This is a genomic window from uncultured Limosilactobacillus sp. (genome assembly GCF_934202235.1).
GTDB lineage: Bacteria > Bacillota > Bacilli > Lactobacillales > Lactobacillaceae > Limosilactobacillus.
This window is the reverse complement of record NZ_CAKPXS010000005.1, coordinates 1-51,803: the sequence shown is the minus strand read 5'-3', so window position 1 is coordinate 51,803 and position 51,803 is coordinate 1. Positions and strand designations below refer to the sequence as shown.

52 protein-coding genes and 1 pseudogene are annotated in these 51,803 nt (G+C 49.4%); 37 read left to right on the top strand and 16 right to left on the bottom strand.

Going from position 1 to position 51,803, the window contains the following annotated elements; genetic code table 11:
• Nucleotides 1–100: 100 nt before the first annotated feature.
• On the bottom strand, nt 101–1,075 hold the full coding sequence (locus Q0E49_RS01730; RefSeq protein ID WP_295746027.1) for a GMP reductase: 975 nt from the start codon (nt 1,073–1,075) through the stop codon (nt 101–103).
• 189 nt (nt 1,076–1,264) lie between these two features.
• Here Q0E49_RS01730 and Q0E49_RS01725 point away from each other — a divergent pair, with 189 nt between their 5' ends.
• The 8 genes and pseudogenes from Q0E49_RS01725 (at nt 1,265) to Q0E49_RS01690 (ending at nt 7,775) form a co-directional block, all read left to right on the top strand.
• On the top strand, nt 1,265–2,554 hold the full coding sequence (locus Q0E49_RS01725; RefSeq protein ID WP_295746023.1) for an adenylosuccinate synthase: 1,290 nt from the start codon (nt 1,265–1,267) through the stop codon (nt 2,552–2,554).
• Between the two features lie 156 nt (nt 2,555–2,710).
• Nucleotides 2,711–3,241, top strand: coding sequence for a bifunctional pyr operon transcriptional regulator/uracil phosphoribosyltransferase PyrR (gene pyrR, locus Q0E49_RS01720; protein WP_295746019.1), 531 nt, complete (start codon nt 2,711–2,713; stop codon nt 3,239–3,241).
• 115 nt (nt 3,242–3,356) lie between these two features.
• Nucleotides 3,357–4,277: a dihydroorotate dehydrogenase gene (locus Q0E49_RS01715; protein ID WP_295746016.1), complete on the top strand. Its 921-nt coding sequence runs from the start codon at nt 3,357–3,359 to the stop codon at nt 4,275–4,277.
• Nucleotides 4,277–4,993: pseudogene (gene pyrF / locus Q0E49_RS01710) on the top strand (orotidine-5'-phosphate decarboxylase); the annotation flags it as partial. The gene Q0E49_RS01715 and the pseudogene pyrF, both read left to right, overlap by 1 nt.
• A gap of 30 nt (nt 4,994–5,023) precedes the next feature.
• Nucleotides 5,024–5,680, top strand: a complete 657-nt coding sequence (pyrE, locus tag Q0E49_RS01705) for an orotate phosphoribosyltransferase (RefSeq protein WP_295746036.1) — start codon at nt 5,024–5,026, stop codon at nt 5,678–5,680.
• A 134-nt stretch (nt 5,681–5,814) separates the two neighbouring features.
• A complete protein-coding gene (locus Q0E49_RS01700) occupies nt 5,815–6,201 on the top strand; it encodes a GntR family transcriptional regulator (RefSeq protein WP_295746013.1) in 387 nt (128 codons plus the stop codon).
• Complete coding sequence (locus Q0E49_RS01695) at nt 6,182–7,069, top strand: ABC transporter ATP-binding protein (RefSeq protein ID WP_295746010.1); 888 nt, start codon at nt 6,182–6,184, stop codon at nt 7,067–7,069. Before Q0E49_RS01700 ends, Q0E49_RS01695 begins: the two co-directional genes overlap by 20 nt.
• Nucleotides 7,062–7,775 carry a hypothetical protein gene (locus tag Q0E49_RS01690; RefSeq protein ID WP_295746007.1) on the top strand — a complete coding sequence of 238 codons (714 nt, stop codon included), beginning with the start codon at nt 7,062–7,064 and terminating at the stop codon, nt 7,773–7,775. The genes Q0E49_RS01695 and Q0E49_RS01690 overlap by 8 nt, the downstream gene beginning before the upstream one ends.
• Nucleotides 7,776–7,963: 188 nt before the next feature.
• Here the strand turns inward: Q0E49_RS01690 and Q0E49_RS01685 are convergent, their stop codons facing one another.
• Entirely contained in the window at nt 7,964–8,395 is a 432-nt protein-coding gene (locus Q0E49_RS01685; RefSeq protein ID WP_295746004.1) for a hypothetical protein, read from the bottom strand.
• A gap of 67 nt (nt 8,396–8,462) precedes the next feature.
• Nucleotides 8,463–9,881, bottom strand: coding sequence for a 23S rRNA (uracil(1939)-C(5))-methyltransferase RlmD (gene rlmD / locus Q0E49_RS01680; RefSeq protein ID WP_295746001.1), 1,419 nt, complete (start codon nt 9,879–9,881; stop codon nt 8,463–8,465).
• A gap of 207 nt (nt 9,882–10,088) precedes the next feature.
• Between rlmD and Q0E49_RS01675 the strand changes: the two genes are divergently transcribed.
• Both Q0E49_RS01675 and Q0E49_RS01670 read left to right on the top strand, forming a co-directional pair.
• The gene (locus Q0E49_RS01675) at nt 10,089–10,646 is read left to right on the top strand and encodes an NADPH-dependent FMN reductase (protein ID WP_295745998.1); all 558 of its coding nucleotides are present in this window, start codon (nt 10,089–10,091) and stop codon (nt 10,644–10,646) included.
• Complete coding sequence (locus Q0E49_RS01670; RefSeq protein WP_295745995.1) at nt 10,643–11,824, top strand: NAD(P)H-dependent oxidoreductase; 1,182 nt, start codon at nt 10,643–10,645, stop codon at nt 11,822–11,824. Before Q0E49_RS01675 ends, Q0E49_RS01670 begins: the two co-directional genes overlap by 4 nt.
• A gap of 78 nt (nt 11,825–11,902) precedes the next feature.
• On the opposite strand, the gene Q0E49_RS01665 is transcribed toward Q0E49_RS01670, so the two are convergent.
• Genes Q0E49_RS01665 through agaB form a run of 4 tightly spaced genes read right to left on the bottom strand, consistent with a single transcriptional unit; the run spans nt 11,903 to nt 14,468 of the window.
• Nucleotides 11,903–12,325, bottom strand: a complete 423-nt coding sequence (locus Q0E49_RS01665; protein WP_295745992.1) for a PTS sugar transporter subunit IIA — start codon at nt 12,323–12,325, stop codon at nt 11,903–11,905.
• A 3-nt stretch (nt 12,326–12,328) separates the two neighbouring features.
• Complete coding sequence (gene agaD / locus Q0E49_RS01660) at nt 12,329–13,153, bottom strand: PTS galactosamine transporter subunit IID (RefSeq protein WP_295745989.1); 825 nt, start codon at nt 13,151–13,153, stop codon at nt 12,329–12,331.
• Nucleotides 13,143–13,949 carry a PTS galactosamine transporter subunit IIC gene (gene agaC / locus Q0E49_RS01655; protein ID WP_295745986.1) on the bottom strand — a complete coding sequence of 269 codons (807 nt, stop codon included), beginning with the start codon at nt 13,947–13,949 and terminating at the stop codon, nt 13,143–13,145. Before agaC ends, agaD begins: the two co-directional genes overlap by 11 nt.
• 39 nt (nt 13,950–13,988) lie before the next feature.
• On the bottom strand, nt 13,989–14,468 hold the full coding sequence (gene agaB, locus Q0E49_RS01650) for a PTS galactosamine transporter subunit IIB (protein ID WP_295745983.1): 480 nt from the start codon (nt 14,466–14,468) through the stop codon (nt 13,989–13,991).
• A 309-nt stretch (nt 14,469–14,777) separates the two neighbouring features.
• On the opposite strand from agaB, the gene nagB reads away from it, so the two are divergent.
• Nucleotides 14,778–15,506, top strand: coding sequence for a glucosamine-6-phosphate deaminase (gene nagB / locus Q0E49_RS01645; protein WP_295745980.1), 729 nt, complete (start codon nt 14,778–14,780; stop codon nt 15,504–15,506).
• A gap of 79 nt (nt 15,507–15,585) precedes the next feature.
• Here nagB and dltD read toward each other — a convergent pair whose 3' ends face one another.
• The 5 genes from dltD to Q0E49_RS01620 are packed head-to-tail and all read right to left on the bottom strand — an operon-like array spanning nt 15,586 to nt 20,053.
• Nucleotides 15,586–16,878, bottom strand: coding sequence for a D-alanyl-lipoteichoic acid biosynthesis protein DltD (dltD, locus tag Q0E49_RS01640; RefSeq protein ID WP_295745977.1), 1,293 nt, complete (start codon nt 16,876–16,878; stop codon nt 15,586–15,588).
• Nucleotides 16,871–17,110: a D-alanine--poly(phosphoribitol) ligase subunit DltC gene (dltC, locus tag Q0E49_RS01635; RefSeq protein ID WP_295745974.1), complete on the bottom strand. Its 240-nt coding sequence runs from the start codon at nt 17,108–17,110 to the stop codon at nt 16,871–16,873. The genes dltD and dltC overlap by 8 nt, the downstream gene beginning before the upstream one ends.
• A 26-nt stretch (nt 17,111–17,136) precedes the next feature.
• On the bottom strand, nt 17,137–18,357 hold the full coding sequence (dltB, locus tag Q0E49_RS01630) for a D-alanyl-lipoteichoic acid biosynthesis protein DltB (protein WP_295745971.1): 1,221 nt from the start codon (nt 18,355–18,357) through the stop codon (nt 17,137–17,139).
• The gene (gene dltA, locus Q0E49_RS01625; RefSeq protein ID WP_295745968.1) at nt 18,357–19,889 is read right to left on the bottom strand and encodes a D-alanine--poly(phosphoribitol) ligase subunit DltA; all 1,533 of its coding nucleotides are present in this window, start codon (nt 19,887–19,889) and stop codon (nt 18,357–18,359) included. Before dltA ends, dltB begins: the two co-directional genes overlap by 1 nt.
• Before the next feature lie 23 nt (nt 19,890–19,912).
• Nucleotides 19,913–20,053 (bottom strand): teichoic acid D-Ala incorporation-associated protein DltX, encoded by a 141-nt coding sequence (locus Q0E49_RS01620; RefSeq protein WP_102280199.1) that lies wholly within the window; start codon nt 20,051–20,053, stop codon nt 19,913–19,915.
• Nucleotides 20,054–20,327: 274 nt separating this feature from the next.
• On the opposite strand from Q0E49_RS01620, the gene Q0E49_RS01615 reads away from it, so the two are divergent.
• From Q0E49_RS01615 to trpS, 3 genes are all read left to right on the top strand, one after another.
• On the top strand, nt 20,328–21,467 hold the full coding sequence (locus tag Q0E49_RS01615) for an ArgE/DapE family deacylase (RefSeq protein WP_295745962.1): 1,140 nt from the start codon (nt 20,328–20,330) through the stop codon (nt 21,465–21,467).
• 281 nt (nt 21,468–21,748) lie between these two features.
• Nucleotides 21,749–23,047, top strand: a complete 1,299-nt coding sequence (gene serS / locus Q0E49_RS01610) for a serine--tRNA ligase (RefSeq protein WP_295745960.1) — start codon at nt 21,749–21,751, stop codon at nt 23,045–23,047.
• A gap of 232 nt (nt 23,048–23,279) precedes the next feature.
• Nucleotides 23,280–24,305, top strand: coding sequence for a tryptophan--tRNA ligase (gene trpS, locus Q0E49_RS01605; protein ID WP_295745957.1), 1,026 nt, complete (start codon nt 23,280–23,282; stop codon nt 24,303–24,305).
• Between the two features lie 54 nt (nt 24,306–24,359).
• Here trpS and Q0E49_RS01600 read toward each other — a convergent pair whose 3' ends face one another.
• Nucleotides 24,360–25,316, bottom strand: a complete 957-nt coding sequence (locus tag Q0E49_RS01600; protein WP_295745954.1) for a ketopantoate reductase family protein — start codon at nt 25,314–25,316, stop codon at nt 24,360–24,362.
• Nucleotides 25,317–25,835: 519 nt separating this feature from the next.
• Between Q0E49_RS01600 and Q0E49_RS01595 the strand changes: the two genes are divergently transcribed.
• Nucleotides 25,836–27,020: a PLP-dependent aminotransferase family protein gene (locus tag Q0E49_RS01595; protein WP_295745952.1), complete on the top strand. Its 1,185-nt coding sequence runs from the start codon at nt 25,836–25,838 to the stop codon at nt 27,018–27,020.
• A 107-nt stretch (nt 27,021–27,127) separates the two neighbouring features.
• Nucleotides 27,128–27,397, top strand: coding sequence for a 30S ribosomal protein S14 (gene rpsN, locus Q0E49_RS01590; RefSeq protein WP_102280215.1), 270 nt, complete (start codon nt 27,128–27,130; stop codon nt 27,395–27,397).
• A 52-nt stretch (nt 27,398–27,449) separates the two neighbouring features.
• Here the strand turns inward: rpsN and tyrS are convergent, their stop codons facing one another.
• Complete coding sequence (gene tyrS / locus Q0E49_RS01585) at nt 27,450–28,706, bottom strand: tyrosine--tRNA ligase (protein ID WP_295745947.1); 1,257 nt, start codon at nt 28,704–28,706, stop codon at nt 27,450–27,452.
• 556 nt (nt 28,707–29,262) lie between these two features.
• On the opposite strand from tyrS, the gene Q0E49_RS01580 reads away from it, so the two are divergent.
• The 16 genes from Q0E49_RS01580 to Q0E49_RS01505 all read left to right on the top strand — a co-directional run bounded on the left by Q0E49_RS01580 (nt 29,263) and on the right by Q0E49_RS01505 (nt 44,166).
• The gene (locus Q0E49_RS01580) at nt 29,263–30,615 is read left to right on the top strand and encodes an amino acid permease (protein WP_295745945.1); all 1,353 of its coding nucleotides are present in this window, start codon (nt 29,263–29,265) and stop codon (nt 30,613–30,615) included.
• A 292-nt stretch (nt 30,616–30,907) separates the two neighbouring features.
• Nucleotides 30,908–32,113: a nucleoside transporter C-terminal domain-containing protein gene (locus tag Q0E49_RS01575; RefSeq protein ID WP_295745942.1), complete on the top strand. Its 1,206-nt coding sequence runs from the start codon at nt 30,908–30,910 to the stop codon at nt 32,111–32,113.
• A 107-nt stretch (nt 32,114–32,220) separates the two neighbouring features.
• Nucleotides 32,221–33,138, top strand: a complete 918-nt coding sequence (gene rihC / locus Q0E49_RS01570; protein WP_295745940.1) for a ribonucleoside hydrolase RihC — start codon at nt 32,221–32,223, stop codon at nt 33,136–33,138.
• A gap of 177 nt (nt 33,139–33,315) precedes the next feature.
• A complete protein-coding gene (rsmG, locus tag Q0E49_RS01565) occupies nt 33,316–34,038 on the top strand; it encodes a 16S rRNA (guanine(527)-N(7))-methyltransferase RsmG (protein WP_295745937.1) in 723 nt (240 codons plus the stop codon).
• Between the two features lie 20 nt (nt 34,039–34,058).
• Complete coding sequence (gene noc / locus Q0E49_RS01560) at nt 34,059–34,955, top strand: nucleoid occlusion protein (RefSeq protein ID WP_295745935.1); 897 nt, start codon at nt 34,059–34,061, stop codon at nt 34,953–34,955.
• A gap of 12 nt (nt 34,956–34,967) precedes the next feature.
• On the top strand, nt 34,968–35,738 hold the full coding sequence (locus Q0E49_RS01555; RefSeq protein ID WP_295745932.1) for an AAA family ATPase: 771 nt from the start codon (nt 34,968–34,970) through the stop codon (nt 35,736–35,738).
• Nucleotides 35,725–36,609, top strand: a complete 885-nt coding sequence (locus tag Q0E49_RS01550) for a ParB/RepB/Spo0J family partition protein (protein WP_295745929.1) — start codon at nt 35,725–35,727, stop codon at nt 36,607–36,609. Before Q0E49_RS01555 ends, Q0E49_RS01550 begins: the two co-directional genes overlap by 14 nt.
• Nucleotides 36,610–36,621: 12 nt before the next feature.
• On the top strand, nt 36,622–36,813 hold the full coding sequence (locus Q0E49_RS01545) for a DUF951 domain-containing protein (protein ID WP_273112097.1): 192 nt from the start codon (nt 36,622–36,624) through the stop codon (nt 36,811–36,813).
• 15 nt (nt 36,814–36,828) lie between these two features.
• A complete protein-coding gene (gene ychF, locus Q0E49_RS01540; protein ID WP_295745922.1) occupies nt 36,829–37,929 on the top strand; it encodes a redox-regulated ATPase YchF in 1,101 nt (366 codons plus the stop codon).
• A gap of 27 nt (nt 37,930–37,956) precedes the next feature.
• Nucleotides 37,957–38,727 (top strand): DUF1129 domain-containing protein, encoded by a 771-nt coding sequence (locus Q0E49_RS01535; RefSeq protein ID WP_295745919.1) that lies wholly within the window; start codon nt 37,957–37,959, stop codon nt 38,725–38,727.
• A 77-nt stretch (nt 38,728–38,804) separates the two neighbouring features.
• A complete protein-coding gene (locus Q0E49_RS01530) occupies nt 38,805–39,953 on the top strand; it encodes an IMP dehydrogenase (RefSeq protein WP_295745916.1) in 1,149 nt (382 codons plus the stop codon).
• A 140-nt stretch (nt 39,954–40,093) separates the two neighbouring features.
• Complete coding sequence (locus Q0E49_RS01525) at nt 40,094–40,840, top strand: hypothetical protein (RefSeq protein ID WP_295745913.1); 747 nt, start codon at nt 40,094–40,096, stop codon at nt 40,838–40,840.
• A gap of 47 nt (nt 40,841–40,887) precedes the next feature.
• On the top strand, nt 40,888–41,577 hold the full coding sequence (locus tag Q0E49_RS01520; RefSeq protein WP_295745910.1) for a response regulator transcription factor: 690 nt from the start codon (nt 40,888–40,890) through the stop codon (nt 41,575–41,577).
• 56 nt (nt 41,578–41,633) lie between these two features.
• Nucleotides 41,634–42,788 (top strand): HAMP domain-containing sensor histidine kinase, encoded by a 1,155-nt coding sequence (locus tag Q0E49_RS01515; protein ID WP_295745909.1) that lies wholly within the window; start codon nt 41,634–41,636, stop codon nt 42,786–42,788.
• Between the two features lie 195 nt (nt 42,789–42,983).
• Nucleotides 42,984–43,811, top strand: a complete 828-nt coding sequence (locus Q0E49_RS01510) for an AzlC family ABC transporter permease (protein ID WP_295746032.1) — start codon at nt 42,984–42,986, stop codon at nt 43,809–43,811.
• A complete protein-coding gene (locus Q0E49_RS01505) occupies nt 43,804–44,166 on the top strand; it encodes an AzlD domain-containing protein (protein WP_295745906.1) in 363 nt (120 codons plus the stop codon). Before Q0E49_RS01510 ends, Q0E49_RS01505 begins: the two co-directional genes overlap by 8 nt.
• Before the next feature lie 67 nt (nt 44,167–44,233).
• On the opposite strand, the gene Q0E49_RS01500 is transcribed toward Q0E49_RS01505, so the two are convergent.
• Nucleotides 44,234–45,409: a cyclopropane-fatty-acyl-phospholipid synthase family protein gene (locus tag Q0E49_RS01500; RefSeq protein WP_295745903.1), complete on the bottom strand. Its 1,176-nt coding sequence runs from the start codon at nt 45,407–45,409 to the stop codon at nt 44,234–44,236.
• A 120-nt stretch (nt 45,410–45,529) separates the two neighbouring features.
• On the opposite strand from Q0E49_RS01500, the gene Q0E49_RS01495 reads away from it, so the two are divergent.
• Both Q0E49_RS01495 and Q0E49_RS01490 read left to right on the top strand, forming a co-directional pair.
• Entirely contained in the window at nt 45,530–46,570 is a 1,041-nt protein-coding gene (locus Q0E49_RS01495; protein ID WP_295745900.1) for an AI-2E family transporter, read from the top strand.
• Nucleotides 46,571–46,692: 122 nt separating this feature from the next.
• Nucleotides 46,693–48,357, top strand: coding sequence for a formate--tetrahydrofolate ligase (locus Q0E49_RS01490; RefSeq protein ID WP_295745897.1), 1,665 nt, complete (start codon nt 46,693–46,695; stop codon nt 48,355–48,357).
• An 88-nt stretch (nt 48,358–48,445) separates the two neighbouring features.
• On the opposite strand, the gene Q0E49_RS01485 is transcribed toward Q0E49_RS01490, so the two are convergent.
• The gene (locus Q0E49_RS01485) at nt 48,446–48,625 is read right to left on the bottom strand and encodes a hypothetical protein (protein WP_295745895.1); all 180 of its coding nucleotides are present in this window, start codon (nt 48,623–48,625) and stop codon (nt 48,446–48,448) included.
• 172 nt (nt 48,626–48,797) lie between these two features.
• Between Q0E49_RS01485 and purE the strand changes: the two genes are divergently transcribed.
• Genes purE through purB form a run of 3 tightly spaced genes read left to right on the top strand, consistent with a single transcriptional unit; the run spans nt 48,798 to nt 51,710 of the window.
• Nucleotides 48,798–49,286: a 5-(carboxyamino)imidazole ribonucleotide mutase gene (purE, locus tag Q0E49_RS01480; RefSeq protein ID WP_295745892.1), complete on the top strand. Its 489-nt coding sequence runs from the start codon at nt 48,798–48,800 to the stop codon at nt 49,284–49,286.
• Complete coding sequence (gene purK, locus Q0E49_RS01475; RefSeq protein ID WP_295746030.1) at nt 49,252–50,418, top strand: 5-(carboxyamino)imidazole ribonucleotide synthase; 1,167 nt, start codon at nt 49,252–49,254, stop codon at nt 50,416–50,418. The genes purE and purK overlap by 35 nt, the downstream gene beginning before the upstream one ends.
• Nucleotides 50,415–51,710 (top strand): adenylosuccinate lyase, encoded by a 1,296-nt coding sequence (purB, locus tag Q0E49_RS01470; RefSeq protein ID WP_295745889.1) that lies wholly within the window; start codon nt 50,415–50,417, stop codon nt 51,708–51,710. The genes purK and purB overlap by 4 nt, the downstream gene beginning before the upstream one ends.
• Nucleotides 51,711–51,803 lie beyond the last annotated feature (93 nt).

Here is a 51,803-nt window from a genome sequence, read left to right as displayed (position 1 = left end):
TCCGCCAAATGGCACAAAAAAAGAACCAGGCCGCTTAAGCCTGATTCTTACCCATCAACAGGATTTGACAAAGAGCCGTTTTTTGCTGTGTAACGAGTGGTTAATAGTCACCATCCATGATTGAATTTTTAACAATAACGTAGTCCACTTTGGTGATGGACTTGAGATCGCGCCCACCGGCGTAAGAAATGGAGGACTGGAGGTCTTCTTGCATCTCCTGGAGAGTGTCAGCGATGGAACCCCGGAAAGGAACCAGCATCTGTTTGCCTTCCACGTTGCGGTAAGCACCCTTTTGAATTTCGGAGGCTGACCCCCAGTACTGCTTATATTGCTTGCCATCAATGGTGATGACGTTACCCGGCGACTCGATGTGACCCGCCAGCATCGAACCAATCATGACCATCGAGGCACCGAAGCGGACAGACTTGGCAATATCCCCATTGTGGCGGATCCCGCCATCGGCGACCAGTGGTTTAGAAGCAGCCTTGCTACACAAGCGGAGAGCTGCGAGTTGCCAGCCACCAGTTCCAAAGCCGGTTTTGAGTTTAGTGATGCAGGCCTTGCCCGGACCAACACCAACCTTCGTTGCGTCAGCGCCAGCGTTTTCTAAGTCACGAACAGCTTCAGGAGTAGCGACGTTGCCAGCCGTCACGAAGCTATTTGGCAGCTGTTGTTTAATATATTGGATCATCTTAATGACGTAATCGGAGTGACCGTGAGCAACGTCAATGGTAATGTATTCTGGCATCAAATGTTCGGCTTTTAGCTGGTCGATAAACTCATATTCACTATCCTTAATTCCTACCGAAATGGAGGCAAAAAGACCACGCTCCTGCATTCGTTTCACGAAAGCCAGCCTGGTTGCCGGTTCAAAGCGGTGCATGACGTAGTAGTAACCATGCGCAGCCAGCCAGGTAGCAAGTTCTTCGTTAATAACACTTTCCATGTTGGCCGGTACCACGGGGATCTTAAAACGACGGGGGCCAAATTGGACACTCGTGTCCGCTTCTTTCCGACTCTTAATGACACACTTATTAGGAACGAGTTGGACATCATCGTAATCAAAAGTTTTCATCGATTAAACCTCTCTTTTTCCTTGTTTAACCACCAGCTATTATCTCCAAAGCAGGGGAACCCGTCAAGTTAATTGACCGTACATTTTCGAAAAAAGTTCCGAAAAAGGTTCGGAAAAGATTGAATCTCTGGCTAAAGTTCGGTAAAATCATTGGGTAAGTATGGTCTATTTTTTAATGAGGTGAATTAAATGTCTGCAGTTGTGATCGTTGGTAGCCAATGGGGCGACGAAGGTAAGGGGAAGATGACCGATTACCTGAGCCAGGAAGCTGACGTTGTCGTTCGTTCCCAGGGAGGGAACAACGCGGGGCACTCGATTGTTTTTGAAGGAAAGAAGTATGCTCTGCGGCTAGTACCGTGCGGGATCTTTGGCTCGAAGAAGCTGGCGATTATCGGTAATGGGGTCGTTGTGAACCCGAAGGCACTGCTGGATGAAATCCACTACCTGAACGAGAACGGGATTAACACGGATAACTTACGGGTATCCAACCGGGCTCACATTACCATGCCGTACCACATCGTCTTTGATGGATGTGAAGAAGCGGCGAAGGGGAAGAATAAGGTTGGCACGACCAAGCGGGGAATCGGTCCTACTTACATGGACAAGGTTTCCCGGATTGGGATCCGGATGTGCGACCTGCTGGAGCCCGACGTTTTTGAGGCTAAGCTGCGCCGCAACCTGGAACTGAAGAATGCTATTTTAACGAAGGTTTATGGTCACGAAGCACTGCGGTTTGACGATATCTACAATGACTACCTGGAATACGGGAAGGAATTGAAGAAGTACGTTGCCGACACGTCGCTGTTGATCAACGACGCGATGGATAAGGGCGAAAAGGTGCTCTTTGAAGGTGCCCAGGGGACAATGCTGGATATTGACGAAGGGACTTACCCATACGTTACCTCATCCAACCCGGTTGCTGGTGGTGCTGCTACCGGGGCCGGTGTGGGGCCAAACCGTTTGGACACGATCGTCGGTATCTGCAAGGCTTACTGTACGCGTGTCGGTGCTGGTCCGTTCCCAACGGAGTTAAATGACGAAATTGGTGACCGCATCCGTGAAACGGGCCATGAATACGGTGTTGTTACTGGCCGGCCACGCCGGGTTGGCTGGTTTGATTCCGTTGCAATGCGTCACGCTTGGCGGGCCGATGGTCTGACTTACCTCAGTTTGAACCTGCTGGATGTTTTGTCAGGTTTCAAGACAGTGAAGATCTGTACAGCCTACGAACTTGACGGCAAGCAGATCGATTACTACCCAGCCAGTCTCAGTGAGCTGCAACGTTGCAAGCCGGTCTATGAAGAATTACCGGGTTGGGATGAAGACATCACGAAGGCTAAGAGCTGGGATGACTTGCCGGCAAACGCCCAAAACTACCTGAAGCGGATTAGCGAGTTGTCACGGACGCCACTGGCGACGGTTTCTGTTGGTCCAGACCGTGACCAGACAATTATCCTTCATGACTCGTGGGACAATTAGTTAGTTGACTTTCCACTCTTTGACGCTTACACTAGGACTAATCAAACCTTTAAATTAGTCCAGTGAGGCTGAGAAGGATGCTTAAACGTTAGAAATACCCACCTTCCAGCACACGACTGGAAGGTGTTTTTTCTACTTGAGGAGGAGTGAACGAACATGGCCCATGAAATTGTTGATGGTTCAAGTATGCAGCGGGCACTGACGCGGATTACTTATGAAATCATTGAACAAAACAAGGGGGTTGAAAACCTTGTCTTTGTTGGTATTAAGACCCGCGGAATTTACCTGGCAAAACGGCTTACTAGCCGGATGAAACAGCTGGAGGACGTAACTGTTCCGGTGGCTTCATTAGATATTACCCTGTACCGGGATGACCGTCACCGTCCGGACCACCACCGCGAACCGGAAGTGAAGACGACAACCCTGGATGTTGATATCACGGATAAGCACGTGATTCTTGTTGATGACGTCCTCTTTACTGGCCGGACTGTCCGGGCGGCGTTGGATGCATTGATGGACATTGGCCGCCCCAAGCGAATTTCGTTGGCAGTCTTAGTTGACCGGGGACACCGTGAATTGCCAATTCGGCCGGACTTCGTTGGGAAAAACATTCCGACGTCGACGAACGAAACGGTTCACGTGGCAGTTGAGGAATACGACGGTCACGAAGGAATTTCAATTGAATAATTAGCAAAACCATTTAACTGACCCCAGAGAGGGCAAAACGGTGTGCTTTTTTGACATCAGTTTACCCGGGGTAGACTGGTGTTTTTTTGTGGGTTGTCCACGGAAAGGAAGAAAAATGCAAAACGAACGGTTAGCAGTTGAGTTGCCAGGTCTTAAACTCAAGAACCCGGTGATCCCGTCGAGTGGTTGTTGCTGGTACGGGCAAGAAATTGCCAAGCAATATAATTTGAACGTCCTGGGATCATTGGTTTTGAAGTCGACCACCGCTCAGCCACGCAAAGGAAACCCGAAACCGCGAACTTGTGAAACAACGGCCGGCTGGTTAAACGCCAACGGACTTAACAACGTCGGGGTCAAGAACCTCGTGGCAGAAAAACTCCCCTGGCTGGGGGTCAACTATCCTAACTTGCCGGTGATCGGCAGTGCAGCTGGTTTTTCCGAAGAGGAGTACGTTGAGGTGGTTCATGAAATGAGCCAGTCACCATTCGTTAACGCCATTGAGCTCAACGTTTCCTGCCCGAACGTTAAGCACGGTGGTTTGGCCATGGGTACCGACCCAGAAGTAATCGAACGCCTGACAAGAGCTTGTGTTGCTGTCTGCAAGGTGCCATTGTACGTTAAGCTAACGCCAAACATTACCGACATTGTGCCAATTGCCCAGGCGGCTGAACGGGGCGGGGCTGCCGGTTTGACGATGATCAATACGTTAACTGGGTTAGCAATTAACTTACGGACTCGCAAGCCAGTGCTGAGCAACGTTACCGGTGGGTTATCAGGGCACGCGATTAAGCCGATCGCTCTCCGGATGATCCACCAAGTACGGGCGGTTTCCGATATTCCGATTATCGGTGTTGGTGGGGTTGAAAGCGCTGAGGACGTCTTAGAAATGATGATGGCCGGCGCCAACGCCGTCGAAGTCGGTTCAGCCAGTTTCCACGACCCACTGACTTGCCCGAAGATCATCGCTGAACTGCCGACGGTAATGGACCACTATGGAATTAACAAGTTAACTGATTTATGGGAGGTAAAGTTCTAATGCGCCGTTTTGAACCAATTGTTGCCATTGATGTGGCAACGAAAGAAGAAGCTACTTCACTGTTAGATAAGTTAGCCGTTGACCCGCAGACCCGCCCGATTGTGAAAATCGGGATGGAACTTTATTACGGCTACGGTCCGGAAATCGTTCGCGAAGCACAGGCACGGGGCTTTGCTGTTTTCTTGGACCTCAAGCTCCATGACATTCCAAATACCGTGAAGCGGGCAATGGTCGCCGTTGGGAAACTTGGTGTTGCCTTGACGACTATCCAGGCTGCAGGCGGCAGTGAGATGTTGAAGGCCGGGTTGGCCGGTTTGAAGGAAGGGGCGGTACAGGCAGGGGTGAAAGTACCTCACCTCCTGGCCATTACTCAGTTGACCTCGATTGACGAAACGATTCTCCACGACGAACAGTATGTTGACCTGAGCCTTATCGAATCTGTTCAGAATTACGCCCGGCTTGCTAAAAAGTGTGGGCTACCCGGAGTCGTCTGCTCCGCTAAAGAAGTGCAGGCAATCAGGGAAGTCGTTGGTGATGACTTCCTTTGCATCACCCCGGGAATTCGGCCCAACCAGAATGTCCATGATGACCAAAAACGGGTAGTGACCCCCGCGCAGGCTCATGACTTAGGCAGCAACGGGATTGTTGTTGGCCGACCAATTACCCGGGCCGCAAATCCGGTAGGAGCCTACCAGCAGATCCGTGACCAGTTCCTGGCTGGTGATCCTGCCGAAGTCCCTGCGGGGATGGAAACCACTGCCAGGGATGATCAGGTAGCGGCGCAGGTGGCTGCCGACTTGTTGAACATTAAGGCCGTCACGCTTCACCCTAGCCAGCCCTTTACCTGGGCCAGTGGGCTTCATTCACCGATTTACACGGATAACCGCCTAACAATATCTTATCCAGCGGTACGGCGTCATATCTTCCGCGGCATGGCGGCGTTAATTAGCCGTTACTTTAACGCTGCTGAAGTAATCGCTGGGACCGCGACGGCCGGGATCCCTCACGCCTCGTGGGTAGCAGACGAGTTGAACCTCCCACTGATTTACGTTCGCTCGAAGCCAAAGGATCATGGGCGCGGGAAGCAGCTGGAAGGGGTGCTCAAGCCAGGGCAAAAGGTCGTTGTGATCGATGACCTGATTTCCACTGGCGGGTCTGTTCTCAAGGCTGTGAATGCAGTCCGCAAGGCCGGCGGGGAGGTAATCGGTATCGTTTCCGTCTTCACTTACCAACTGCCAGCTGCCACTGCCAATTTCAAGGCGGCGGGCTTGACCTACCATTCGGTCACCAACTACACCAAGCTGATTGAAACAGCAGAAGCACAACAACTAATTTCCAGTGATGAACGGCAGTCACTACATGCCTGGCGTCAGGATCCCCAAGCCTGGTCAGATGCTCACTAATTTTGATTAACCATCACACTAAAACCGTCAATTCGTTTTTAACGGATTGGCGGTTTTTGATGTTGACAGGAAAAAGAAAAGTGATATAGTTAATTATGCAAGTAACTAACCGAATAAGTGAGGAGGTGGCAGCCGTGCACTTTAGTTTTGATCAAACGTCGCCAATCTATCAGCAGATTGCGGCACAACTGGAAGAAATGATTTTTACTGGCGGGTTCAAAGAAGGGAGTCAAATTCCGTCGACTAATGAACTTTCGCGAGAATTACATATTAACCCAGCGACAGTCTTGAAGGGGATGAACCTGCTGGTGGATGCGGGGCTGTTAGAAAAACATCGCGGGATGGGAACCTTTGTTAGCAAGGGGGCTCACGCCCAGGTGGTTGAAGAACGACGGAAGAGTTTTTATGACGAGTACGTTGTTAATGTAGTTGATGAAGCCCGCAAACTGAACCTCAGTGAGGAGCGGTTGATTGGCTTGATTAAGAGGGGGTACGAAGAAGATGGACATGCTGAAAATTAGTCACGTGGCAAAGCATTTCGGAAAGAACCAGGTATTAAAGGATGTTAGCTTTGACTTGGCGCCAAATAAGATTTATGCCTTGTTAGGCCGCAACGGGGCGGGTAAGTCAACGCTGCTCTCCATCATGATTGACGCGCTGCGGGCTGACCAGGGGACCATTAAAATGGGTGACCAGCCGATCAAGGATAACGATGCACTGCTGGGCAAGATTTACCTGATGAGTAGTGAATCATCGCTGGATAATGTGATGTTCCAGCGCTACCTCAAGCTTAAAGACATTTTCAAGACGAACGAATCACTTTATGGCGGCTTTGATTGGGATACCGCCGGCCAGTTGGCTAATGAATTTGGTATTTCATTAGATGTTGCCTACTCCAAGTTATCCACCGGTCAAAAAACGATGGGTAAATTAATCCTGGCGCTCTGCCTGCCGGTTGACTACGTTTTCCTGGATGAACCTGTGTTAGGGCTGGATGCCAACCACCGTGACCGGTTCTATCAGGAACTACTGAAATCGTACAGTCAGCGGCCACGGACGTTTGTGATTTCAACCCACTTAATTGATGAAATTGACCAGCTCGTCGAACACGTCCTCGTGTTGGATGAGGGCCGGATTGAGGTGGACCAACCAACGGATGCACTATTAGACCAGTGTTTCTTAGTTTCCGGGCCGGTGAAGGCGGTTGACGAATACATTCACGACCTGCGGGTAATTCACCACCAGACCCTTGCTAATATTAAAACGGCCTATGTTTTTGGCAAGTTAAACGACCGGCAGGAAATTCCGGATACCGTCAAGGTCGAACACTACGACCTACAACATCTCTTCATGTACATTACTAATGATCGGGGGCTTCAAAATGCGTAAAACAAAATCACTAGTGACCTATAACTTGCTGAGTTGGGGGATTTTTATCAAATGGTTCCTGATTTGGCTGATCGGCTTCAACCTCTTATTTGTGGTGATTGGCCTGTTTACCCATGGCTTTAGCATGGAAGGAGCTACCGGTGGCTGGGGCGCACTGGGCGTCCAGATCCTCCAAACAATTGAAGGGGTAACGATCCTGGCAACCTTTGCCTACGCCTTTGTCGCCCAGTACTCGGAATTCAAAATGGCGATTCATGGCGGTGTTTCACGTGAAACAATGTGGAAGGCCCACCTCGCAACCCTCGCTATTGGGATCCTTGCTAGCTGGATTTTCTGGATGATAGCAGACTTTTGTAGCAGTCGCCTGGATCATACGACGATCTTCAACCCGTGGTACGTCCTACTCACGTTGCTCTTCTTCGCATTGAGTTTCAACGCCCTGGGGTCGATGTTCGCGCTCTTCAACCGTCGCGGGAAGATCATTTTAGTCTGTGCCTTGATTGCTGGTTTTGTTGCCTTTGTAATGTTGATGGCGCAACTAGTCATTCATACCGCGAGCTTCTGGGAAAACCTGGTTATGAACCTCAGTAGAATGGGGACAACGGGAATCTCAATTGTTGGCTGGGTCATTTATGCCTTATGGATTCTCTTTACCCTCTGGTTATCCTACTTCTGCAGTAAGCGGCTGCAACTTCGCCGCGACTAATGATTTCTCAAAGCAAAAAGGGGCTGTGACATAAGCTCCCTTATCTACACTAAAAGTTAACAGGCGGTACAACAATGGCCCCTAACGTTCTGGCAAAGCCGAACGCTAGGGGCCTATTGTTGCTCGCTGGGGCGTGACTACGAAGTCATAAATGACTTCTGTCACGCTCCCTTTTTATGTTGGTTTAATTAATCGTTATCACCAAAGTGATTCTGATAGCTGCGCGGCAAGTAGTGAGCTGCCGCTAATAGTTTTTCTGACCGTTCATCGGCAGCGTAGAAGTCTTTCGCACCAATCAGGTGACGGAAGTACATCATGTTATAGATTAAGGTAAAGACCATTCCTGGCCACGGGTAAGATGCCCAGATGCCTAGGTGAAACATTTGCGCGCCGAGCACGTAAATCAGATCCCAAACCACCATCATCGCGAAGTTATACCAGTCACCACGAAAGAGGGCTGGTAGCGGCCCAAAGAAAAAGGTCGTCCAGGAAATGCCGACCTTGGCGATCCGAATCTCTCCGCGCTCGTTACGAATTTTCGCGTAGTTAGGAGGAATGGGTAACTGGTTAAACGGATTGTTGGGATCGTTAGGATCCTGGTTATTAAATGGGTTTTGCATCGTAATTCCTCCTCTTGTGTCGGTAAATATTGTAACATATCCAACCCCAGCAGCCTAATGAGTGCGACTACCGCCGACGCAACTTAACGACCGCTTCACAGCGCGGTGTTTGCGGCATCATGTCGACCGGTTGGATATACTCAACCCGGTAAGCGCGTGTTAACTGGGTCAGGTCGCGAGCCAGTGTTGCCATATCACAAGAAACGTAGGCCAGCTTGGCCGGCTTGACTTTCAGGATCGTGTTAATTAACTGGCGGTCCAGTCCTGTCCGTGGCGGGTCGACGACGAGCGCGGTAAATTCTCGACCTTCGCTTTGCCACTGGGGGAGGAGGTCTTCAGCAGCCCCCACCTCGTAGGTGGCGTTATTGATGCCGTTTAACTGGGCATTGGCATTAGCATCAGCAACCGCTTCGGGAATTGTTTCCATCCCGTAAACCTGCTTGACCCGGCTGACCAACGAGAGACCGATAGTCCCAACACCGGCGTAGGCATCAATTAAAACATCGTGAGAGTTGAGTTCCAAGGCCTTGGCGGCTTCTTCATACAACGTTTCAGTCTGGTAGGGGTTGAGCTGAAGAAATGAACGGGCAGAAAGGCGGAAGTCAAGGCCCATTAGCGATTCGGTCAAGTATTCGTCTCCCGCCAAGTGAATCATCTGATTTCCCCAAATGAGCGGCGTATCTCCCGGGTTGACGTTTTGCATGATGGAAACGACGGACGGCAACTGTTGCTGGATTTGGGTAATGAGCTGGTGCTTATGGATCAACTTGGGAGTATTGGTAATCAAGGTTAACTGGCACTGACCACTTTCCTTGGCTTCGCGGACCACGACGGTCTTAATAATCCCGCTATGGTTAGCTTCATCATAAACCGGGATGTGTAACTCCTCAATCAGCTGGGTGACCGTGCGGATAACTTTCATCGTTGTCGGCATTTGAACAGCACAGTCCTTCATCTCGACAAGGTCATGGCTGTTGGCCTTGTATAAACCAGCAGCAATGTGACCGTCAACTTCACGGACCTGGAACTGGGCCTTGTTACGGTAACCATACTGTTTTGGCGAAGGGAGTGTCGGCTTGACGGCGAACTTTTTGTAAGCGTGCGGCTTGTACTTATTGAGGGCATCAAAGACGACTTGACGTTTAAACTGAAGCTGCTGCTCATAAGCGAGGTTTTCTAACTCAAAGCCGCCGGCAATGCCGGCATAACTGTCGCGGGGTTCAACCCGGTATTTGCTGGTTTGACGTAGCCGGTGAATCCGCCCCTCTAAGTAACGGGGGTGAACTTTCGTGATGGTCGCGACAACGACTTCGCCGGGGAGGGCACCAGGGACAAAGCACACCTTGTGCTTGAAGTAGCCAATCCCCTGACCGTTGACACCAAGCTTGCGAATTGTCAGTGGAACCCGGTCACCAATGGCTGCTACTGGAGCGGTTGTTTTGGGCCGTTTGCTTTGTCGGCGGTAGTAATGACGCTGTTCTCTCATAAATTTCTCCCATCTTTTTGGCAGACGGGCGAACCCGTCGTTTACTAACTCACATATCTTAACATACTCTGCTAAAAAGACAGAGTAAACCGTTTCACACCGCCGATTGAGCGGTGAATAAAGCAGGGCAACGTTGTATAATAAATGACAATGTAATAACCTTTTTTGCCACTGAAACTTAATGATCTGAGAAAGGAGCCTGATGAGGTGAAAGTAGTCGCTATTGGCGGATCTAGCGCACCGCATTCTTACAACTTAATGCTGCTCAATTACATGAAGAAACACTTTCCTGACCTAGAGATGTCAGTCACCAGTGCGCGGGGGCTGCCGCTGTTTAATGAGGATCAAAAGCTCCCGGCCAGTCTGCAAAAATTAACGGACGAGATCAACGCAGCTGACGCTGTGATTATTGCCTGTCCCGAGTACAACCACTCGGTAACTTCGACGCTGAAGAGTGTCATTGAATGGCTCTCTGCTAGTGTTCACCCGTTACACCACAAGCCAGTGATGCTCGTTGGGGCCTCTACTCACGTGCAGGGCGGCGCCCGTTCGCAAATTCACGTGCGCGACATCCTTTTGTCGCCAGGTATCCAAGCGGTAGTCTTTTCCGGTGAAGAATTCTTCCTGGGCAACTGCCGTCAGGCCTTTGATGACGATGGTAACCTGAAGGATAGCGGGACGGTGAAGTTTCTCGAACAGTGTGTTGACGAGTTCAGTCATTTTGCGACGGTTGTTAACCGTGCGGCAAAGGAGGCAGCGGAATGAAGTTTGTAGCAATTGTGGGAACCAATGCCCGGTTATCATATAACCGGAAGTTACTGTACTTCATGAAGAAGCATTTTCGGCAGGCAGCCGAAATTGACGTGATCGAGATTGGCAACCTCCCACCATTTGCCAAGGACACCCCGACCAATGATGCTATTTACTCGCTTAAGCAACAGGTTCGCTTGAGCGACGGGGTGATTTTCTCGACACCGGAGTATGACCATGCCATTCCGGCGGTTGAAAAGAACGCAATTGAATGGTTGACCTACCATTGCGATGTGCTGGTCCACAAACCGGCGATGATTGTCGGTGCTTCATATGGCAAGCAGGCCTCTTCACGAGCCCAGGTCCAAATGCGGCAGATTTTGATGGCTCCAGACTGTAACGCGGCCATTATGCCGGGCAATGAAGTACTGATTGGCAACGCGATGAAGGTTTTTGATCATCATAACCTGCTGACCAACCAGGACGATATCGACAACCTAGAGCAGTCCTTTATGGAGTTTGTTAGGTTTGCAGACATGATCAACGACGAAACAAGGGAGGAAGAATTTATGGCCACAAAAGAACCATTTGTTGATAATGCGTACGTTAGTTTTCCAACCGGGCGGTTGAGCCTCAAAGAAATTCAACAGATTTTTGAAGCTTTACCGCTAGAGCTCGACTTGGTGGACGCAAATGATAACTTTGTCTGGTATACCCACGATGGTGACCGGATTAATGCCCGGGACGTTCGGCAGCTGAGTGAGCCAATTTCAGAATGCCACCCGCCAAAGGCATTGGTTCACGCTCAGCAGGTTATCGATAGTCTCCGCAGGGGGATTGCCGACGTTGTTCCGTCAGCGTACATGGACAGTGGTCACCGGATTATGACCTGGTACATTGCTATCCGCGATATTGATGGCCACTACTTAGGGACAATGGAAGTTAGTCAGAAAGTGGACCAGATTGTCGACCTCTATAACAAGGGCACCTGGGGCCAGCCAGCAGGGCCGGCTATGGCCGCTGATACCACTGATGATGGGACAACTGGCGCTTCGGATGCGTCTACCGGGGCTTCTGATAGCGACACCGATGCCGATACTGGTGCATCCGAGTCGGGTACTGATGAAGATGCTGACGTGACTGCTGATGGTTCCACTGGTGCTTCCCAGGGTGACGACAACACCGATAATTAACAAAGTGAAATAATTGCGGGATCACAAAACCCGGTTTGCTGAAAGTTGCAAACCGGGTTTTTAATTGCTACCTGATTGTTAAATTCCGTCACCATCTACTGGCTCAGTTTGAACATGCCGGTGATGGAACATCCGCGTTGCCTGCTTACTAGTGGCGATAAATTTTTCGCCCAGTTCAGCCGGTGAGGATTTTTGCCAGTCACCCGCAACGCAGATTTCCAGGAGAGAACCGACGTTGCAACCAGTAACCACCGCAATCTGGGGATACTGCCGAGTTAGGAGGACGGCCTGTTTATAAGGGGTCCCGCCAAATAGATCGCAGAAGAATAAGGCTTGTTCGTCCGCTTTTAACAGGGCGGTAAACTTATCTTGCAGCTGTTGTTCATCCATCTCGCCGGTAAAGTCAACGAAGGATAAACCCGGCAGATTGCCGGCCAATAGTTTGATGTTGGACTGAATACCACTGGCAAATTTGCCGTGGCCGCTAACGATAATCTGCATTAATTAAAGAACTCCTAACCAAGAACAAACGAGGGCAACAATGAAGGTGATGATAATCAACCACAGCGGGCTGACGTGCTTCTTCTTGATTAACCAGTAGAGCAGGAAAGTGTAGCCCAGTGGCAGGATGTTTGGGAAGATGTGGTCAAGAAATTCCTTTTGCAGGGCGATCGAATGGGTCGCGGTAACCGGAATCTTCAACTTAACGGTCATCGTAACGTAAGTGGCAATCAAACCACCAATAACGGTACAACCGAGGACACTTGCCGCGTGAGAAACAATCCCTGAATTAGCACGGATACTTGCAATTGACTTCGTCCCGACAGAGTAACCAAGGTGGCAAATTGGGATCCGGGCGAAGAATAAGGCAATGTAAACTGCCAGGAAAATGATTGGCCCAATCAGGCTGCCTTGCTTGGCGAATGAAGCGGCAATCCCAGCAACAATCGGCAGGATCGTGAACCAGGTGATTGAGTCACCAATTCCGGCCAGCGGACCGAACAGGGCGATCCGTAAACCATCGATGGTTGACCGCGGCGCACCATTTTCTTCCAGTGATGCTTCCAACCCTAAGAGTAATGGTGCAGCGTAGTTGTTGGTGTTGATAAAGGCGGTATTGGCCTTGATTGCTTCTGATAAGCCCTTCTTATCATCGCCATAAATCTTCTTCAATGCAGGAATCAAACTGAGGGCGTAACCATCACCCTGCATCAGTTCATAGTTGAAGGCTGATTGGTTTAACAGTGAGCGGAGTGCCAGCTTGGTCACATCAGAGTGTGACAGTTTGTGGCGCTTCGGAGCTGTCTGTTGTTGTTCATCAGATGCCATCACTGTCACCTCCATCATTCTGATTTTCACGAATTTCCTTCAGCTCGTTCTTAATCTTGCGAGTCCGCACTGCTTGGTAGTACTCAATTGCGGCCAGGCAGCCACCGATGACGGCGACAGGCATCAGGTTGCCAAACTTAATGAAGCAGGCAGCCGTAAACCCGAGTAGCAAGTACGGAACGTAACGGCCCTTCAGCATGGTCTGCAGCAAGATGGCAAACCCAACGGCTGGTAAGATCCCCCCGGCAATTGTGAAGCCGTGACTTAACCAGCCAGGGAAGGAATTGACGAAGTTGCTCATTGGCTTTTGGGCAGCGTAAACACACAGGAATGACAAGACACCGTAGGTTAAACCAACGAGGAGTGTTAACCCGTATGCCAGGTTGCGGAACTTATTTAATTCCAGTCTGTCAGCGTATTCGTTGAACTTCTTGGCAAAAACAGAGAATGCCGAGTAGTAGAACAAGATAATGTACTGGGTCAGGATGGAAAATGGCAGTGACAAACCGATGGCGGTTGCTGGCGAGTGACCAGTCGTATATGCCAAAACGACAGTCATGATCCCTGCCATGACGGGGTTAGGCGGTTGGGTCCCACCAACCGGAGTCAAACCAGCGAAGACCAGTTCGGTTAACCCCCCGGCCACTAGGCCCAGTTTAAGGTTTCCGAGAATTGCACCAACGACGGTACAAACGATGATCGGCCGGAAAATATAGAAGCCTTCCAGCCAAAAGTCGATGCCGGCGATGATCGCAAACACTGAGATCCAAATCCCTTGTGCAAGCGAAATAGACATGATTTCATCTCCTAAATAATTGCAAACGAAAAATAATAATTAGAGCTTCGTGATTTCCTTCTTCGACGAATCAGGAACATCTTGAATAAAGACATCTACCCCATGTTCCACAAGCTTATTAAAGGTATCGCGATCTTGCTGGTCGACGTAGACCTTCTTACTGATGGCTTCCTTGCCTTCGGTAAAGTGCATATTGCCAACGTCAATTTGCTTAATCGGCACACCGCCTTCGACCAACCGAAGGGCATCTTGGGGGTTGCGGACAACCAGGAAGATATGCTGCCGTGGACTGGCCTTGTGAATGGTCTTAATCGTTTTATCGATCGTCCAGAAACGGATACCAACGTCAGAAGTTTCGGCAGTGGCAGCCATTAATTCTTGCTGCAGATCGTCGTTTGCTACTTCATCGTTAGCCACCAGAATCAGGTTGATTCCTAAAGCTGAGGTCCAGACTACACCAACTTGACCATGGACCAACCGGTTATCAATCCGGGTTAAAACAATATCAGGTGTTGCCAAAAGGCTTACCTCCTTTGTACGAAAATTTAGCCAGGAAAGGCTTACATCTTTAGTTGTATCATTTAACGTCAGGAAAAGCAAAGCCATTGTGTTTAAATTATCATTAAGATTATTATTGTGCAGCGATGAGCGAAAAAATTAAACCAATTCTTTTTTAACTGAGGGAGCCCTTAGAGCGGGTTTGGGTTATGGCATAGACCATTAGACCAATTGGACTGAACCGCTTTCATTTATAGACAAAAAAGTTTACCATGGCGATAGATCAATTAACTAGTTATTTTTGTAAAATGAGAAAAAGAGGTTGTAAAGATGAAAGTAATTCTTGCTCCTAATCAGGCTGCAGGCGACCAGGCCGCGTTTAACGTCTTTAAACAGGTGATTGATAATGGTGCCCGGGTTCTGGGGTTGGCCACCGGTAGTACCCCGGAGGGACTTTACCGGCTGCTTCGCAAGAGTTCCCTGGATTTTTCGGCAATGACGTCCGTTAACCTGGATGAATACGTTGGTATTGCTCCAGATAACCCACAAAGCTACCACTACTTTATGAACCAGCACCTTTTCAACGCCAAGCCGTTTGCTCATTCGTACTTGCCCAATGGCCTCGCCACTGACCCCGATGCTGAGGTGAAGCGTTATGACCAAGTAGTGGCAGATAACCCGGTGGATCTGCAACTACTGGGGATTGGTCGTGACGGCCACATTGGCTTTAATGAACCAGGATCACCATTTGATGGTGGGACCCACCGGGTGAAGCTGACAGAATCCACAATTGAAGCTAATGCTCGTTTCTTTGCTTCGAAGGATGAGGTACCACGGGAAGCCTACACGATGGGAATTGGAACGATTCTCAAGAGTCGTGAAATCTTGCTGATGGCTTATGGCGAAAAGAAGGCCGCTGCTGTTCAAAAGATGGTGGAAGGACCACTAACAACTGCGGTCGCAGCGTCGGCCCTCCAGAAGGCGGACAACGTTGTCGTGATTGTTGATCCAGCGGCTGCTGCCAAACTGCAGCCAGCATCGATTAGCGAACGGCTGTGAGTAATAATCAATTGTAGATGATATATAACTGAAGAAGGTCCCCAGTGTTCTGCTGCGAACACTGGGGACCTTTTACTACCTACTGGTTTAACTCGGTAGTGGTAAAGTTATTTAAATTTTGTTGCGTTGGATTTAAGTGACGCCACCTCTTCGACAAGAACTGACTATTCATGCGGTAGTGTGGTGCCGGCTGTGGGTTGTCCAAGAATGGCGCAACCTGGTGGTCAAAATCAACCCAGCCAACCCAGCCGATATGGATGGTGTCCTGCATAAAGCCGGTTTCGTTTCCACGGTGAGAGTAATCAACGATGTTGTTGAACCCTTGCGAGCGGAGCTGATACTTGATCTTATCAGCAGTCTTGTAGTACATCTCCATATTCAGGCCGGTGTACTTTTCCCACTTGGCATTGACCGGTGTAATCATGAAGACCACGTTGGTATTAGTCTTTGCTAACTGGTTAAGCACTACCTGTAAGTCAGCGTATTCCGGTGACTGAAGGTAGTTAAAGTGACGCTGGGAGTTGCGCAAACCCTTGGTTCCCTTAATCCGTGAATTGTAGAACTTATTCAAAACGCCGAACCGGTTATTAGTGGTTTCTTTGCGAGCTTGCTTCTTAGCAATTGCTTGCAAGTCAGCATAGTTGTAGTTCTGCGGCAGGAGATGTTCCTTCGGCTTAATTCGCGTATCGTAATTCTCGTTAACGTTTAAGCCGGAAAAAAGGTTATCCTGGTTACGCAAAAGGGTGATCTTGAAGTTAATCAGTGACCGGTCCCATGCGCTGAGCGGCTTGCCAGCGGCAATCTTCTTGGCATCACTGCCGACCGTTCCGTTGTCACCAAGTAGCTGAATCAGTCGCTTAGCAGTGTAGCGGTCATACGGTGAGTGGGGGTTAGCCTGCTTGAGCCAGGAAAGGTTGGTGTAGGCCCCGTTGTAGTACTTGAAGGCGGCAGGAGTAACTCCCTGCTTGACAAACCACTGTGGTGAAATAATGAAGACCGCTTTGCCGTTTTGCATTTGCGGTGCCATCATGTTCATGTTGAATAATTGCGGCAACGACTGGGTTCCCTTGGCCCCGAAGAGGAAGGGGCGATAGTGGTGATAGCGGGCGGCCATCACTGCTGGGTGGAACCGGTCCATCCGGTTTAACTCACTCGAACCAAAGAAGGGCACATAATAGGGGTGCTTTTCCCCAATCGCCTGGGACTTAATCGACTTGTTCTTAAAAACAGTCGGACTGATGGAAACAGCTGCCCGTTGGATTGTCTTCGCAGAATGGTGGCCACGCCACGGAATAATGAGGACCAGCCCAACCAAGAGGCAGGCAACAATGACTGGGCCGAAAATGCGCCACAGTCGTTGACGATTAGTCATTTTGGAGCTCCTTTACCCGCTCGATAATCTTGTCAATCGTGTTCCACTGGCTCCGGTCGAATTCGGAAACAGGGACTTCAATATCGAATTCGTCCTGCAGAGCTAACAGGAAGCTGACAGTTGCCATTGAGTCCAGCAAACCGTTACTGTACAAGTCTTCGCCAGTGTCATTAAAGTCACTGGCATCGCGACCAGTTGCGTCAGCTAAAATGTTTTTAATTTGATCTTCCATGTTAAATCCTCCAATTATTAATTATCCTAGTGGCTAAAGAACAGCGTGTTCAAAAAGCCTGAGAAAATCAGAAACGAAAAGACAACAAAGTTAAAGGTAATGAAGCGGGCCACGTTTTGTGTTAGCGCGGTGCTCTCCAAGCCATTAAAGTGTTTCCGCTTGTAGCGTAGCCAGGCGTCGTTAGTGACTAGTGCCAGGCCATGCAAGAAGCCATATAAGATATAATACCACGTTACCCCGTGCCAGAAGCCCATCGTGACCATGTTGAGCATGTAGGCTAATGAGGAGAGAACGTTCCGGTTCTTAAACCAGTGCTTCTTGGTTGCCAAAAAGACGAACCGCATGAAGATATAGTCACGGAACCAGAATGATAAGGACATGTGCCAGCGATTCCAGAATTCCTTGATGTTCTTGGAAAGGAATGGCTTGTTAAAGTTCATCGGCGTTTCAACACCCATGAAGTAAGAAATAGCCACTGCAAACAGTGAGTAACCGGCAAAGTCGAAGTAGAGGTCGCCAGAATACAGGTAGGCGACAGCGACAACCCACCACGATAAGTGATGGCCATGAGCCATGGCCATGTTCTCGGCGGCTGGCAGCCATTGCTGGGCAAAGAAGTAGTCGATCACGAACTTGTATAAAAAGCCGATAAAGAGGTACATAATCCCCTTTTCAACCATGCCCAAGTACTTCTCACGACTAGGCACTTTCCGGTAATCCTTGGAGAACCGCCGGTAACGGTCAATTGGACCAGAAGTAATGGTTGGCATAAAGAGCATGAAGCGGACGAATTTCCACCAGTTAATTTCCTTCACGGCACCGTCACGAGTTTCAATGATCGTTCCGGCTGCCCGGAAAGTCAGGTAAGAAATACCGAGGAAACCAAGTAGCGAGTTATGGCCGACCATTGCGGGGGTCACCTTGACGATCACGATTGGGAGTAGTGATAGAAAGACGGTCAGGTAGAAGACACCACCGGCGTTGTTCTTCTGTCGGTAGTGGTAGTAGCCCATTACCAGGAGGGTCTGGTAGATGACGTAAATCACCAGTGAGACCATCTGCTTAGCGCTGGAACCATCAAACATTAAGAATAAGAAGATAAAGCTGATTAAGGCCTCGTACCAGCTAAATCGTTTGCCGTAGTATAAACCAATCCCCAGCGGGAGGACCGCCAACAACAAGTAGATGAAGTAGGTTGGTGTCCCGTAGGCTGAGAGGTTGGGCATCGATGCAATCCAATTAAGCATTATTTGTTAGCCTCCGCAATCAGCTGCTTAACGGCAATCTTACCGTTAGCTGACTTCGGGAAGGAGTCAACGTAGATAAACTGCGTTGGCATCATGTAGTCCATAATTTGATCTTTGAGACTGTCGCGGATGGCCTTAGTTAATTCCTGTTCACTCTCAAAGTCATTTGGCTGGGCGATGACGTAGGCAATGAGGTGGGTTGCCTGGTGGTTACGGTTATATTTTGGAACGGCCACGGCCTGTTTGATGTATTGGCTCCGTTCCAGGCTCGCCCGAACTTCGTCTAGTTCAACCCGGAACCCGTGCAGCTTAATTTGGAAGTCCATCCGGCCGATGATGTGGCGCATTCCATCTTCACTGATGAAGCCAGCGTCACCTGTCCGGTAGGCTTTGACACCGTTTAACATGAAGAAGTTTTGAGCAGTCTTCTTCGGGTTGTTGAGGTAACCGTTGGCAACACTGTCACCGGCGATAATAATTTCCCCGTGGACGCCAGGTTCATTGACCTGCTTGTTGTCTTTCCAGATGCTGGTTGTTACGCCGGGCTTGTCGACACCAATTGGCAACCGCTTGTCGTGGTCGACCATTTCTTTCGTGATTTCACAGCTCGTAACCGCCACAGCCGCCTCCGTTGGCCCATAAGTATTGAAGATATGGGCGTCGGGGAAGCGTTTGAAGAGTTGCTTGACGGTCCCGACAGTCAGCTCTTCACCACAGAAGACGAAGTACTTCAAGTCGGGCATCTTTTCGGCGTTAAAGTCGCGGCTTAGCAGCAGCATTTCACCAAAGGAGGGGGTGCCGACGAAGACATTGACCTTCAATGACGGCAGGACCTTGAACATCTGACCGAAGTTTTGGACTACCGGCAATGGCAATGCCTTGATTGTGCCGCCAGATAAGACGGCAGTCAGCCAGTACATGTGAGAAACATCGAAAGAAAACGGTGTTTGGCCCAGGAAAGTCTGTTCTGCCGGGATATTAAATGAATCACCGAGCATCCAGTTGGCAAATGAGCAGATATTAGTGTGGCTGATCGGCACACCCTTTGGCGAACCAGTCGTTCCGGAGGTGAAAAGAATGTAAAACGGTTGATCGCCTAACACTTCGTGGCCTACCTGGTATGGTGTTTGCTGATCAAAGATTTGTTGGAGCTCAAACCGGTCCAAAACGGCGCCGTCATAGTCCAATTTCTCGGTTGGGAATTCGTCGATCGCGATTACCAGCCGTGGTTTAGCCGTATTAATGATGGACTGCAGCCGTGGTAATGCCGTGTTAGTTTCGACTGGGATGTAGGCATGACCAGCCTTGATCCCGCCAATAAAGCCGGCAACCATTTCAAATTGGTGGTCGCCATAGAAAACAATCGGGCTGCCAGCTGGCACGTTTTGCGCTTTATCAAGCCAGGCTGCTAGCGAGTTGGACGCTTCTAGCAGGTCACGGTAAGTGTGGGTCGTCCCCATTTCGTCAAAGAAGACTTTATCGAGGTGAGCTTGAGCTTGTTTATCGATAGCTTGTGCAATATTTGAAATCAAAATTTTCCTCCATTATTTAAAAGCTAGAACTCGTTATAGATGAACGGGGCTTGGCCAGCGCCAAAATAGCCGTACAAGTAAATGACGAGCATTAGCACAACGAAGTACAGTAAGGTAGTCAACCAGAATTTTGCGGTTGGATGATTTTTCAGCTTGGAAAACATCTGTCTACCCTCCCTTTCTGTGTCTAAAACCGGGATAAGCGGCGGTTGATTCCCGCCCGTTGCTTTGATCCCGAAAATAAGGTTCAACAAGTGAAATTATACACATCAATATCAGAAAATACAACGTTACCCGTGTAACTCTCTATTCTCGATGAGACCGGCGCGGAATGCAATTTATTTTATCGACTGAATCCGGAAATTAGACTGGAATTTTTTTGCCAAGGCGATAAAATGAGAATATCATTACAAAAATATTAGAAAGAGGATGGCGTGGATGGACCAACAAACTAAAGTTCAGGTCTTAAAAGACCTCATCAGGATTAATACCGCTAACGACCATGAAAAACAGGCGGCAGTTTATTTGCAACGGTTGTTTAAGGACTACGGTATTTCGTCACAACTCGAGGAGTATGCGCCGGATCGCGACAACCTGGTTGCTGAACTGGACAGCGGTCAGGAGGGACCAGTCCTAGTCTTAGCGGGGCACTTAGATACGGTTGCGCTCGGTGATCGTGATCATTGGGACCACGACCCGTTAAGTGCTGACGAGGTTAACGGCGATATTTACGGTCGCGGGAGTGTCGATATGAAGTCGGGGCTGGCGGCCATGGCCATCACCCTCATTGAGCTGAAGGAGGCTGGCCTCCCACAAAGGGGGAAGCTCCGTTTTCTGGGGACTGTTGGTGAAGAACTCGGCGCGATGGGGTCCGAACAGTTAACTAAGCAGGGCTTTGTTGATGATGCGACGGCAATGATTGTCGGCGAACCGACTGGCGGTGATATTGTTTACGCCAATAACGGTTCGATCGGTTATACCGTGAAATCATTTGGTAAAAGCGTCCACAGTTCGATGCCGCAAACAGGGATCAACGCGGTCGAGAACCTGGCTCAATTTGTGGTTGCCGAAAAGCACGCCTTCGATGACGCACCAGCTAGTCCGGTCCTGGGCAAGCCGGTGCACAGTGTCAATGTCTTTAAGGGTGGTAGCCAGTTGAACATTATTCCCGATTATGCGGAGGCACAGGGGAATATCCGTCCAGTTCCCGAATGCGATAACGAGGACTGTATCAAGCGCATTCAGCAGACAGTCGACCAGCTTAATCAGCAACCAGGCGTTCAACTGAAACTAGCAGTTCGCTTTAGTTTCCGGCCAGTTGCTAATGACCCCGATGGCGAATTTGTCCAGCTGGTGAAGACGGCACACCAACAGGCATTCGGTAGTGCTCCAGCAATGAATGTCATCCACGGCGCCAGTGATGCTTCCAACTACATTCATGCAGTGCAGTGCCCGATGCTTCTTGTTGGTGCGGGTGACTGGTCGTTAGCCCACCAGGTTAACGAACACGTTGCCGTTGACAACTACCTGAAAGTGAATGCCACTTATGAAAATGTTGCTAAACAATACTTAGCATAATTGATAGTTGAAAAACTAATTAAAATGTAATAAACTGCGAACAGATAGGAAAACACGAAGCGTTTCAAGTAGGCTGACAGAGAACCAGCGGCTGGTGCGAGCTGGGAGCCGAAACTCCGGCGCGTTAAATGTGGGCGGGTAATGCCGCACGGAAATGGCCGTTATCCATTCATTAAGGGTGCTGTTAGGCAGCAAACTTGGGTGGTACCGCGGAACAAGAGCCATTTCGTCCCAAACTAGGGATGAAATGGCTCTTTTAATAGTTATTGGAGGTAATGTCGATGCTAGATATTAAGAAGATTCGCAAAGACCCAGACTTTTTCAAGCAAAAGTTGGGGACCCGTGGTGTTAAGGCGGAAGAGATTGACGAAATCATTGCCCTCGATGCCAAGCGGCGGGAGCTATTGCAAAAGTCGGAAACGCTGAAGGCAGAACGGAACGCTACTTCCAAGAAGATTGGGGAAGCCAAGAAGAACCATGCGCCAGCCGAAGAAGTCATCAAGCATATGCGGGAAATTGGTGGCGAAATCAAGCAGCTGGACGAACAAATCGAAGAAAATGACAAAACGCTGGAAGACAAGTTGCTGCACTTGCCAAATGTTCCGGCTGACGACGTCCCGGTAGGGCCTGACGAAAGCTATAACCGGGAAGAGTACAGGGTTGGCAAGATTACCGATTTGGGCTTTGAACCGAAGCACCACTGGGAAATCGGTGAGAAGCTGGGAATCCTGGACTTCGACCGGGCTGCTAAGAACTCCGGGGCCCGCTTTGTTTACTACCTGGGCCTCGGTGCGCAGTTGGAACGGGCCGTTTACAACTTCATGCTTGACCAGCACATGAAAGATGGGTACACCGAAGTGCTGCCGCCGTACATTGTAAAGGCTAAGGCAATGTTTGGGACCGGCCAGTTCCCGAAGTTCCGTGAAGGTGTTTACCAGGTTAACGGTCAGGACATGACGCTGATTCCGACTGCCGAAGTACCGTTGACTAACTACTTCTATGGTGAAGAAATTCCTGCCGATAAACTGCCAGTTTACGTCACGGCCCTTACACCATGTTTCCGTTCTGAAGCTGGTGCCGCTGGCCGTGACACCCGGGGACTGATCCGGATGCACCAATTCAATAAGGTTGAAATGGTTAAGTTCTGTAAGCCGGGAACATCTTATGATGAACTGGAGAAGCTGACCAAGAACGGGGAAGAGATCCTTCAAAAGCTGAACCTGCCATACCACGTCATTACCCTGTCAACGGGTGACGCCAGCTTTACTTCAGCGAAGACCCACGACATTGAAGTATGGTTCCCAGCTCAGCATAAGTACCGTGAAATTTCATCATGCAGTAACTGTCTTGACTTCCAAGCACGGCGGATGCACACTACCTACCGTGACGAGAACGGCAAGCTGCAATACGTCCACACCCTGAACGGTTCTGGCCTTGCTGTTGGCCGGTGTGTGGCTGCTATCTTGGAAAACTACCAGAATGAGGATGGTTCGGTGACGATTCCTGATGTCCTGGTTCCTTACATGCACGGTGTGAAGAAGATTACGAAGGACAACGCTGTCCCGTTTAACAACAAGTAGCGCTTGCATTTCCCGGGAAATAACTTAAAATATTGTTAGTGGTGCGCAAGTAGGAAGCCAAAACAGAGACGGGGGCTGGTGAGAACCCCGACGGTAACTGAAATGGAACCATTTAATTAATCAATGATAATAAATGAGTGACAGGCGGCTGCCTGTAACGTAGGTGGCACCGCGGTCAATTCGCCCTACTTTCTTTGGAAAGTAGGGTTTTTGTATAGAAAGGAAGATTATGATGGGACAAAAAGTTGCATTAACGGGCGACCGGCCAACGGGGAAGCTTCATATTGGTCACTACATCGGTTCTCTCAAGGAACGGGTGAAGATGCAAAACAGTGGTGATTACGACCTTTACGTCATGATTGCCGATCAGCAGGCGCTGACGGATAACGCCCATGATCCAGAAAAGGTTCAAAACAGTTTGGCACAGGTGGCACTGGATTATCTGGCGGTGGGCCTTGATCCGCAGAAGTGTACGATCTACGTTCAGTCACAGATCCCGGCATTGTCAGAACTGAATATGTACTACCTTAACCTGGTGACGGTTTCCCGCCTGGAACGCAACCCCACGGTAAAGGCCGAAATTCAGCAGAAGAAGTTTGGCCGGTCGATTCCTGCTGGTTTCTTCACTTATCCTGTTAGTCAAACGGCTGACATTACTGCTTTTAAGGCCCAGTTAGTGCCAGTGGGGGATGACCAGGAGCCAATGCTCGAGCAAGCCCGGGAACTGGTTCGCACTTTTAATTCCACTTACCATACTGACGTGCTGGTTGAACCAGAAGGAATCTTCCCTCCGAAAGGTCAGGGGCGTCTGCCCGGCCTAGACGGCAACGCAAAGATGAGTAAGTCACTGGGTAATACTATCTACTTGAGTGATGATGAAAAGACCCTTTATCAGAAAGTAATGTCCATTTACACTGACCCGCACCATATTCACGTGGACGATCCTGGCCAGGTAGAAGGGAATATCGTCTTTACCTACCTTGATATCTTTGACCCAGATAAGTCACGGGTTGCGGAACTGAAAGACCATTATCGTCGTGGCGGCCTTGGTGACGTCAAGATCAAGAAGTATCTCTTTGAGGTCTTGAATAGTGAACTAGCACCAATTCGCCAGCGGCGTGCTGAGTATGCGAAGGACCTCCCGGCAGTTTATCGGATGCTGCAAGCGGGGAGTCAGCGAGCAAATGCAGTTGCTAACCAGACCCTCAAGGAAGTTAAGGCGGCAATGGGACTTAACTACTTTGACAATTTGAAATAAGCAAAAGTCGTCCGGCGGATAAGAACCGCTGGGCGACTTTCGTTTGTTAAGAGGTTAACGATTAGTCCGAACTTCACGAGTTGCTTCAGCGAGGTGAACGAGGTTGGTAACCATCCGGTGGGTAGCTGCCTCGTAGTGATACTTCCGGCCAAGCTTGACGAAGTAACCATTGATGTAGTCAACTTCCACTGGTCGGTTATGGCTCATGTCCTGGTACATCGATGGGTAGTGGTGGGGGTTCCCAACCTTGGAAACGTAGTTGACGCTGTCCAATTCTTCTTGACGGGAGGAGACGAGCTGGACACCGGCCCGTTCGCAGACATCGTAGGCTTCGTCGATTAATTGTCTGCTGAGTTCGTCTGCGCCGGAGAAGTTAGCGTATTCTCCCATCGTGATCTCAAACATCGTACAAAGGGTGTTGACGACGGAGTTGAAGACTACCTTGGTCATCAGCGTACCCATAAAATTAGTCTTTAGTGAGGGGTTGAAATTCGCTTTTTTTAGTTCAGCCATGAGTTCATGAGTCTTCTCGTCAGGCTGCTCGGTGTAGTTGGCCCAGTTCGTTGTGCCGGCACCACGTTTACCGACAAACTCGACTTCACCAGGACCGGTCAGGATGGTAGCGACCAGGGCGGTCCCAGCAACCAGTTTTTCTTTCGGGAAGTACTTCAGTAATTGTTCAACGTGTCCCATCCCGTTCATGGCGGTCAAACAATACTGGTCAGCGAAAAAGTGTTGACAACGCTTCAGCATGTCAGGTAATTGCATTTGTTTCAACTCGAAGAAAACGAAATCGGCATCAGTTGCTGTATAGTCTTCAGGACGGTAGACGTTAACCGGGACCAGGTGCTTATTCTGGTGCTCGCGGGTAACCAGGACGCCGCCTTGCTCCTTCATTTTCTGGTAGTGTGGTTCCCAACCTTCGACAAAGTCGACTTCGTTACCGGCTTCCTGGAGTAAAACCCCAAACCGTAATCCCATTGCACCGGCTCCTACAACTGTAAACTTCATTGTCATCCACTCCTTTAGTTGTTACCAATGATCAATTCGCCGAATAAAAAAGCCCCCAACTAGAACTAGTGTCTAGTTGAGGGACGCTTCGCGTGGTACCACCCTGTCTTTACCAGCAGCTCGCACTACCAGTCTTAATGTTCAATGCGGCAGCATTAAACACGGCAGCGATAATGGGCTGCACCCACCGTGGATTACTAGCTTTCGTCCAGGTACTCAAAGTGATTTTCGCCGGTCACTGGTTGATCCTTTTTCACCAGCCAAGGACTCTCTGGCAAACAGTGAAGGGCTACTCTTCTTTTCAACGTATTTGGTCATCTGTTTTTCTAATTGCATTTTAATTTAATTGCAAAATCACTAAAAGTCAAGGGCTTTTTTAAAAAAGATTTGTCTTCTAATAAGGGCCAGCCAACCGTAATAAACTGCGGCAAATAGTATTTTACATTTCACAAGTGGGGGTGTATGCTAACTTCAATCTTAAATTAGAAAACGCTAAGAAAGACAAAGGAGTGACCGACGATGGTTAAATTTTCATCAAGAGTTCCAGCAGACGGGACGGACGCAGTGGGGTCAATTTTAAAGGCTGCTGCTGACCCGCGGATCATTTCCTTTGCCGGTGGCTTGCCAGCACCAGAGCTATTTCCGGTTACCGAAATGAAAGCGGCGGTTGAGCGGGCCTTTGATAAACATGGCCGTGAACTGATGCAGTACGGTGCCGCCAAAGGGGTGCCGGCACTTCGGGAGTGGGCTCTCCACCACGTGGCAGAGAAGGAGGGGATTCACGGAGAACTTGAGAACGTGTTGATCACGACTGGTTCTGAGCAAGCGCTTGACCTGGTGGGGAAAGCATTGGTTGATCCAGGAGACGTAGTTTTGGTGGAACAACCGACCTACCTCTGTGCGGTTGACGTTTTTAAATCTTATGGAGCCCACCTGGTATCTGTCGCAATGGATAATGATGGGATGCGGACTGACGCCCTCGAAGAAACACTGAAAGCCCATCCGGACGCCAAACTGTTGTATACTGTCCCGAATTTCCAGAATCCGACGGGGCGGACGATTCCCCTGGCGCGGCGGCAGAAAATGGCGGAACTAGCTGCCAAGTATGATCTGACAATTCTTGAGGACAATCCTTATGGTGAGATCCGCTTTGCTGGTCAGCATGTACCGGCGGTGAAGTCCTTTGACCATGACGGCCACGTTTGTTACATGGGGACCTTCTCTAAAACTTTGGCTCCTGGCTTCCGGCTGGGTTGGATCGTGGCTAATAAGCGAATTGTTGATAAGTTAACGGTTTTAAAACAGTCTGCCGACCTCCATACCGATAACCTGGCGCAGTACGCCACCGTTGAGTACGTGCAAAACAACGACCTTGATGCTCATGTTGAGGAAATTAGTGCTCTTTATCGCAAACGCAAGCAACTGATGATTGAGGGAATTAAGAAATACTTCCCGTCCGCGGTTAAGTACACTAACCCTGAAGGGGGGATGTTCCTCTGGGTGGAAGTGCCAGGTGTCGACGATACTGTCGCGGTGTTCAAAGAATGTCTGAAAAATAACGTCGCCTTTGTCCCGGGTGACCCGTTCTTTGCGGGAAAACCTCAACCGGGAGCTTTCCGGCTGAACTACTCCAACATGGCGGAAGACCAGATTGAGGAAGGGCTCAAACGCCTTGGTGAAGTTCTTCAGAAGTACGTGAAGTAGACATTTGAATTTACAAATGTAAATATTACTGATATACTTACCCCGAATTGACAAGCAGATGAACAATGTTGTTATTTGTCGCATTGCTACTGTTAACGGGGTATTTTATGGCAAAAAAATCAAAGATTGCAAAACTAGCGCACCAGCGGGCAATGGTTGAACGCTATGCGAAAAAACGGCAGCAACTGAAGGCGGCCGGAGACTACGTGGCCTTAAGCAAATTGCCGCGAAACTCGAGTCCGGTCCGGTTGCACAACCGTGATCGTTATGATGGGCGCCCGCACGCCTATATGCGTAAATTTGGCATGTCACGGCTAACGTTCCGTCGCCTGGCCCACAAAGGACAGCTGCCCGGAGTTCGTAAGGCTAGCTGGTAGTAAAAAAGCTCAGTGTCCATGACGGGCACTGAGCTTTTTTCTTGTGACTAATTTACTTTTGGACACGGGCAAGGAAGTAGTGTTTCTTACCACGGCGGACAACCACGAAGCGGCCATCAAAGTGGTCAGTTGGGTCGATCGCGGCGTCAGTATCAGTAACCTTTTCACCGTTGATCCGGATGGCGCCATTGCTAATATCTTGGCGGGCCTTACGGCGTGATGGCTCAAACCCAGTGGTGTCAACCAGCCATTCAACCAGCGGCTGCTTTTCGGCAGGAACGTCGGCTCCCGGCATGTTCTTCATGCTGCTGGCAATTTCGTCGGCAGATAAGCTGCCAACTTCGCCAGAGAAGAGAGCATTGGTAATTCGTTGAGCTTCAGCCAATCCCTTTTCACCATGAACAAACTTTGTTACTTCTTCGGCCAGCCGGCGCTGTGCTTCCCGTTTCCATGGCTCAGTCTTGACCTTTTCTGCCAGTTCATCAATTTCTTCGTGGCTAAGGAAAGTAAAGTACTTGAGGTACTTGACGACGTCACGATCATCCTGGTTGATCCAGAATTGGTAGAATTCGTATGGCGACGTCTTCTTTGGGTCAAGCCAAACGGCACCGCCAGCGGTCTTGCCGAACTTAGTCCCGTCAGCCTTGAGCATTAGTGGAATCGTCAGGGCGTGAACGTTGGCTGTTGGTCCACAGACCTTGTGAATCAGGTCAATTCCCGAGGTAATGTTCCCCCACTGGTCAGCCCCACCGACTTGCAGTTGAACGTCTTCTTCCTTGTACAAATGCAGGAAGTCGATTGATTGCAGGATCTGGTAAGTGAACTCGGTGAAGGAAATACCAACTTCTAGTCGACTAGCCACGATTTCCTTATTGAGCATTGTATTGACGTTGAACAGTTTCCCGTAGTCGCGCAGGAAGTCTAACAGGCTCAGCTTACCTAACCAGTCGCGGTTGTTAACGATGGTGAAGTTTTTGGTACCGAATAACTTGACCATTTGCTTGGTCAGGCACTCTTCGTTGTGCTTAACCTGGTCCATCGTTTGCAGCTTCCGTTCAGACTTTTTACCAGAGGGATCACCAATTGCGCCAGTCCCGCCGCCGATGATGATGACTGGGTGGTGGCCCGCTTGCTGGAACCGTTTCAGTACCATAAAGGGAATGAGGTGACCAATGTGCAAGCTGTCACCTGTTGGGTCAACCCCGCAGTAGAGACCGATCGACTTGCTGTCCACCAGCTTTTGCAACGCTGCTTCGTCAGTTGTTTGGTTAATGGCACCGCGCCATTTTAAGTCCTCGATAATATCCATTGAAAAGCCTCCATTCGACATCGGATGGCCACAAAAAAAGCCCGGGGCCGATCACTCAGCCCTGGGACGAAATTTCGCGGTACCACCCAGCTTCGTACGCACTGCGTACCTTCACGAATCCGCAGAAAAACGAAAAGGGTAATTCACTGAAACGCTATGCACCGGTTCACAACGTTGCCGGCTCTCTGTGGCGGGGAACGTCCAGCTACTGAAACTTCTCACTGCGGAGTATTAACTTGGTTAAATTAGACAACAAAATCACGCGCTTGTCAATTCCCGATAATAAAATTATGAAGATAAAGCCGCTTTTTCTCATTACCTGCTCATTTTTCGTTTGACATTCGCTCATTTGCTCGTATAATAAAAAACACTTATCGGGTGTCCAGCGAAACTGCGGTGGTGGAAGGCAGTTCACCTGTTCATGGTTAAGAAATAGTGGGTGGTTCCCTTATCAACTACTGAGGCGGCAGCAATGTCGTGAAATGGGTGGAACCGCGTTAAATGACGCCCCTGGAACAACTCCAGGAGCGTTTTTTGTTTGCTAAGGGGTGAAAAGATGGACAAGAAAACACAAGATGAAAAACTGTCGCGCTCATTAAAAAGCCGGCATATTACGATGATTGCCATCGGTGGCGCGATTGGGACCGGACTCTTTTTGGGGTCGGGCTCCGCAATCCACAGCGCTGGACCGTCGATTATCCTTTCCTACCTCATTGTTGGTATTTTCTGCTTCTTCATGATGCGGGCGCTTGGTGAACTGATTATGTCAGATACTAGTAAGCACTCGTTCATCGACTTCGTCAAACTTTACCTGGGCGACCGGATGGAGTTTATTACTGGTTGGACGTATTGGTCGTGTTGGCTTAGCTTGGCAATGGCTGACCTGACGGCATCAGGGATCTATCTGAGATACTGGTTTCCTCATCTTCCACAGTGGGTGGGGCCGCTGGTGATTATTATCTTGTTGATGCTGGTCAACATGATTGACGTCGGGCTGTTTGGCGAATTTGAAAGTGCCTTTTCAATGATTAAGGTCTTTGCGATCCTGGCGCTGATTGCCATTGGTGGCGTCATGATTATCATGCACGCCAAGGTTGGTAGCAGTCATGCTTCGTTGGTCAACTTAGTTAATCATGGTGGATTCTTTCCTACCGGGGTACCGGGTTTTGTTCGGTCTTTCCAAATGGTAGTCTTTGCCTTTGTGGGGATTGAGATGGTCGGCCTGACTGCTGGTGAGACCAAGGACCCGCAAAAAGATATTCCGAAGGCGATTAATGCCTTACCACTGCGAATCGGGTTATTTTACATCGGCTCGATGATTGCAATTATGGCTATTTACCCGTGGAACAAGATTGTGACGACGTCCAGTCCCTTTGTCCAGGTTTTTCGGGGCATTGGAATTACCAGTGCAGCAGCCATTTTAAACTTCGTCGTCTTGACGGCGGCATTATCGGCGACAAATAGCGCAATCTTTAGTACTAGTCGTTCACTGTATGCCCTCTCAACCGGTGGAAATGCACCACAGCGGTTTGCTAAGCTCAGTAATAAGGCGGTACCAAACTATGCTCTCCAGTTTTCTAGCGCCATTCTCTTCGTCGTTGTAATCCTCAACTATGTGATGCCAGCCGGGATCTTTAACATTGTCTCGGGGGTATCGACGATCAACTTTATTTTTGTTTGGTTAATCATCCTTGTCTGCCACCTTGCTTACCGCCGGCAAAATCGCAGCGGGGTGGCCCGGTTTCGGATGCCGGCCTATCCCGCTTCTAGCTGGCTGACGGTGTTCTTCTTTGCATTCATTCTCGTTATCCTGGCCTTTTTGCCGGAAACACGGGTGCCGTTAATTTTTTCCGTTGGCTGGTTTATTGTGTTGTTCTTTGCGTATGACTTATCGAAAAAACGAAAATGATTTGAGGACGGGGACTGTCGAAGTGGCAGCCTCCGTCCTTTAAAAAAGAATTCATCTTGTTTTCCTATCAACAATGGTAAGGGTTAACCACCACGGGGAGTAAGATATCGCAATACTAATTGAATGTAAGCACTTTCTATTGGAGACTATTGTTTTGTGTAAAAGGGTTTACATTTCCGCCATGACAAGGTATATTGATAGAAGACGTTTTGAGTATTATTTGCAATTATTCACAGTTTGAGTTTTTTACTCATGAGGGCGTCAAAATTTAGGAAAGGTTGTTTTCACTACCATGTCTTATCTTATTGTTAACATCATTGGTCTGGTAGTTTTCCTTGCTATTGGGGTGCTGTTCTCGAAAGACCGCAAGCACATTAACTGGAAAGCTATTGGAATCATGATTGTTTTGAACCTGCTGCTTGCATGGTTCCTGACTGCCTCTGCTGCTGGTCGTGCCGGAGTTAAGGCGGCGGCTGATGGCTTTGCGTGGATTGTTGAGATTTCTGCCAAGGGGACTGTTTTTGCCCTTGGTGGTTGGTACAATCCAAAGAACCTGAACTTCATTTGTTCAGCACTGATGCCGATCCTGATGATTGTTCCGATGTTCGATATCTTGACTTACATCGGTATTCTTCCGTGGATCATCAAGTGGATTGGTCGTGGTCTGTCGTTCATCACTGGTCAGCCGAAGTTTGAATCATTCTTCGCTGTTGAAATGATGTTCTTAGGTAACACTGAAGTGCTGGCTGTTTCTGGTGCTCAGCTCCGCCAAATGAATAAGGAACGTAACCTGACTCTGGCCATGATGTCGATGAGCTGTGTTACTGCCTCAATCCTTGGTGCCTACATTGAAATGATGCCTGGCCGGTTTATTTTGACTGCTGTGCCGATCAACATTATCAACTCGCTGATTGCTACCAGTCTTTTGAACCCAACACATGTTCCAGAAGCGGAAGACACCATCGTTAAGGTTGGTGCTACTGACAACGGTAAGAAGGAACCATTCTTCTCCTTCCTGGGTGACTCTATTCTGGGTGCCGGTAAGCTGATCCTGATCATCGTGGCTAACGTTGTGGCCTTCGTTGCACTGGCCGCTTTGATCGACAAGATTTTGGGCCTCTTCTGGAAGCCACTGTCACTGGAAAGCATCCTGGGTGTGGTAATGTTCCCATTCTCCTGGCTGCTTGGTTTGCCAGTCAAGGAAGCTTGGTTCCTGTCTCAGCAGATGGGGATGAAGCTGGTTACTAACGAATTTGTTGTTATGGGTGCCGTTACCGGTAAGATTGCAAGCATGCCACTTCACTTACAGGCTGTTTTGACAACGTTTGTCACCTCATTTGCCAACTTTGGTACGCTGGGGATGATTATCGGTGCCTTCAAGGGTCTTGTTGGTAAGGAAGACAACGACTACATCGCCCACAACATTGGTTACCTGTTGCTGTCAGGGATCTTAGTATCACTGCTGTCAGCTGCCTTTGTTGGTCTGTTTGTTTGGTAATAAGTAAAGTGGTGGTCTTGACCACCGCATCATGAAAGGGACCGCCTTACTGGTCCCTTTCTTTTCCAAGAAAAAGTTAAGCGATTACACTAATGGAGGGATTATCAATGACAACAAAGATTATTATGGATACTGATCCGGGGATTGATGATGCTGCGGCCTTAACCATGGCCATCAACGACCCTAATATTGACCTGAAACTGGTTACTGCCGTTGCTGGTAACGTTACAGTTGATAAGACCACTGCTAACGCATTGAAGATCATTCACTTCTTTGGCAAGAGTGGCCAAATCCCAGTGGCAGCTGGTGCGGAACAGCCCCTGATCAAGCCGTTCGAGGATGCTGCCCGGATTCACGGTGAATCAGGGATGCCTGGTTATGACTTTGGTGATGATTACGGGCAGCCAATTAAGAAGACTGCCGTTGAAGCATTGCACGACGCAATTATGGCTGAGGATGAAATCACCCTGGTACCAACCGGGTCTTACACCAACATTGCCTTATTATTTAGTCAGTACCCAGAAGTTAAGTCACACATCAAGCAGATTGTTGCAATGGGTGGCTCACTGTCCGGTGGTAACATGACTTCTTCTGCAGAATTTAACGTCTTTACCGACCCAGATGCTGCGAAGATTATGTACAACGCTGGTATTCCGATCGTCACTGTCGGCTTAGACATTACGCTTAAGGCATTGTTAACCGCTGAGACCATCGAAAAGCTCGGTCAAATGAATGAAGCAGGGAAGATGCTTCACGGCTTAATTACCCATTACAATGACGGGAGCAATGCTGGCCGGCCGATGCACGACGTGAACACGATCTTCTACCTCCTCCACCCTGACAAGATTAAGACCAAGGAGATGTGGGTAGACGTTCAAACTGACGGCCCGGCAATCGGGACCTTGGTTGGTGACATTCGTGGTGCTTATCATGATGGCAAGACTAACGCTAAGGTCTGTGTTGACATTGATGCGGATTACTTCAACAAGTGGTTCCTTGATGAAGTTAGCAAGATTAAAATGTAGGCACTAATTCGCCACAACACAGTTCAGCTAAGGGAAACCTGAAGCTGGGCTGTGTTTTTTATTTCCCGGGAAAACTTTGCGATTTTTCATTCGAAAAGATTGAATTAACAGGGCCTTTACGGTAAAGTGATAAAGGGCGTGAAACAACATTAATGTTTCACATCAAGGAGGCAAAAAATGAATCCGGAACAATTTCAGGCGGCATTGACGAAACACCAGGTGACACTGACTGATCACCAGCTGGCTCAGTTTGCGGAATACTACCAGCAGCTGGTGGAAACCAATAAGCACGTTAACTTGACCGCTATTACTGGCGAACAAGATGTTTATCTCAAGCACTTTTATGATTCGTTAACCGGGGCCTTTATCTTTCCCCAACTAAGGGAACCACTTTCGCTGTGCGATATTGGGGCAGGGGCCGGATTTCCTTCCCTTCCCTTAAAGATCGCCTTTCCACAACTGCGGGTGACAATTGTTGATTCACTTAATAAGCGGATTAACTTTCTCCAGGAATTGGTGGCTAAGCTAGGGCTGGACGACGTGACCTTAATTCATGCCCGGGCTGAGGAATTTGCTAACGCCAAAAGCGATCACCGGGAACAATTCGACGTCGTTACTGCCCGGGCGGTCGCTAATCTGACCGTCCTAAGTGAATTGTGTTTGCCCGCTGCACGGGTGGGCGGCTACTTCTTAGCTTATAAGGGTCGTAGTGGTCAGGAAGAATTGACTGCCGCAAAGGGAGCCATCACTAAGTTGGGAGGCCAATTAGAGCAAAATGCTGAGCTTACGCTGCCGGGTGGCGACGATGACCGCCAATTAATCGTTATTAAGAAGGTTAAAGCGACCCCGAAACGCTATCCACGGCGGCCAGGAATTCCCGCCAAGAAACCATTGAAGTAGGAAGAAGGAGGAATTACAAAATGGCTTTTTCGTTGTTTGGTTTTGGAAAACAAGATGGTGAAGGGACCAAGAGCAAGGTCGTTGAAATTCCCTTAGACCAGATTGAGCCAAACCGTTATCAACCACGGAAAGTTTTTGATCCCAACGGGATTCGGGAACTAGCCCAGACGATCGACGAGCACGGCTTGCTTGAACCGATTATCCTCCGGGAATACGAACCAGCAAAGTATGAAATCATTGCCGGTGAACGGCGCTTCCGGGCCATGAAGTTGCTGGGCTGGGAGAATGTTCCGGCGATTGTGAAGAAAATGTCCGATGCAGAAACGGCATCGATGGCCCTGATCGAAAACTTACAACGGCGGGACCTCTCATCGGTTGAAGAAGCACAGGCTTACCAGAAACTGATGGAACTCAATAACCTCACCCAGCAGCAGCTGGCCAAGGCAATGGGAAAAAGTCAGTCGACAGTGGCTAACAAGCTGCGCCTATTAAAACTGATTAAGCCGGTGCAAAACGCAATCCTGGATAACCGGATCAGTGAACGCCACGGCCGGGCATTGATCGGCCTCAATGATGACCAGCAGCGTGACTTGCTAATGGATATTGTCAACCAACACTGGACGGTGCGCCAGACGGAAGAACAAGTGGCTGTTTTGCTGGGTAAGCAGCAGGTAGAACCGGCTGACAAACCAGCTACACCCAAGAAAACTGCTAAAAAGAAAGCAACTAAGAAACGGCGGAAGCGAGCGCAAAAACGCGATCGGACGTCGGACCCGCGGATCGCGTTGAATACCATTCGCCATTCAATCAAACTGGTTGATGATAGCGGGGTTAACATCAGTGCCAAGGAACATGATCATCAAGATAGCTACGAGATCGTGATTACGATTGCGAAGAACAAACCGGCAGCAAAGTAAGGAGGTAGTGCCATGGCTAATGTGATTGCACTGGCAAACCAAAAGGGTGGTGTCGGTAAGACAACCACAAGTGTTAACCTGGGTGCCTGTCTGGCAAACGATGGTCAGCGGGTATTGTTGATCGACCTTGACCCCCAGGGAAACGCAACTAGTGGTTTGGGGGTTGATAAGCGGCAGATTGAACAAAGTGTCTATGACGTAATGATTAATGATGTTCCACTGACTGACGTGATCCAACCCAGCAGCCACCAGGGACTCGATATCGCACCGACAACGATTGAACTATCGGGGGCAGAAGTGGAACTGACTTCCATGATGGCCCGGGAAACACGCTTGAAGGATGCCTTTGGTGACGTTCGTGATCAGTATGATTATATTCTGATTGATTGTCCGCCATCACTGGGCTTGCTGACCATCAACGCCTTCACTGCTGCCGACTCAATTCTGATCCCCGTCCAAAGTGAGTACTACGCGATGGAAGGGCTTAGTCAGCTGATGAACACGATGAAGTTGGTCCAAAAACACTTTAACCGTAACCTCAAAATTGAGGGGGTACTGTTAACGATGTTTGATAAGCGAACGAACCTCGGCCAGCAGGTTAATAGCGAAGTCCAAAAATTCTTTGGTGACCAGGTTTACAAGACCATTATTCCCCGTAACGTCCGCCTTTCGGAAGCGCCAAGTTATGGTCAAGCAATTATCGACTATGACCCGCGGTCGACTGGTGCAAAGGTTTACCAGCAATTAGCAAAGGAAGTGTTGGCTGATCATGGCGAAGAATAAGAAAATGGGACTAGGTCGAGGTATTGAAGCATTGTTTGCTGAAAACGATGTCCAACAGCCACAGGCGAGTGAAACTGTTGAGCAGGTAGAACTTGCCAAGATTCGTCCTAACCCGTACCAGCCACGACGTGAATTTGACAAGCAGGCGCTCAAAGAACTCGCTAAGTCAATTGATGAATCAGGAGTTTTCCAGCCGGTCATTCTTCGGCAGCCCAACCCCCAGCTGGAACGTTATGAATTGATCGCCGGGGAGCGCCGGTTCCGGGCTTCTAAGTTAGCCCATAAAAAGACTATTCCGGCGATTATCCGGACGATGACTGACGAACAGGTTATGGAAGCGGCAATTTTAGAAAACCTGCAGCGGGAAGACTTGACGCCGCTGGAAGAGGCCCAGGGCTATGCCACGTTAATGGATAAACTATCATTAACCCAGGCTGAAGTAGCCAAAAAATTGGGTAAAAGTCGTCCATATATTGCTAACTATTTGCGCCTGCTAGGCTTGCCGGACCAGATTAAGCAGCTGGTTGACAACGGTGATTTATCAATGGGGCAGGCACGGACTCTTCTCGGTTTAAAGGACAAGCGACAATTGCTTTTGCTGGCCAAGCGAGCCGTTGACGAGGGGTTAACTGTTCGCCAGTTGGAAGAAATCGTCAATCGGCAAAATGGCAAGGCCAAGAAAAAGGTTCGCCGCCAACCACAGAAGTCGATCTTCATTCGTGATGCGGAGGAACAGTTGCAAGATCGTTTTGGCACAAAGGTCTTAGTTTCCCCGTCCAAGACGCGGGGACGTGGTAAAATTGAAATTCCATACACCAGTAATGACGACCTCAGCCGGGTCTTGAACTTACTGGGAATCAAGGAAGATTAACGGAGGCAGACGATGGCTGAATACAAATTAAACGACTTGGTGGAGATGAAAAAGCCTCACCCGTGCGGAACCAACAAGTGGCAGATTATTCGTGTCGGTGCCGATATTAAGATTCAGTGTACCGGTTGCGGCCACATTGTGATGATGACACGTCACAACTTTGATAAGCGCCTGAAAAAGGTCTTAAAACCAGCAGAGAACTAAGGGAGGAAATAACTAATGGCTTTAACTGCAGGAATTGTCGGCTTGCCAAACGTCGGTAAGTCAACCTTGTTTAACGCAATTACGAAGGCGGGAGCCGAAATGGCTAACTACCCGTTTGCGACGATTGATCCGAACGTCGGAATGGTCGAAGTACCGGATTCACGACTGGACAGGATTCAGGAACTGATTCCGGCAAAAAAGATTGTTCATACTACTTTCGAATTCACCGATATTGCTGGAATTGTTAAGGGTGCCAGCAAGGGTGAAGGACTTGGTAATAAGTTTCTGGAAAACATTCGGCAAACTGACGCGATTGTCCATGTTGTGCGGGCCTTTGATGACGGGGATATCACTAGTGTTACCGGCAAGGTTGACCCGCTTGATGATATTGACACCATTAACCTGGAACTGATCATGGCGGACCTGGAAAGTGTTAATAACCGCTTGGGTAAGGTTAAGCGGGCAGCCAAGGGTAAGAGCAAGGAAGCCCTGGCTGAACTGGCCGTTTTGGAAAAGATTAAGCCGGTTCTGGAAGCTGGTAAGGCGGCGCGAACGATCGATTTCAGTGATGACGAACTGCCAATTGTTAAGGGACTGTTCCTACTGACTACTAAACCCGTTCTCTACGTTGCCAACATTAACGAGTCTGACATGGCTGACCCGGATGCCAACCAGTACATGGATCAGATCCGCGACCACGTTAAGGATGAAGGCGCCGAAGTAATCGGGGTTGCGGCCGCAGCCGAAGAACAAATTGCCGAAATGGACGACGAGGACAAGGCAGAATTCCTGGAAATGGAAGGCGTTAGTGAACCGGGACTGAATCGACTGATTCGTGCGGCTTACAAACTGTTAGGCTTGGAAACCTTCTTTACCGCTGGTGGTCCCGAAACACGGGCCTGGACATTCCGCAAGGGAACCAAGGCACCACAGGCTGCCGGCATTATCCACTCCGACTTTGAACGGGGCTTCATCCGGGCCGAAGTAATGAGTTTTGATGACCTTGACCAACTGGGCTCGCAAGCTGCAGTTAAGGAAGCCGGTAAACTCCGGCTGGAAGGTAAGGACTACGTTATGCAGGACGGCGACATCGTTGAGTTCCGCTTTAACGTTTAATGAGCACGCAAAGAGAGGATAATCAAGTTGACAGAAGATACCAAAAAACTGAACGCGGATGCGGTAGCGCGTCAGAAAGAACACCTCAAAACCGTTAGCCGCCAAGAAGCCGGGCAATTTGCTGGTGCCGGGCTGACCCGGAAGAATGAAGAATTCATGTACCAGTTAAATAAGCAGCTGGATGCCCAGGGTGTTAAGGCAGATAAGAAGCCTGAAATGATCGAACGGACAATCAATGAATTGAAGAACGCCCAGAAGACGGGGAAGACTGCCAAGCAGCTTTATGGGACGCCGATGAAGTACGCCCATGACCTCTTGCACCCGCAAAAGGGGACAACCGGGCACGAACTGTCCTCGTTCGGCCTCCTCTTCGTTGACAACTCGCTAATGTTCATGGCCATCTTTGCCTTAATGTACGGCTTGCTAGCCTTCTTTAGCCCGGATGCATTTGCGGACCAGAAGCGGGTTGGAACATCTGGGATTACCGCGATGATTATTATTGCCCTTACCGGTGGTGCCGCCTTTGCTTACATGGCCAAGGCTACCCAGCCGGTAAAGAACAAGAAGACTGGTCGTTGGGTTCGTAAGCCACTGGGCAAGCGGTTCCTCTACATTGCCTTGGCGTTCGTTGTCTGGTTAGGGATCTACTTCCTGTGCAGCTTCCTGCCAAACGTGATTAACCCGCAAATGAATAAGTGGGCTTACGTGATCATTGGGGTTGCTGCTTTTGGTGGCGACCTGTACTTCCGGCGGGTCTTCAACGTTGTTGGTTCGGCATTTGCTCGTCAGGGAAAATAATTTTTCGTCAGTCATTGACCAACCGAACTTTTGATAGTAAGGTAATACACAATCTTAGGTAAGGGAGTGTCTTTGGAATGTCGAAGTGGGAAACAAAGTTTACCAAGAAAGGGTTAACTTTTGATGATGTATTACTGATTCCGGCGGAAAGCCATGTTTTGCCAAATGAGGTTGATTTATCAACGCAACTGGCATCAAACATCAAGCTTAACCTGCCATTTATCAGTGCGGGGATGGATACTGTTACCGAAAGCTCCATGGCCATTGCGATGGCTCTGCAAGGGGGGCTCGGTGTTATTCACAAGAATATGTCTATCCAGGCCCAGGCCAGCGAAGTCGCAACGGTGAAGGGTGTTGAATTGCCGGCGTCCTTCGGGAAGGCCGCTGTCGATGACCAAAAACGGTTGTTAGTTGCTGCTGCCGTTGGTGTCACTAGCGATACGTTTGAACGGGCAGAAGCCTTGCTGAAGGCTGGAGTCGATGCGATCGTGATTGATACGGCTCACGGACATTCTGCTGGTGTGCTGCGGAAGATTAAGGAAATCCGCGACCACTTCCCAGACGTTACCCTAATCGCCGGGAACGTGGCGACAGCCGAAGCAACGAAGGCCCTGTACGATGCCGGTGTTGATGTTGTCAAGGTTGGAATTGGCCCTGGTTCGATTTGTACGACCCGGGTGGTTGCCGGTGTTGGGGTTCCTCAGATCACTGCCATTTACGACGCAGCTTCTGTTGCTCGTGAATACGGGAAGACAATCATTGCCGACGGTGGTATCAAGTATTCCGGTGACATTGTTAAGGCCTTGGCAGCCGGTGGTAATGCTGTAATGATGGGTGAAATGTTCTCCGGGACGACCGAAGCGCCTGGCCAACTCTACGAAGAAAACGGGAAGAAGTTCAAGACTTACCGGGGGATGGGCTCCGTTGCTGCGATGGCCCAATCACATGGCTCTTCTGACCGTTACTTCCAAGGTGGGGTCAACGAAGCTAACAAGTTGGTTCCAGAAGGGATCGAAGGTCGTGAAGAATACAAGGGTGACGTTGCCGACGTCATTTTCCAGATGGTCGGTGGTCTGCGTTCCGGAATGGGGTACTGCGGTGCCGCTAATATTCAATCACTGATTGATAATGCTCAGTTCGTTCAGATTACCAATGCTGGTCTGCGTGAATCCCACCCGCACGACGTTCAAATCACGAAGGCCGCTCCTAACTACAAACGAGACTAATATAAGAGATCAGCTCAGCGTTGGCTGGGCTTTTTTCTTTTGTCTAGTTCAGGCCACGGATCGACAATGAGCCCTGTTGTTTGACCGGTAAATAATGATACAATATTCATGACTATCTTTTTTGTTGTGGAGGGAACACCGTGAGAACGATTTTGTGGATTTGTTTAGCGGCATCAGGAATCTTATTTTTACTTGCTTTTTTGATTCAGGTGCGGCGGCTGCGGCGAGGAAATCAGGTGCGACCAGGAAAGATGATGGTAGCCTTTAACTGGTTATTGATGATCGTTTTCTGTGTTAGTCTCGGTGGTTTAGTCTGGACGAGTTTTTACTCGCAGCCAGCTGGTGGCTCAACAGCTGCCTCTTCGTCATCGTCAAGTCATTCTTCAGTAGTTCATCACCACAACAGTTATTCTCATGTTTCTTGGAAGCCACAGGATTTGGTGCTTGATGCTGATGGTGAGGCGGAAGCGACCTTTAAAGTTCCGGCCGGTACCTCTATCAGGATTATTGGCCAGCGGACCCAGACGGTTTATAAGGTTATTCATGCCAAGGGCCATGACCGAAAGGCCAAGTATACCTTTAAGTACGCGGCAAAGTATGAACTTGATATCACTAATAAGCACGGTCATCACGAGAAGAAGGTTATTACTGTCCGTGATAGTGCCCCGGCTTCCTCATCGGTCATGAGCACGTCGAGCAGCTCGCAGTCATCTTCGGTCAGCCACTCCTCATCATCGACGCCAGCCACGGCAGTCTCGCGGGCAGGAAATACTACTGGTGTTAGCCGCAGCGGCGGCCCGTCGTATAATGCCCAACGCGTGACGCCACCGGCAGCTTCGCAGAGTAGCGCCGGAACGGCTAACAACCAGGGGGCCCAGCCGCAATAAGTGATGACAGCAGCAACAGTACACAATGAATGATCGGGGGACTTATCTTGAAGATTTTAATTGTTGACGATGATAAAGAAATCGTCCAGTTGCTGGAAATTTACGTCAAAAACGAAGGTTACGAGCCGGTTGCCGCGTATAACGGTAAGGAGGCACTGACCAAGCTGAATATTGATCCCGACATTTCGCTAATCATTTTGGACTTAATGATGCCGGAAATGGACGGAATGAGTGTGATTAAGGAAGTGCGCAAGGATTCCGACATTCCGATCCTGGTGCTGTCAGCGAAGACTACCAACATGGATAAGATCCAGGGGTTGGTAACTGGTGCTGACGACTACGTGACTAAGCCATTTAACCCGCTGGAAGTAATGGCCCGGGTTAAGTCCTTACTGCGGCGGAGCCAGGGAGAAGTCATTAAAGACCAGCCAGACGTCCTCAACGTGGGGCCGCTGGTAATCAACAAGGATTCTCATGAGGTTAAGACACTCAAGGGAAATGTTATCCAGCTGACGGCCTTAGAATTTGGAATTCTTTACTTGTTGGCTAGCCACCCGAACCGGGTCTTTTCCGCTGATGATATTTTTGAACGGGTTTGGCAGCAGGAATCAGTTGTGTCGGCCAAAACCGTGATGGTGCACGTTTCTCACCTCCGTGACAAGATCGAAGCGGCGACAGGTGGAGAAAAAGTGATTGAAACTGTCTGGGGTGTTGGCTATAAAGTTGAAGGCCACTAGGATCCAGGCCGCGGTAAGTACACCGCGGCCTTTTGCCATGGAAAGGAGGAAGCAATTTGAAATTAACTGCCAGAGAGAATACCTGGTTATTTTTTGAAGCGGTGGTAACAATTGTCCTCTTTTCTTTGATTAGCTTTGCCCTGGTGATAATGATCCAGCAGGTGGTAAAGCTTAACCCGGGCTTAGCTAATGGGATTTACCTGATTAAGCGGTCCTTGGCCATTGGGCCCTGGCATCTGCAAATCTGGTCGTACCAGCGCTGGGTAATTGCTGTCCTGGCGATTATCGGAATCCTCGTCCTCTGGTGGCGACTGGTTCGCCGCTACCACCAATACCAGCTTCGCCACATTATCAACGAGTTGCACTACATTTCTAACGGGCACCTGGCGCACCGGATCCCCTTTAAGATGAACGGTGATCGGCAGAAAATGATTGAGAGTGTTAACGCCCTGGTTGATAGTGCAATGCAGTCGATGAGCGACGAAAAGAAGGTGGAGCAGTCCAAGGATGAGCTAATTACTAACGTGAGTCACGACCTGCGAACACCGCTGACGTCAATTATCGGCTACCTAGGCTTAGTGGAAGATGGTCAGTACCAGAACGAAGATGACCTCGTTAAGTACACTCACATTGCCTACGAAAAGGCCAAACAAATGAAGACGCTGGTTGAAGACCTCTTCGAGTATACGAAGGTCCAGCAGGACGGTGCGCCGGTCAACATGATGCGCCTCGACTTGGGTCAACTGCTCGAACAAGTGGCGGCCAGCTTTGAGCTGGAAGGAGAAAAGAAGGGCTTAAAGATTTCTTCGGTTGTGATCCCGTCGCCGCTGAAGATTGAGGCCGACCCTGAACAGCTTGGGCGGGCAGTTAGCAACCTGGTCGCCAACGCTTTGAAGTACGGGCGCGGGGCTACCTACATTCACCTGAGTGCTCGCGAACACGGGGCGATGGTCCAAATGACAGTTGCTAACGACGGGGAAGGCATTCCTCAGCAGTCGATTGAGCACCTCTTTGAACGGTTTTACCGGGTGGAAGGCTCCCGGTCGAAAAAGACTGGCGGTACCGGTTTGGGATTGGCAATCGTGAAAAGTATTGTTGATTTACACCATGGCCAAATTACCGTTCGCTCCGATAGCCACGAAACTAGCTTTGTCATGACGTTACCGGTCAAACAGGCTGCCCAGCAGGGAAAGGACCCGGCACCACACTAGTCAGTTAACCGTGGGGATGTTGGTAAATCGATTTTCCCAGCGACAGAATCACTATTTCGGCTATCGCGCTCATTTTCCTAATGTGTTAAAATAAGCGACGGAATAATTTCAATAACTGTGCCTTTGGAGGAACGTGTATTGGCGAAAAAGGTAGAAACAACTGATCCAAGGTGGCTCTATGTCCTTGGAATTTCGATGCCGCTTTGTTTAAGTTACATTCCGATTGGGTTGGCATGTGGGATCCTGCTTCATGCGGCAGGGTTTAACTTTGTAATGGCCCTGTTAGTATCCATCGTCGTCTTTTCTGGCGGGGCTCAATTTCTGATTGCCTCCCTACTAATGGTGAACGCACCGTTAGCATCGATTATTATCATGCTGTTTTTCTTGGAGCTGCGTTACGCACTACTGGGTTCTAGCTTGTCTAAGTACCTCAGTAATGAGACGCACCGTTTCATCCTGCTTTTCTCGGCTTCAATGAACGATGAAAACTACGCGATTAACTACTTAAAATTCGCGACGGATAAGAACTGGACGCCGCAGGATGCCTTAATGGTTGAACACTATTCGTTAATTGCCTGGGCGAGCGGCAACCTGGTGGGGGCATTGATTGGTAGTGCCGTCTCAATTGACCTGGAGATTGTGGACTTTGCATTGACAGCCCTCTTCTTATACATGATCGTTATGCAGGTGCAAAGCAACCTGACCTTCCTGATGGCGCTGCTATCGGCGGTTCTGTCGGTGGTCTTTTTAACCTGGACCAAGAGTACGCTGGGAATTGTGCTAGCCACTGTCCTGGCCTCCCTCTGCGGCTTTTATATTGAAAGCCGGATTCGGAAACACTCGTCTGATCCTAATCACACGTTACTCTTGCGAAAGGTTGTCCGCCCGGAGAACACCCGTGATACGATTGAAGATGAACAGGCGAAGCGGGAATTTCGCGCCCGCCAGCAGCAAAAGAGTGATGGGCTGTCAACGGAGCAACAGCTAGCCGACCACAAAGATGGAGGTCACAAGAATGCCTAATATGTTTGTTTTGGCAGCGGCCAACCATGATATTAAGTTTCACCTGATGATCATTGTTCTGGGGGGGATTGCGGCTTTCATGCCGCGCTACATCCCGTTGCGGATTTTTACTAACCGTGACTTGCCAGAGTGGTTCAACGAATGGATGAAGTACGTCCCAGTTTGCTTGTTTACTTCGCTGGTGGTTAAGGGGATTTTTATTACCGGTGAAAGTTACCGCTTTGCACTCCTGGGGCACCCAGCACAGATCATTGCGGCGCTCTTTGTGATTGTGATCGCCTACCTGACCCGTTCGATGTCGATGTCCGTTATTACCGGGTTAGTGGTTGTCTTTCTGGCCTCGCTGGTCCTTTAATTAATTCAAAATAATAGAAAAGGTTCAGAACGATTGGTTTCGTTCTGAACCTTTTTGTGTTGTCATATTACTTTAGCATGTAATCACGGGTCATCGGTAGGTGACGGCCAGATGGTCCCTTGGTCATCAGGTATTGAACAACATCGATGTTCCCCGATTCAAAGGAAGCGGCACAAGCCTGCAGGTAGAGGTCCCACATTCGAGTAAACCGTTCGCCCATCCGGTCTTCAATTTGATCACGGTGCTGGTTGAAGTTGGAATCCCAGATTTCCAGCGTTCGCTGGTAATGGCGGCGGAGCATTTCAATGTCGGCCAGCTGCATCCCGTTTTCGGTAACGTGAGTGATCATTTCAGCCAGTCCGGGAATATAGCCACCCGGGAAGATGTACTTGTCAATCCAGGCGTTCGTGGCGCCACCTTGTTGCCGGGTAATACCGTGAATTAAGGCCACCCCATCGTCCTTGAGGTAACGAGCGACGTCCTTGCAGTAGAGACCCAGGTTTTCCTTACCGACATGTTCAAACATGCCGACAGACGTAATGTAGTCCCACTGCCGGTTGCCGAGTTCACGATAGTCAATCAATTTGACTTCGGCAATGTTTTGTAACCCTTCTTTTTCGATTCGCTGGTTAACAAATTTGTATTGCTCTTCACTGAGCGTCACTCCGGTAACTTTCAGGTGGTAATCCTTAGCTGCCGTCAACATCAGGGTTCCCCAACCACAACCAATATCGAGGAGGGTGGAATCCGGTTTCGGGTTCAGCTTTTGCAGGATATGGTGGACCTTATCTTTCTGTGCTTTGGTTAAGTCGGTGGTATTGCCATCCTTAAAGTAAGCACAGGAGTAAGTCAGGGTGTCGTCCAGCCACATCCGGTAGAAGTCATTACCAACATCGTAGTGGTGCTGGATGTCTTCTTCACTTTCCTTTTCGGAGTGGTCCTGCTTGGGCATGAAGCGTTTCAGCTTGCTGTTGTGCATGAAACTACCAACGCTAGAGTAAGCGGCCATCATCAATTTTTGGATGCTACCGTCAATTTCAATCCGCTTATCCATGTATGCTTCGCCGAGGGCCAACGAAGCGTTGCGGGTCACTTCCTTGATGGGAATTTTATCGTTAAATTTAATGGTCACTTCTGGTGTGCCATCACCATAATCGACACTGCTGCCGTCCCAGAAAACGATTCTGACTGGGATATTGAACGAGTGTTTCAAAATGGACTTGTAGAACGTTTTTTCAAGCATTACGGTGTCCCCTTTAAAAAGTAATACCTTTATTATACACCTGAATTTTTCACCTTATAAGGAACAATGGGCCAACTGGTGTATAATTAGTTCTGTATTTTTGAGAGAGGAGCAAGCTCATTGAACGTTTGGAATAAATTTAAGGAGAATCACTTCTTAAGGCGGGCGGTTGTCCTGGCCTTCATCATTATCCTGCTTTACTTAATGCGGTCGATGATGAACATGATTTTGTTCACCTTTATCTTTACCTTTTTGATCGTCAAGGCGATCCGCCTCGTCCAGCGGTTCATGCCCCAAACACCGGTTTGGTTGATTGTGGTGGTTATTTACCTGCTCATCATCGTCGGTTTATACTTTGCAATTACGAAGTACCTGCCAATTTTGGTTACCCAGCTGGGAAAGATGGTCAACTCACTGATCGAGTTTTACCAGCATAACCAGGGATGGCTAATGAAGTATATCCACCACTACGTCAGTGATAAGACGCTGATTAACCAGACGCGGCAGTGGCTGGAAGTTGCCATTTCAACCTTGACCAGTGTCGGGACGATGACAATCACCGTCTTTATGTCGATGATCCTCAGCTTCTTTTACACGATTGAGTTGGATCAGCTTGAGAACTTCTCACGGCTATTTTTGGCTAGCAAACTGGACTGGCTCTTCAATGACATTCACTACTTCGGTAAGGTGTTTGTTAACTCGTTTGGGGTCGTCATTGAAGCGCAATTCTTTATTGCTTTGTGCAACACCGTGATCACGACGGTTTGCTTAATGCTGATGAAAATGCCGCAGATTGTTGCCTTGGCACTAATGATTTTCCTCTTAAGCCTGATCCCGGTCGCCGGGGTGATTATTTCACTGATCCCGCTGTGCCTGGTGGGCTATAGTGTCGGTGGCATTCGTGATGTGGTTTACATTCTGGTGATGGTTGCCTGCATCCACATGCTGGAGGCCTACGTGCTCAATCCCAAGTTCATGGCCAGCCGGACTGAATTGCCAATCTTTTATACCTTCGTGATCCTGCTAGTTGCCGAACACCTTTTTGGTGGCTGGGGGCTGATCGTGGGTGTTCCGGTGTTCACCTTCTTTATTGACGTGCTCGGTGTTGATCGTCAACAGTTGGCGAAGAAGCCAAAAAAACGACTGGCGTCAAAAGAATAAGTTTGCTTTTTCCCTTTACATTCCGGTTAATAACCTGTATGGTGAAAATACGTTAAGCTAAATCTTAACATTATATATAAATTATGAATAAAAGTTCGCCTTTTAGAGAGGATGGTTCAGAGATGTCAACAGATATTGAAATTGCCGACGCTGCGAAAATGAAGCCGATCCAGCAAATTGCTGCCAAGCTAGGATTAGGTGAAGATGAAATTGAGCAGTACGGCCGCTACAAGGCCAAAATCACCCTGCCAGTTGCTGAAACGCCAGCTAAGAAGCACAAGCTGGTCCTCGTGACGGCGATGAACCCCACACCGGCCGGCGAAGGAAAGTCAACGGTTATGATTGGTCTTGGCGACGCAATGAATCAGCTGGGCCACCAGACAACGATCGCGATGCGTGAACCATCGATGGGTCCCGTTTTCGGGATCAAGGGTGGGGCAGCTGGTGGTGGCTACAGTCAGGTGGTACCGATGGAAGACATCAACCTCCACTTTACGGGTGACCTTCACGCCCTCACATCGGCGAATAACACCCTGGCGGCACTGATTGACAATTACGTCATGCGCGACAATAATTTGCAGCTGGACCCAGAACGGATTATTTGGCGGCGGGTCGAGGACGTTAACGACCGGGTGCTGCGTGACGTGGTCACGGGGCTCGGTGGTCGGTCGCAGGGTATCACCCGGCAAACCGGCTTTGACATTACCGCCGCTTCTGAACTGATGGCCATCCTGTGCTTGGCAGCCGACTTTGCCGATCTCAAACACCGGATTGGGCGGATCGTTGTGGGCTATAGCTATGACCGCCAGCCAATCACGGTTGACCAGTTAGGCTTTACCGACGCCATTGCCATCCTCTTAAAGGATGCGATTAAACCAAACCTTGTTCAAACGCTGGACCACACGCCGACGATTATTCACGGCGGACCGTTTGCCAATATCGCTCACGGCTGTAACTCTGTTTTGGCAACAAAGACGGCGCTTCAATTATCTGATTATACGGTTACCGAGGCCGGATTTGGTGCTGATCTGGGGGCAGAAAAGTTCCTCGACATCAAGCGCCGGGTTCTCGGCCAGGCGCCAGATGCGGTTGTCCTGGTGGCCACGATTCGCTCGCTCAAGTACAACGGCGGCGTCGCTAAAAACGACCTGACGGCAGAAAATGTTCCGGCGCTCAAGCGGGGCTTGGCTAACCTTCAGCGTCATATTAAAAATATCCAAGGCTTTGGCTTACCACTGGTGGTCGCCATTAACCACTTTGTTTCTGATACCGAAGCCGAAATTAAGACGGTCGAAGACACTTGTCAGCAACTGGGCGTGAACGTCGCCCTTACTGATGCCTGGGCCAAGGGTGGCCAGGGAACTCAAGAGCTGGCTCGCCAGGTGGTAGAATTAGCTGACCAGGCTCACACCTTCCAACCGCTGTACGACGTTGACCAATCAATCGAAGAAAAGATCACGACAATTGCCACACAATATTATGGTGCCAAACGGGTAGTCTTTGCCAAAAAAGCCCAGCGCCAAATGAAGCGTTACGAACAACTCGGCTGGGGCAAATTGCCAATCTGTGTTGCGAAGACCCAGTACAGTTTTAGCGATGACCAGAGTGCGCTCGGTGCACCATCAGACTTTGACTTCCACATTCGCGGTCTCGTGCCGAAGATGGGGGCGGGCTTCATTGTCGCCCTCTCCGGGAACATGATGACCATGCCGGGGTTAGCAAAGCACCCTGCGGCAGTTGATATGACGATTAGCGATGACGGGAAGAAGATTACTGGTTTATTCTAATGCTTAATCTTCTTCGGTGATGAACTAACAAACGACCCCCAGCGGGAAGCGCTGGGGGCCGTTGTTATTTTTATGTGGGGGGTGATAACTAGTCATTAAAAAGCGCGTAGGCGAAGAGCCCACCAATCACGAATAGTGCGGGAATCACCAAGGCCTTGACGAAAAAGGCTACTACCGCAATGGCAATCAGCCAGAAAAGGAGGTTGATGGAAAGCTTTAGTGGCTTCCACAACAGCCAAATAACGGCGATGGTTACCAATAAGCTCATCAGCTTCACCTTCCTTTCTAGTCATCATACTCAGTTTATTTACTGGTGGCAAGAAAAACCTTTCAAGCAAAAGACGAACTATTTGTCTATTTCATGATTAAAAGTTCTTAATTAAAGTTGAAAAGAGGCAGTGAATCTGCTATCTTGGTACTGAACTTAAGGAGGGATTTTGATGACCGTTCAAGTTGCTGTGATTATGGGTAGTAAGTCCGACTGGCCGATGATGAAGGGGGCCTGCCAGGTACTGGAGGAGTTTGGTGTGGGCTTTGAAAAGCACGTGATTTCTGCCCACCGGATGCCAGACGAAATGTTCGGCTTTGCCAAAAAAGCCCGCGGGCGAGGATTAAAAGTGATTATCGCCGGGGCCGGAATGGCCGCCCACCTGCCGGGGATGACGGCAGCCAACACCGTCCTGCCAGTTATCGGGGTGCCAGGGCAGACCAAGGCCCTTGGGGGGATGGACTCACTCTTGTCCATTGTCCAGATGCCAACAGGGATTCCGGTGGCTACGACTGCCATTGGTAATGCTGGGGCCAAGAACGCCGCACTCCTGGCAATTGAAATCCTGGGAACTAGTGACGCTCAGCTCCAAGAAAAATTAGTCGACTACCGTGCGCAAATGCATGATGCAGCCGCAGAAAGCAGTGCTCAACTTGACTAGGAAAATGATTATGCCCGGCCAGACCATTGGCATTATTGGTGGAGGGCAGTTGGGGCAGATGATGGCGCTGTCCGCAAAGTATGCCGGTTTTCGGGTCGCTGTCTTGGACCCCACACCGCACTGCCCCGCTGGCCAGGTCGCTGACCAACAGATCGTGGCGCCATACGCCGATGTTGACGCCATCGAACGGTTAGCGGCAATGAGCGACGTTTTGACCTACGAATTTGAAAATGTGGACTTAGCGGCATTAGATGCTGTTGCTGACCGAGTTTCCATTCCCCAGGGGACCGAGCTGTTGCGGATTACCAAAAACCGTCTCCGGGAAAAGTCTTTTCTCCGCCACGTTGGGATGAAAACGGCCCCCTTTGTGGCGGTTGCCAACCGGGATGACTTACAGGCAGCGGTAAACCAACTTGGTTACCCCTGTGTGCTCAAAACTTGTGAGGGCGGTTATGATGGTCACGGGCAGCTAGTCCTGCACAGTTCAGCGGACCTTGCCAACCCGATTGTTGATGAAATCTTGGCAACTACGGACGACATCCTGGAAGGGTGGGTCGACTTCCAGCTGGAATGTTCTGTCATGGTGGCGCGAAATGCTAGCGGCGAGACTAGCGTCTTCCCGGTCAGCGAGAATATTCACTGGAACGAAATTCTCCACGAAAGTATTGTTCCGGCGCGGATCAGTGCTCAGACTGCTAAACGAGCCCAACAAATGGCGGAAAAGATTGCCCACGGCCTCCAGCTTCGTGGTATTCTGGGAGTCGAGATGTTCGTGACAGCTACCGGCGAAATCTACATTAACGAACTGGCACCGCGACCGCATAATTCCGGTCACTACTCGATTGAAGCTTGTAATTTCAGCCAGTTCGCCATCCATGACCGGGCAATTTGTAACTGGCCGCTGCCAAAAATTAAGCTACTTCATCAGGTAGTGATGGTCAACGTTCTCGGTCAGCACGTCGAAGGTGCTCGTCAATTGGTTGCGACTAAGCCCAACTGGCACTTTCACGATTACGGCAAGGCGGAGGTTCGCCATAACCGTAAGATGGGCCACATTACGATTTTGACCGCTGATGTTGAACAAACACTCAAGGAAATTGATGACACACACGTATGGAGGGATAAACATTGATTGATCGTTATACGCGTCCGGAAATGGCTAAAATTTGGTCACTGGAAAACCAGTACCAAAGTTGGCTAGAAGTTGAAATTGCTGCTGACGAAGCCTGGTCGAAATTAGGCAAGATTCCGTCCGAGGACGTGGATAAAATTCGGGAAAACGCCAAGTTTGACGTCGACGAAATTGCCCGGATTGAGGCGGTAACCCACCACGACCTAATTGCCTTTACCCGCTGTGTCTCCGAATCATTGGGACCAGAAAAGAAGTGGGTTCACTACGGGCTGACGAGTACTGACGTTGTCGATACTGCTCAAGGGCTCCGTCTTAAGCAGGCTAACAACCTGTTGCGTAAGGATCTTGAGCACCTGCAAGAAGTCGTTGCTGATAAGGCCCGGAAGTACAAATACACCGTCGAAATGGGCCGGACTCACGGTGTTCACGCTGAACCAACTACCTTTGGCCTGAAGATGGCCCGTTTCTATTCGGAACTGAAGCGTGACCGGGAACGGTTTGAACACGCTGCTGCTGGTGTCGAAGCTGGCAAAATTTCCGGGGCAGTTGGGACGTTTGCCCAGGTTAACCCGCGGGTCGAAAAGCTGGTGTGTGAATCGTTAGGGCTGCGGCCACAAGAAATTTCGAGTCAGGTCCTGCCACGAGACCTCCACGCCGAATATATTGCCACCATTGCTTTGATTGCAACGACCCTGGAAGAATACGCGACGGAGATCCGCAGCCTGCAACGGACTGAAATTCACGAGGTTGAAGAACACTTTGCCAAGGGCCAAAAGGGTTCGTCGGCCATGCCACACAAGAAGAACCCGATTGGTTCTGAAAACATTTGTGGTTGTGCCCGGGTTTTGCGGGGCCATATTGTGACGGCTTATGAAGACGTCACCCTCTGGCACGAACGCGACATCAGTCATTCCAGTGCTGAACGGATTATCTTACCGGATAGCACGATCCTGCTGGATTACATGCTTCACCGTTTTGCCAACTTAGTGGCCAACCTGGACGTCTTCCCCGAACGGATGATTCAAAATATGAATGAAACCCACGGGCTAATTTACTCTGGGCGGGTGCTGAACAAGCTTGTTGCTGCCGGCGTTAGTCGGGAGAAGGCTTACGATACCATTCAGCCATTAACTGCCAAGTGCTGGGCTGAACACGTTCCGTTCCGTCCGCTGGTTGAGGGTGACCCGTTCATTAGTGCTCACTTATCGAAGGAAGAAATTGACGACGCCTTTGATTATCACTGGCACCTGCGGAATGTTGACTATATTTTCCACCGGCTGGGGTTGGATTAAACATTAATAACACCACATAAAACATACTAACCTGTAGATGGATTGTAGTTCGACGGAACTACAATTCGTCTTTTTCATTTATTATGGAGAAGA

Excerpts from the sequence above, each read along its gene's own strand:
- Q0E49_RS01730 (WP_295746027.1), bottom strand. The coding sequence starts at position 1,075 with ATGAAAACTTTTGATTACGATGATGTCCAACTCGTTCCTAATAAGTGT.
- Q0E49_RS01725 (WP_295746023.1), top strand. The coding sequence starts at position 1,265 with ATGTCTGCAGTTGTGATCGTTGGTAGCCAATGGGGCGACGAAGGTAAG.
- pyrR (WP_295746019.1), top strand. The coding sequence starts at position 2,711 with ATGGCCCATGAAATTGTTGATGGTTCAAGTATGCAGCGGGCACTGACG.
- Q0E49_RS01715 (WP_295746016.1), top strand. The coding sequence starts at position 3,357 with ATGCAAAACGAACGGTTAGCAGTTGAGTTGCCAGGTCTTAAACTCAAG.
- pyrE (WP_295746036.1), top strand. The coding sequence starts at position 5,024 with ATGGAAACCACTGCCAGGGATGATCAGGTAGCGGCGCAGGTGGCTGCC.
- Q0E49_RS01695 (WP_295746010.1), top strand. The coding sequence starts at position 6,182 with ATGGACATGCTGAAAATTAGTCACGTGGCAAAGCATTTCGGAAAGAAC.
- Q0E49_RS01690 (WP_295746007.1), top strand. The coding sequence starts at position 7,062 with ATGCGTAAAACAAAATCACTAGTGACCTATAACTTGCTGAGTTGGGGG.
- Q0E49_RS01685 (WP_295746004.1), bottom strand. The coding sequence starts at position 8,395 with ATGCAAAACCCATTTAATAACCAGGATCCTAACGATCCCAACAATCCG.
- rlmD (WP_295746001.1), bottom strand. The coding sequence starts at position 9,881 with ATGAGAGAACAGCGTCATTACTACCGCCGACAAAGCAAACGGCCCAAA.
- Q0E49_RS01670 (WP_295745995.1), top strand. The coding sequence starts at position 10,643 with ATGAAGTTTGTAGCAATTGTGGGAACCAATGCCCGGTTATCATATAAC.
- Q0E49_RS01665 (WP_295745992.1), bottom strand. The coding sequence starts at position 12,325 with ATGCAGATTATCGTTAGCGGCCACGGCAAATTTGCCAGTGGTATTCAG.
- agaD (WP_295745989.1), bottom strand. The coding sequence starts at position 13,153 with ATGGCATCTGATGAACAACAACAGACAGCTCCGAAGCGCCACAAACTG.
- agaC (WP_295745986.1), bottom strand. The coding sequence starts at position 13,949 with ATGTCTATTTCGCTTGCACAAGGGATTTGGATCTCAGTGTTTGCGATC.
- nagB (WP_295745980.1), top strand. The coding sequence starts at position 14,778 with ATGAAAGTAATTCTTGCTCCTAATCAGGCTGCAGGCGACCAGGCCGCG.
- dltD (WP_295745977.1), bottom strand. The coding sequence starts at position 16,878 with ATGACTAATCGTCAACGACTGTGGCGCATTTTCGGCCCAGTCATTGTT.
- dltC (WP_295745974.1), bottom strand. The coding sequence starts at position 17,110 with ATGGAAGATCAAATTAAAAACATTTTAGCTGACGCAACTGGTCGCGAT.
- dltB (WP_295745971.1), bottom strand. The coding sequence starts at position 18,357 with ATGCTTAATTGGATTGCATCGATGCCCAACCTCTCAGCCTACGGGACA.
- Q0E49_RS01620 (WP_102280199.1), bottom strand. The coding sequence starts at position 20,053 with ATGTTTTCCAAGCTGAAAAATCATCCAACCGCAAAATTCTGGTTGACT.
- Q0E49_RS01615 (WP_295745962.1), top strand. The coding sequence starts at position 20,328 with ATGGACCAACAAACTAAAGTTCAGGTCTTAAAAGACCTCATCAGGATT.
- serS (WP_295745960.1), top strand. The coding sequence starts at position 21,749 with ATGCTAGATATTAAGAAGATTCGCAAAGACCCAGACTTTTTCAAGCAA.
- trpS (WP_295745957.1), top strand. The coding sequence starts at position 23,280 with ATGGGACAAAAAGTTGCATTAACGGGCGACCGGCCAACGGGGAAGCTT.
- Q0E49_RS01600 (WP_295745954.1), bottom strand. The coding sequence starts at position 25,316 with ATGAAGTTTACAGTTGTAGGAGCCGGTGCAATGGGATTACGGTTTGGG.
- Q0E49_RS01595 (WP_295745952.1), top strand. The coding sequence starts at position 25,836 with ATGGTTAAATTTTCATCAAGAGTTCCAGCAGACGGGACGGACGCAGTG.
- rpsN (WP_102280215.1), top strand. The coding sequence starts at position 27,128 with ATGGCAAAAAAATCAAAGATTGCAAAACTAGCGCACCAGCGGGCAATG.
- tyrS (WP_295745947.1), bottom strand. The coding sequence starts at position 28,706 with ATGGATATTATCGAGGACTTAAAATGGCGCGGTGCCATTAACCAAACA.
- Q0E49_RS01580 (WP_295745945.1), top strand. The coding sequence starts at position 29,263 with ATGGACAAGAAAACACAAGATGAAAAACTGTCGCGCTCATTAAAAAGC.
- Q0E49_RS01575 (WP_295745942.1), top strand. The coding sequence starts at position 30,908 with ATGTCTTATCTTATTGTTAACATCATTGGTCTGGTAGTTTTCCTTGCT.
- rihC (WP_295745940.1), top strand. The coding sequence starts at position 32,221 with ATGACAACAAAGATTATTATGGATACTGATCCGGGGATTGATGATGCT.
- rsmG (WP_295745937.1), top strand. The coding sequence starts at position 33,316 with ATGAATCCGGAACAATTTCAGGCGGCATTGACGAAACACCAGGTGACA.
- noc (WP_295745935.1), top strand. The coding sequence starts at position 34,059 with ATGGCTTTTTCGTTGTTTGGTTTTGGAAAACAAGATGGTGAAGGGACC.
- Q0E49_RS01555 (WP_295745932.1), top strand. The coding sequence starts at position 34,968 with ATGGCTAATGTGATTGCACTGGCAAACCAAAAGGGTGGTGTCGGTAAG.
- Q0E49_RS01550 (WP_295745929.1), top strand. The coding sequence starts at position 35,725 with ATGGCGAAGAATAAGAAAATGGGACTAGGTCGAGGTATTGAAGCATTG.
- Q0E49_RS01545 (WP_273112097.1), top strand. The coding sequence starts at position 36,622 with ATGGCTGAATACAAATTAAACGACTTGGTGGAGATGAAAAAGCCTCAC.
- ychF (WP_295745922.1), top strand. The coding sequence starts at position 36,829 with ATGGCTTTAACTGCAGGAATTGTCGGCTTGCCAAACGTCGGTAAGTCA.
- Q0E49_RS01530 (WP_295745916.1), top strand. The coding sequence starts at position 38,805 with ATGTCGAAGTGGGAAACAAAGTTTACCAAGAAAGGGTTAACTTTTGAT.
- Q0E49_RS01510 (WP_295746032.1), top strand. The coding sequence starts at position 42,984 with ATGCCGCTTTGTTTAAGTTACATTCCGATTGGGTTGGCATGTGGGATC.
- Q0E49_RS01505 (WP_295745906.1), top strand. The coding sequence starts at position 43,804 with ATGCCTAATATGTTTGTTTTGGCAGCGGCCAACCATGATATTAAGTTT.
- Q0E49_RS01500 (WP_295745903.1), bottom strand. The coding sequence starts at position 45,409 with ATGCTTGAAAAAACGTTCTACAAGTCCATTTTGAAACACTCGTTCAAT.
- Q0E49_RS01490 (WP_295745897.1), top strand. The coding sequence starts at position 46,693 with ATGTCAACAGATATTGAAATTGCCGACGCTGCGAAAATGAAGCCGATC.
- Q0E49_RS01485 (WP_295745895.1), bottom strand. The coding sequence starts at position 48,625 with ATGAGCTTATTGGTAACCATCGCCGTTATTTGGCTGTTGTGGAAGCCA.
- purE (WP_295745892.1), top strand. The coding sequence starts at position 48,798 with ATGACCGTTCAAGTTGCTGTGATTATGGGTAGTAAGTCCGACTGGCCG.
- purK (WP_295746030.1), top strand. The coding sequence starts at position 49,252 with ATGCAGCCGCAGAAAGCAGTGCTCAACTTGACTAGGAAAATGATTATG.